This is a genomic window from Acidimicrobiia bacterium, assembly GCA_040289475.1.
Taxonomy (GTDB): domain Bacteria; phylum Actinomycetota; class Acidimicrobiia; order ATN3; family PSLF01; genus PSLF01.
Genome location: PSLF01000013.1, coordinates 1 through 55,904 on the forward strand (window position 1 = coordinate 1; position 55,904 = coordinate 55,904).

Below are 55,904 nucleotides of genomic sequence, written 5' to 3' on the forward strand. Positions count from 1 at the left end.
AACGTATCGAAGCCTTGCGTCCAGGGAAGCTACTGGTTCCAAGCTGAGGTTGACTGCCTTGTAACCTCCTGCGTCGTCCGTAACAGCAATGAAGTGCACCTGGATGCCCGGCCTTAGAATGTCGCCTGGAAGCCCAGGAGAATCAGCGAGCTTGAAGGGAAGTATACGGCCTTCTCTAAGGCTGTAAAGAATACCCTGAGCCCTGTCGGGCTCATAGACGAGGATCTCGCCGAGCCTTGGCTTAGGCTCTTTGGTTTTGGGGACGGGGGATGAAATAGCGCACTCCTTTCCTTCCACAGAATCAAGCGAGAGACAAAGCACTCTGGCCGGGTTGCACTGTCTGGGCAATGCTGATTGCGAGTAGCAAACTTTACTTGTCTCAACAGCCCATGGCAAAGGTCTTTACTAGACACCCTCACGCGCCACGACCTCTTTGGCTACCTGGTACCTATAATTCAAAGTAAAATCCGAACAAGTGATCAAAAAGCTTGCCGACCCGAGGGATCGGTTATGAGCGAGCCTCAAGTTTCAGTCGACGACATCGGTGCTGCGCTGGCGCAGATGATACACGGGGTCAGCGAGCCTGTTCTCGACTGGCTGGTGTGCAATGCCCCGGTTATCTTCGCTCTGGTAGATCCTGATGGAATCTTCCGAATGGTTAGGGGCAGGGCGTTGAACGACATCAATGTCCGGCCTGAAGCGATCGTCGGCACCCACGTATCAGATTTCTTTTCCGCAAAAACAGATGTCGCTCAGCACCTCAGTAAATGTATGGCAGGAGAACGGTCTTGCTTTCAGACCGGAATCTGTGGCCGGGTATTCGAGTTCTGCTGTGAACCGATCAAAGACGATTCAGGTGCGGTCGTAGCAGTAGCGGCTGTCGGCACGGACATCACCGACCGGGTCAAAGCTACAGAGGCATTAGCTGCTGAAGAAGAACTTTTGAAAGCGACTATCGAGGCTGTCGGTGACGCAGTTATAGCAACAGATTCCTCGATGAAAATCGTGCTCTTCAACGAAGCCGCCCAACGGCTTACTGGATGGGACAAGCAATCCGCGATCGGACGGCAGCTGGGCGAGGTCGTGGTGTTCGAGACAAATGAAGGATCTTCAGGTGAAATCGACGTAACCACGCTAGCATCCAGTTCGATCGAGCGCGAGATATCTATAGATGTAGGGACCTGTCTACGTCTGCGTCGCAAGGACGGCTCGACTACCGAAGTAGCTGCCCATTACGCACCTATCAAAGCGGGAGAGGGACGCGTCTTCGGTGCTGTCTTGAGTATGCGAGACACTACAGAGGAAAGGCGTCGTGACGAAGAGCGGATCCGCCTCGAAAAACTCGAGTCTTTGGCCCTCATGGCTAGCGGGATCTCTCACGATTTCAACAACATGCTGGCCGCAATTCTTGCAAACCTCGGTCTGGCAAAGGAAAAGGCTGCCTATGGATCTGTGCTGGAGTTTCTAGAAGAGGCCGAAACCGCGGCGCTACAAGCCAGAGAGCTAACTAACCGTTTGGCTTCTTTCGCTAGACCCGCTCCACACGAGCCAAAAGCCGTGGATCTAAAGTCGGTGATAAGCCAGGCCGTTGCATTCGCGCTCGCTGGTAAGAACATCGAGCATGTCGTTCACATCTCGGACGATCTTTGGCCTGTTCTCGGAGACGAGAACCAACTGGTACAGGCCTTCAATAACCTGCTCTTGAACGCAGAACAGGCGATGCCCGGAGGCGGATGCATTACGGTGCGGGCAGAAAACTTAGTCGTAACCGAGGGGGATCCGACAGCGGGTCCTTACCTAGGAGGCGGCCGCTTTGTCAAGGTAATCGTAGAGGATCAGGGTGTAGGAATTCCCCCGGAGAATCTCGAGAAGGTATTCGATCCGTACTTCACGACAAAGCCAGCCGGAACAGGCCTAGGGCTATCCACGACGTTTTCAATCGTCCGGCGTCACGGCGGGCATATGAGCATATCTTCGACGTTGGGACAAGGTACGGTTGCATTGGTATACCTGCCCGCGGCGGACATAGAGGTTGTGCGAGTAGGCAAGGGCGAGCAAAAGGTAGCAGCATCGATCGCCGACGCTTCCGAGAGGAGCCTGCGAGTGTTGGTTATGGACGACGAGGCTGGCGTACGAAAGGTTGCAAAGCTCGCGCTGGAAGAGGCGGGGTGGGACGTCGAGGTTGCAGAAGATGCAATCCATGCGATAGAGAAGTTCAGGGAAGCTTTGGAGCAAAGGAAGCCATACGACGTTGTAGTGCTTGACTCGGTTATGCGTACAGGACTCGACGGATCGGCGACCTTAGCGGAGCTAAGAAAGCTCGACAGAGAGGTAAAGGCAATTGCCTTTTCGGGATACGTCGACGACACGATCGCCGAAGACTTCAAGAAAAAGGGATTCTCGGATGTCGTGGCCAAGCCGTTCAATCTCGCACAGCTGAGATTGGCTGTGGCGAGAGCGGCTGGCGGGAAGTGAAGTTAACGTTCTGCTCGGCGCGTTGTTGCAGAATGGCTCGCCGGTGATTGCATCTTTTTGCTTTATTCCCACAGCTCAATGGGTAGTGAAAATCGCATGCCTACGAAACGTCCGCTCCTAATCTTTCACGGTTAGCTATCTTCAGAAGCCATGAGTGATTTTCTGGAGTTGTGTCAAGAAAAAGTGGTCGTCTTCGACGGCGCTATGGGGACTCAAATCCAGGCTCGAGACCTAACCGCTGACGACTACTGGGGGCAAGAGGGCTTCAACGAAATTCTCAACCTGTCTCGCCCCGACATCATCGCTGAGATTCACGCTTCTTACTACGACGCTGGGGCAGACGCGGTTGAGACCAATACATTTGGGGCTTTTTCGGTGGTGCTAGCCGAATATGACGCCCAGGACAAGGTTTACGAAATTAACTACAACGCAGCCCGGCTCGCAAAAGATGTCGCGGCGTCCTACAGCGACAGACCCCGTTTCGTTACCGGATCTGTTGGACCCGGAACGAAGCTTCCTAGCCTGGGGCAGACAACATTCAAATTTCTAGAGAGTGCTTATGCGGATCAGATGTCAGCTCTTATCGAAGGAGGAGTTGATGCTCTCCATATAGAGACATGCCAGGACATCCTCCAGACCAAGGCCGCTATTGCCGGGGCAGAAGAGGCATTCCGCAGAACTGGTCGGCGGGTGCCGGTGATAGTACAAGTAACGATCGAGACCTCGGGGACGATGCTCTTGGGTACCGAGATGGCAGCGGCCATCGTTGCGCTCGAGCCCTACGACATTGATTGTTTGGGTCTAAACTGCGCGACCGGCCCGCAAGAGATGGTTGAGCATGTGCGTACCCTGTCCCGCATGAGCCCGAAGATGATAAGCGTTCTACCCAACGCGGGATTGCCCGAGCTCTCGGAGGACGGTCCTCGCTACCCGCTTTCGCCAGAAGAATTTGTCTCTTATCACGTTATGTTCGTGGAGGAGCTCGGTGTGAATGCAGTAGGTGGCTGCTGTGGAACGACTCCCGAGTTCATAAGGCTTTTATCCGAGGCTGTGGGAGACAAAACTCCATCGAGTCGCCATCCAGTCTTAGAGCCGTCGCTGTCGAGCTTGTATTCGGCTACTCCGATTCGTCAAGAAACCTCATTTTTGATTGTCGGGGAGCGGGCAAATGCCAACGGATCCAAGAAATTTCGAGAGGCCATGCTCGCGGAAGATTGGGACAGCTGTGTATCTATAGCAGTAGATCAGGTAAAAGAAGGGGCCCATGTAATCGATGTGTGCGTGGATTACGTAGGGCGTGACGGCGCATCCGACATGAGCGAGCTAGCCTCGAGGTTGGCCACCCAATCCACTATTCCGATCGTATTAGACTCGACAGAACCAGCTGTCATAGAGGCAGGACTTGAAAAGCTAGGCGGAAGGTCAGTTATAAACTCCATAAATCTTGAAGATGGCGAGAATAAGCTTGCCAAGCTATGTCCTCTAGCCAAGAAATTCGGAGCTGCCTGTATTGCGCTGCTCATTGACGAGGAAGGCCAGGCCCGAACGATCGAGTGGAAGCTTCGGGTGGCACATCGAATATTCGAGTTGGCGACAGAAAAGTATGGTCTTCGACCCCAAGACCTCATCTTTGATGCGCTTACATTTCCTCTCACTTCTGGGCAGGAAGACCTCAGAAAGGATGGTCTTTACACCATCGAAGCAATTCGTCGAATCAAGGATGAGCTGCCTGGGGTATATACCATTCTCGGGATTTCCAACTGCTCGTTTGGATTGGATCCGGTGGCTCGTCCAGTTCTCAACTCGGTCTTTTTGCACGAGGCTGTCCAGGCGGGATTAGATGCGGCTATTGTTCACGCCGGAAAAATCCTTCCCTTGAGTCAAATTTCCGAGGAGCAGATTGAGGTTGCCAAGGACCTGATCTACGATCGTAGAAGAGATGGATACGACCCACTTCAAAAGTTCATGGCCTTGTTCGAGGGGCAACAAGAGGTAATTGAAAAGAAAGAGGACCTCAAATCTCTTCCCATTGAAGAAAGGCTAAAGCGTCGAATTATCGATGGAAATCGCCAGGGACTGGAGTCAGATTTAGACGAAGCTCTTCAGCGCTATGATCCGTTGCGAATTATCAACGAATTTCTTCTCGAGGGCATGAAAGTAGTGGGGGATCTATTCGGGGAAGGAAAGATGCAACTTCCTTTCGTTCTGCAGTCAGCCGAGTGTATGAAGCGCGCTGTGGCCTATCTAGAGCCTCATATGGAAAGGGTTGATGGACAAAGCAAAGGCAAGGTGGTATTGGCCACGGTAAAAGGCGATGTTCACGACATAGGCAAAAATTTGGTGGACATCATTCTTTCCAACAACGGTTACGAGACTGTCAACTTAGGAATCAAAGTTCCAGTCTCGGAGATGGTCAAGGCTATGAAGGAACATAATGCCGACGTTTTGGGAATGTCGGGGCTACTCGTAAAGTCTACTCAGGTCATGAAAGAGAATCTCGAAGAGTTGAATCGCCTGGGACTTACCGAGTGGCCTGTGATTCTGGGAGGCGCAGCCCTAACTCGCAGTTATGTAGAGGCGGACTTGCGAAAAGTTTATAAAGGTCGCCTCTTTTATGGAAAGGATGCTTTTGAGGGATTGCACACCGTCGAAAAGCTTATCGAAGGTAAACGCTCGGGCAATTTGCCGGAAGATTTTGGGAGGGTGCCCACGACCCGAGTCTCGACCCTTCGGGAGACTGTGCTAAAAGGAGAAGGAGGCCCCGAGACTAAAGAGCGCACAAGATCCGATGTCTCGACAACTGTGGACATTCCCACCCCACCACACTTGGGCTCCAGGATTGTGAAAGGACTTAGTCTTGACGAGATTGCTAATTATTTAAACCGCACGGCACTATTCAGGAACCAGTGGCAGTTCAGAAGGGGATCTAGGTCGGAGGAAGAGTACAAAAAACTCATCGAAGAAGTCGCAGAACCTGCTCTTCGATCCTGGCTCGATAGGGCCAAGAAAGAGAAGCTTCTCGTGCCACAGGTCGTATACGGCTACTGGCCTGCCAACTCAGAAGGGAACGAGCTAATCGTGTACGATCCGACCGCTCCAGGCAAGGAGCTGGTGCGGTTCGAGTTTCCTCGCCAGCCCTCCGAGCGGCGACTTTGTCTCGCCGATTTTTTCAGACCTGTAGTCTCCGGCGACCTCGACTATGTCGGGTTTTTTATAGCCACGATGGGGCCAAGGGCCACCGAAAAAGCCCACGAACTTTTCGAGTCGGGAGAGTTTCGCGACTACCTTTTCTTGCACGGTCTCTCGGTAGAAATGACGGAGGCTCTCGCGGAGTACTGGCACAAGCGTATGCGGGAGGAATGGGGGATAGCTGGAGAAGATTCTAGCGATTTAGCCGGTATCTTCAAGCAAGGATACAGGGGATCGAGGTACTCGTTTGGCTATCCAGCGTGTCCAAACCTGGAGGATCAGCATAAGCTATTCCAGCTGCTCGAGCCGGGGCGGATAGGCGTGGAGCTGTCGGAGGAGTACCAACTCCAGCCCGAGCAGTCGGTCTCCGCTGTAGTGGTGCACCATCCGGAGGCAAAGTACTTCATTATTAGATAGTGATTAGATAGTGCAGCCAGTTCCTAGGAGTAAACGAGATCCGTCGCCGGCTTGCCAATAGCTACGACTGTAGGTAGATATCACTTTCTTGGTGCTCTTCGGTAATCACTCCTCCGCCCAATACCTCGTCCCCGTCGTATGCGACTGCAATTTGGCCAGGGGCTGGTGCCCATACGGGCTGCTGGAATTCGACACGCACCTCGCTTTCGCCAGTAACGACGATCGACGCCTTGACGGCGGGAGCGTTGTACCTGATTTGGACTTCGGCCGAAATTCGAGATTTAGGCGGGCTGGCCGATATCCAGTTGAAATCGGTTACGGTGATCGTCTTCTCGTAAACGTCTTCTTTGGGCGCGACGACGGCTATTCTTTTATCTGGCAGAATCTTCTTTACGTACATACGCGATCCCCGCGAGACCCCCAAGCCTCTCCGTTGGCCAACTGTAAGGGTGGCCAGAACCGTTTGCCCTAGATCGTTTCCATGCTGGTCGACCAAGGTTAAGTACTTGGACTTTCCTGCTCTCTCCGATACGAACTCGCTAACGCTTCTGGATCCAACGAAGCAGATGTCCTGGCTCTCTGGCTTCGAGGCAGTCCTTAGCCCTAAACTAGCGGCTATAGAGCGAACCTCTGCCTTGGTCAGTTCGCCGATAGGCAATAGCAGCTTCGAGAGCGATTCCTGGTCGAGCATGTATAGGACATAGCTCTGATCTTTGAACTTGTCTTTTCCTCTTAGCAGCTGGTACCGATCTGCATTTGTGCCTGTGTCGTAGTCGGACTCTGCCCTTTGTTGGGAACACTTACCCTCAATACTTCGTCGGCTAGTGTGTCGCACCCGAGCATGGTGGCCGGTTGCCAGCAGGTCACATCCCAGGTGGGTAGCTTTTTCCAATAGCATTGAAAACTTGATGGCGCGATTGCACTCCACACAAGGATTGGGCGTAAGTCCCTTCGAATACGCTTCCACGAAGGGATCTACGACTGCGCGCGTGAAGGGATCAACAAAGTCGAACACGTAGTAGTCGATCCCGAGCTGTGAAGCTACCCGCCGGGCGTCGGCGGCATCAGCGGCCGTGCAGCATCCCGTTTCCGCAAACTCTCCAGCCCCTCCCCATAGCTTGAGAGTAACGCCAACTACTTCGTAGCCGGCTTGACTCAGCAGTGCTGCTGCGACAGACGAGTCGACACCACCGCTCATTGCGACCATCACACGCCTCATGTCGAGGTTGATTGCCTCCTCTTGTCCTGTTGCAGCTATCGGGCTACCTTAGCTCTGGGTATGGGAGCCTTTTGCATGGCAGGGGGCTCTTTACCGCTCAACAAGCTCGCAGCCTCCGCCAGGGCATCGGCGGCTGCCTTGACGTCCTCTAAAGTGCTAGTGTGTCCGAACGAAATGCGCAGGGTGCATCGTGCTAGTTCGGGAGCGAGGCCCATTGCCAAGAGAACGTGAGACGGCTGGGCTGTACCCGAGGTACAAGCAGATCCGGTTGAGGCGTACACACCTTTGCGGTCTAGCAAAACTAGGATGTCCTCGGCCAACACTCCCGGAAGCGTTACGTTCAAGATGTTGGGCAAGCGTTCTACTGTGGAGGCGTTTATCAATGCTTCAGGGTAGATGTCTAAGATTTGCGACTCTAAAAGATCCCTGAGGAAGGCAGCTTGGCGAAGGAAATCGGCGCGCCGAGCTGCTGCCAGCTGCGCAGCAACTCCGAATGCGGCTATCGCTGCTACATTTTGAGTGCCACCCCGCCTCCCTAGCTCTTGGCCACCGCCATGAGCGATTTTCTCGATTCGCACGCCATCCCTTAGCACGACAGCTCCCGCGCCCTGAGTCCCGCCGATCTTGTGGGCACTCAGACTCAAAGCATCGACTCCAAGATCTCCGAGGGCGATCTGCCGACTGCTGAAGGCTTGGCAGGCGTCAGAGTGAATTACGGCTCTGGGGGCTCGCTCACGGACGACCTCGGCTATGAGCGGGATGGGCTGTATTGCACCGGTTTCATTATTGGCCGTCATAATCGAGACCAATCCAGTGGACTCAGTTAGGCTGTTCGCCAGCTTTGCTACGTCGACTACGCCGTCTGGCCCGACAGGCGCGAGTTCTACTCGGAACCCCTGAGTACTGAGCCACTTGGCTGAGTCGAGCACAGCGTGGTGTTCGATCGAGGAAACGATGATGTGATCGAGTCCTTCGTCTCGCTTCGCAAAAGCGATCCCTTTGATTGCGAGATTGTCCGCTTCGGTCCCCCCGGAGGTAAAAATCACTCCGGATGGTGACGCTTTACACTCCGCAGATATGCGTTCTCTTGCCTCCTCAAGGAGTGAGGCGGCCGCCCTGGCTCGTCTATGCAAGCCCGATGGGTTGCCGGGAAAAGCCATTGTAAGTTCGGCTGCGACTGCTGCTGCTTGTTCGAAGGGAGGCGTTCCGGCGGCGTGATCCAGGTAGTGTTCTGATGCCATCACCCGCTGGGTCTCCCCGGAGCAAAAAAATTCCTCCCAACCACCAGATAGATCATGCCTCCAAGAACGGGCAGCGCGGTCGTAAGCGTTACCCACACTGCTTTGTTTGCAGATGCAAATCTGGAACTGTCTGCCAACGCCGTATCCACTATCGACCAGATCCAGAACCACACGCCGATCAAGGCCACGACTGCGCTGTATACGGTCTTGACCTCGGGGCTCATTTATCCTTTCGCACCTGGTCTAAAACTCCCTTCGTTTGGAATCGTTCCCCAAACACTTGCTTCGAACCGTTCGGGAGCTTCGATCATTGGGTACCATCCGGTCCCTTCGATTTCTACTATCTCCGACCTGTGCACTTCGTTTTTTATGATTCGGAGTGAGAACGCGCACTTGGAGCGAACGCGCTGCCCGACCACGACCCGGACTGGAACCGATACGTCGCTCAAGCGGGATGTCCACTCGCTCCAATTTGCCACATGGGTTCGCATTCTTATCCCAATGGTTTTCGTACCTGGTAAGGCGAGGTAATTTCGAAGGGACGAGTAACGCAGCGCCTCGTTCCGTCCGCGTGCCGCTCGGGCTATCCGCCAAAACCGCAATCTAGCGTCGAGGCTGATTCGCAGTCCTGAAAGATACTGCCCAATTCGAGTGTTGTTGGAGGCCAGTCTGGCCTGCTCGACGGTGCGAAAACTCGATGCGATGCCCCCCGCGGGGGATCTCCCTAAAAGTTCTGGATTCACCAGCACCAGGGTCGTTACCTTTTCGGGTCTGAGGAGTGCTAAGGCAACTGCGAGGCCAGAAGCATCTCGGTGCGCACAAATCCTGGCAGGCTCTTGTACAAGCTTGTCCAAGAACCTGACTCCGTATCTTACGTAGTCCACCGGGCGGTACTGTATCGAAGGCCTGTCCGACTCGCCAGAGCCCACGTGGTCGAACGCAACAACACGGCCGAGTTTTTCGGAATTCCTGAGCTGGAACGCGAACACGAGCGAGTTTTCTTGCAGGGCCGGTACCAGTACTGTAAGGGGTCCTGAACCGGCGGCTCGGTAAGCGATGTAAGTTCCCCCCAGAACTAAATGGCTTGCATCGCCGAAAGTAATTCGGGAGTGACTGGCTCGGTTAGGATTCATTGTGTCGATTCGAGACGGGCAATCATGCAAGTAATCCGGTATCAGGCCGGACGGAGGTAAGCGTTGTCATCGTATCAGAACCGATACTGGCGCCATCTCATGGTCTCCGCTGCGCTTCTCGAATCCGATAATCGGGTGCTTCTCGTTGAGAACCTGAGGCCGTGGAGAGGGAAGAGCGAGTGGACGGTACCAGCAGGCATCCTTGACCCAGACGAGACTCTCGTTGACACGGCCCAAAGAGAGGTGGAAGAAGAAACAGGTTTGAAGGTGACCGAGTGGGAAGGTCTGGCTTATGTGGTACACCGGATTTTCGTCCCAATCAAGCTTCAATTGGCCGTATATGTGTTCTCAGCTGCATCTTTCGAGGGAGAGTTGAGATTGGCGGATCCCGATGGCGTGGTTGTTGATGCGGTGTGGGCTAGTCGAGAGCAAATCCTGGAGTTGATGGACTCCAACGTGTTGTCCGATCCTCTGCTCGAGTGGCTTGAGGGGCCTAGAATTACCAGGTTCTACGAGTATAGAGAGACTACACCAGACGCCGGTGACCTCCTTCGGGCTCTCAGCTCGCGTTCTATGGATTGATTACGACATTACTCAGATTGGGTCCGGTGGGTTTCTGACCGGACGAGGAGTGCTGGCTCTGATACTCTTCGCCCGGCGATTATCGCCCAAATCCGGGCTCCCGAATCTTTTGGAGCAGGGTAGTGCGGCGCGGATGGACGAAGAATCTACCCCTAATACCTGCTTCGGCGCGGTCGTTTCTGCGGCCGCTAAGGGCGCTCGCGTCCTTAGCTGGATCGATCACAGCTCTTGTACAACGCGAGTCTCGCTCTCTCGCACAGGGATTTGCGGCTAACCTAGCATCCTCGCTCGGTGATCTCTTTGCCGGTGCCGTCCTTGGATCGATTACTGGCAGACTAGAGGCTCTACCGGGGCTGTTGATCCTCATCCCTCCTGCTATCGGAATGCGAGGAAACATCTTTGCCGCTATGGGATCTCGCCTCGGGACAGCACTTCACTTAGGAGCCTTCGAACCCGCATTGAGACGCGGGGCAGTTCTGGGTGACAACGTATCAGCTGCCACAGTGAATACTCTTGTCCTGAGCGTCGCAATGGCTCCTATGGCCAGGATTGCATGTGTGGCGTTTGGGGTAACCGCCATCTCCACTGTGGACTTTATGGTGATCAGCGTCGTGGGTGGAGTATTAGCATCAGCTGTACTCCTCGTTATAACCGTGTTTATAGCGATCGTGTCCGCCCGGAAAGGCTGGGATCTCGATTACGTATCCCCCCCGCTTGTAACGTTCATTGGCGACGTAGTCACGCTTCCGTCGCTAGTAGTAGCCTCGTACTTGGCTCGAATTCCCTATGTCACTCCGTTGGTGGCGACAGCTGTGCTTTTCAGTGCATGCGCAGTCGTGGCATGGGAGCTGTCGCATGGTAATGCTAGAGCGCGTCGAATAGTTAAAGAATCCATTCCTGTTTTGGTTTTGGCTGCCATCGTGGACATCGTTGCTGGCGTAACACTCGACAAAAGAGTCGAGACTTTCTTGGTTTTCCCGGCGTTTTTAGTTATGCTCCCAGCTTTTCTGGAAGATTCGGGATCCTTGGGCTCGATGCTGGCGGCGAGGCTGTCATCCCGTCTCCACGCCGGAATCATTTCACCGAGTCCATATCCCCTCGAAGCTCTCCCTGAATTCGCATTGCTTTTCATCTTGTCTATTCCTGTATACCTGATTCTCGGAGTCTCCTCATCCGTCGTATCGGCGGTCATCGGCGCAGAGAGCCCTGGAGTACTGGCAATGCTCGGGATCACCTTGGGCGCAGGATTATTGGCGACTATCTTTGCAGCGGTGGTCGCCTACTACGGAGCGATAGCCTCGTATCGCATAGGTCTGGACCCTGATAACCACGGCACCCCTTTGGTCACATCTAGCATGGATGTGGCGGCATCGGTTGCTCTCATTGTCGTCCTGGCCCTAGCGGGCTATGCACGGCTTTGATGACATACCGCCTATTCGGCCGCTTTCGACGCCGGGCTAGGCTGTTCTTCGCAAGGGTGGCACTCTACCTCCAGGGTGGAGTGGCGGATTCCAAACCGCTCGGCAAGCAGACTACTCAACCGGTTTCTTTCGTTTTGAGCTTCGTGAAGGCTCACATCTCCGGATAAAACCACATGTCCAGAGAGGGCGGGATTGTCACTCGAGAGGTTCCAGATGTGAACGTGGTGGACAGAGGTGACAGCCGGTTGACTGCGGATGAAATCTTCGACCTCCGTGACGTCGATATGCCGTGGTGCTCCCTCCAAGAGCACGTGTGTAACCTCCCATAGGATGCGGCCTGCTGCCAGACACATAACTAACGCAATGAGTAATGCGAGTGCCGCATCGAGCCTATAGATTCGCCATAGAGAGATTGCGACACCGGAGATGACAGTCACCGTTGAAAAGGCTACGTCAGCCAAGAGGTTTAGCGCGGCTGCCTTCATATTCAAATCAATCCGCCGACCACTCACTACTACCACGGCACTGCTGGCATTTACTACCACCCCGATAGCCGCGGTTACAGCAACGACTAGACCTGGAACTGGGGGTGGCTCGAAAAGGCGCCGAATCGCTTCTGCACCTATGAGTGCTGCAGCGCCAACCAAGAGAAGGGAATTGACCTGCGCACCGAGCACCTCTGTGCGCTGAAAGCCGTAGGTCAGCTTACGCGTAGGTGGTTTTGCTGAAAATTTTACGGCCAGGAGGGCAATCCCTAATGCGATCACGTCGGAGGTGTTGTGAGCGGCGTCCGAGACCAGGGCCAGTGATCTAGATGCAAAACCCACGGTTGCTTCTGCTGCAGCGAAGGCAGCGTTTATGGCGAGTGCGAGGACAAGAGCTCTGAGTTTTGCGTGGTCTAGTTCAGACTCGGAGGAGACGCTGGGTTTCATCCATCTCTCGACCGCCGTTCCACGAGCTTGGTGTCCACTCTCAAGACAGCAACAAGAAGGCCCCACAACCCTGCAGCGCTTACGCTTAGGAGACCGGCCAGGGAGAGAGCCCGGCCGGAAGCTACCCCAACCGCCTGCAGGGTCGCGTAAGCCACTACCATTAAGACGAGTGGCACAAAAAATAAGAGAGCCACTGTCCCTGCGATTACGGGAATGCGCACTGACCAGTCCCCTCCATCGGCTGTCGGAGATGCATGTGTTAGGTTACGATCTTGCATGCTCAGAGCCTCAAAGTAGAACGTCTCGATGAGGTCAGAATATGAAATCGCCGCGTGTTTTGCGGTGGCAAAAACAGAGTCAGCACCGGCATGCGCAGCTTAGGGAGGGAACAAACTTGAGAATTACGCATCCTGTAACCCTCCTCAACACAGCGCGCGCCTCGGCGACCTCCAATGACCATCGCTCGTCCCGGTTGAGCGATGTTTGCGAATGCTCGGCCAGAAGTGATCTAAGCGTAATAGTTCCAGCGTTCAATGAAGAAAAAACGTTACAGAAAACGCTTCCGAGCGCGATAGAGGTTGCTTCGTCTCACGGCAGCTGCGAGCTGATTGTAGTAGACGATGGCTCAACCGACGACACGCTGAGGGTGGCTGGCCGGATTTTAGAGAATTTTCCCCGAAGTGAGCTGATATGGCATCCCCACAACCGTGGAAAAGGAGCTGCGGTCAAAAGCGGGGTGACACGGGCCCGAGGCAAAACAATCGTATTCGTCGATGCAGATTTAGCCCCCGACCTTCGCACGGGCTTGGATCGGGCCATAAAAGAGCTAGAGTCGGCGGATGTGGCTATAGCATCAAGAGCTCTACCGGATTCGGAAGTCGTGGGCGCTACCGTGTCGAGACGAGCGCTGGGCCTTGGTTTCAGAACGCTCAGGAGAATGTTGTTTGATTTGGAGGTAGCGGACACGCAATGCGGACTAAAGGCCTTCAGAGCAGGTCCGGCCAAAGTACTGTTCCATTCGCTGAGATCTACAGGATTTGTTTTCGATGTAGAACTGTTGCTTACAGCCCGCTGGTTAGGTTTGGATGTCGCAGAGTTCCCTGTTAGGTGGGTTGCGTATGGAGCTTCTGCTGTCAATCCCATAGTTGACAGCGCAATGATGGCGGCTGGACTCTTAAGATTGCGTTTCCGGTCCCAAGTTCCTCCGCCGGTTCCTTGCGTGGAGTTCTTTGGACGTCAACTTGATTTCTCCCATAGATCGCGCTTAGTGAAGGTCCTACGCCACGGGGATCTTGTGGTTCATAGGGAAGACCGCATCGCAATTTTGCTCTTTTGTTCCCCTCTGGAGGCGGCAAGGGCTGTGGCAGGCAGGATCCCACACTTGTTCGACCTTGAGGATGCGTTAGTTTCATCCATTCCGGGTGACGAGGCTCTCCGCCTCGCCCGAGAGGCATTCAATTCGGTGCGGGACGACGTCCAGTTTGTTTTCGCATGATCGGAAAATCGAGGTCTTTACCACGACGGAGCCTTCGGCGGTCGCTCCGGCTTTTTTGCGGCTTTTTGGCCGAGCGGAGCGACCCCGAAACCTTCTATACAGCTTTGGCAGAGGACACTTGCGAAATTCTCTCAGCCTTCGTGGACTTTTCAAGGAGTTCGGTCCTGGACATCGGAGGCGGGCCCGGCTACTTCGCAGAAGCCGCATCGAAACGGGGGGCGAGGACGATTACAGTTGACTGCTCGGTCCAAGAGCTCTCGCTCCATGGTCGACAGCCTAATTTGGCGGTGTTGGGAGACGGCATTGCGCTTCCTATAAAGGATGATAGTTTCGACCTGGTCCACACTTCGAACGTATTGGAGCATGTGCCGTCAGTCTCTGACTTCTTGGACGAGACGATCCGTGTGACCAAAAGCTCTGGAATCATCTTCGTTTCTTTTACAGTGTGGCTTTCTCTTTGGGGTGGGCACGAAACATCGCCGTGGCATCTTCTGGGAGGTGAGAGAGCAGCCAGACGTTATCACCGAAAACACGGGAAACCTCCCAAGAACCGTTTTCAAGAGAGTTTGTTTCCTGTGTACATTTCGGATTTCGAGAGACTCGTAAAGAACCGGCCTAACGTCTCGATACTGGAGTCCTTTCCCCGCTACTACCCGCACTGGGCGTCATTCCTGGCTCGACTACCACTTATGCGAGAGTTCGCCACTTGGAACTACGCAGCGATTCTCTCGAAGGCATAAAGGGCAAGGTCGCCTTTTGGCTTGGCGCTGTTGCCTTCTCGGCATCGTCTTTTGTTGCGCTATCGATCACTTCCAGATTCGTGCCTGAGGGGACGGTTGCGGGAATCTCGGCCATCTTGGCCCTGTCTCTGGTTGTTGCAGTGGTGCCTGGCTATGTACAGATTGACCGAGCGGCAAGAGCCTCTGATGTCCGCTCGGCAACAGCGAGCTTGTCGGTGGAGCCGTCTTCTTTTGAGATCGGATACGCGGCACTGGCATTGTTCATCGCTGCGCTTGCCTCTGTGGTAACAGCTCGGATCCTCAACCTCGACTATGTGGGCACTTTTGCGGTGGCACTTCAGTTTTTCCCGGCCCTAAAGCTCTCCTCATATAGGGGATTGCTCATGGGATCGGAGAGTTTCGGAGCGCTTGGCATGTCCTACGCCACGGAAGCAACGGTCAGGTTAGCTGTGTCGCCAGCGCTTGGCATCCCGTTGAAAGAGGGCGGTTTTGGGGCAGGACTCCTGTTAGGCACCTTGGTATCTCTCGTTGTCACGAAGCATCTTTGTACCCGAAGCGGAAATTTTGAGACAGCGGCAAGCGAACCTGACTCGAGAGGAAACAGCCGCCGTTCGGGGGCGATTCCGTCTCTCGCCGCTGGCTCAGTTGCCATTGCTAGCGCACTTGTTCTTGCTAATGCCGATCTGCTGACCATTTCGGCCAGGCTCTCGCCACACGAGGCTGACAGGTTTGCCGCAGCTTCCATTCCCGCCAAGGGAGTTTTTTTGGCTCTGTTCGTAGGAGGATGGATGTTCTTTGGAAGAGTGCGGCGAAGCGGCGATGCATCAGAAGCTGTGCGACTGGGTGTTATAACGGCTGGTTGCGGGGTTGTTCTGAGCGCATGCGCTGTAGCAGCCTCTCCGCTTGCCTTTTTCGCTCTTTCCAAGCCCCGCGAATCTATCTGGCTCGTCGCTGTGGTGTGTATGGCTATGGCATTGGCATCTGGGACGTGGACCCTTACCAACCTTTCGCTTTCGCTAAATGGCGCTTATACATGGGCCCCTCCACTTTTTGGGATCGGGATCTGGGCATTGGCCAGTTCGTCAGCGCACACGTCGGTTGATCTCGCAGTCTCGCTGTTGGCAGCTAACTACGTAGCGTTCGTTTTGGCGAGTATATATACCTCCCGTCTCCGAACAACATCGCGGCCGCACTTTGAGCATTGTTCAAAGAAAAAGCGGATGGGAGTTGCAAAAAAAATCCGCTCTGTAGCGAGCCAATTTGCCAAAAGAGTTGGCATGGATCCTCTCTTGGGGTATGTCTCGCTCGTTGCCATCGCTGGTGTGTGTTTCGCTCAGCAGCCGGGCAAGATCGTCTCTGACACGAAAATCGATATGGCCATCGACCCACTCTTTTTCCTCCGAAGGGCTTATGACATGTGGGAGCCCCTCGGTTACTTCGGGCACGTTCAGAACCAGTCGTATGGCTACTTGTTCCCAATGGGTCCTTACTTTGTGGCCGCTAAGTACTTTTCGCTTCCAATGTGGATTGCACAGCGCGTTTGGATCTTCGGGGTGGCGGCCACGGCGTTCACCGGTGTTTGCTTTCTAGCAGCTCGTCTCGGAATCGGGACACCTCGCACCCGCATTGCAGCAGCGGGTTTTTATGTAACAGCCCCAATTTATGCCTCCCTCGTGGCCTTTACATCTGCTGCCGTCCTTCCCGGCTCATTACTCCCATGGATGATTGGAGCTTTGGTGCCGAGAGATCGCCGTTGGACACCCCTGGTCGGAGCTTTGCGCTCATCCGCTGCTTACGCTTTGGCAGGGGCTGTTAACGCCGCGGCGACTCTTGCCGTTTTACCGGCTGTAGCGGTGTATTTGATCACGACCAAGCTCTCGGCATATCGCGCAGGGCACAACCGCTCCCGCCCACTCTCTAGCCCCAAGCTGCAATTGATAGCTGCCACAGCGGTCTTATATGCCCTCGCTTCGGTCTGGTGGTCGATTCCTTTGATCCTTTTGAGGACGTATGGATTCAATTTTCTCCAGTACACGGAGTCCGCCGTGGCGGCTGCTTCGACTCAGTCTCTATTCGAGTCAATGCGTGGGAGTGGGTACTGGCTAGCGTACTTGAATCTTCGCCGACCGTGGCTTCCAGGTGGATGGGAGTACGTCTCCTCCCCTGTTCTGGTAGTCGCCAGCGGTACTGCGGTAGCCGTTGGCCTCGCAGGTTTGGCTTTTCTAGGAGCGAGGAAGCGGTTGTTTCCCGCTGTTTTGTTTTTGCTAGGCGTGGCTGCGAGTGCCGGACCCTACTGGTTCTCCGGCGCAGGCATTTTTCACAAGGCGATTCTCGCGATGTTGGGAGGACCTCTGGGGGCATTACGAAACGTCTCAAAGTTCGAGTTCCTGGTTACTCTCCCGCTCTCGCTAGGGTTGGCGCACTTTGCCCCTGCTCTCAGGGTGTTGTCCATTGGACACTCATCCGGCCAAAAGCGGGTTCTTGCAGCCTTATCGATGGTGGCCGTGGGGGTCAGCATTTTGATGATGACTATCCCTGCGATACGGGGACAGCTGGCGACCCGGGGCGGGTTCGAGGCAGTGCCTCAGTACTGGCTAGACGCCGCCAGATGGCTAAACGATCACTCGGGGCATGATCGGGTGGCGGTGATTCCGGGTGCTCCGTTTGGGGAGTACCAGTGGGGGAGACCGTTAGATGAAGTACTACAGCCGCTCTCTCATGTGCCTTGGGCGGTCCGTAGTTTGATTCCTCTCGGAGGAACTGGAAGTACGAGGCTGTTGGACGCAGTGGAAAACCATCTCCTAGGCCAGGTACCCTCGCCGGGACTGGCTCCTGCTCTTACTTCTGCTGGGATAAGGTATTTGGTCGTCAGGAACGATCTCGACTGGCGTGCCTCGGGAGCACCGAGGCCATTGCAGGTCAAGAAAACCTTGGAGGCTTCTGGCGGATTCGTAGAGGTTGCAGCGTTTGGAATTCCCGAGAAGAAAGATCCCTCTTCCGCCCCGCAGAGCGAGTCTACAGCTGTCGATGTCGTCGAAGACCTCGGCGTCAGCCAAGAGGAGGCGAACCTTCCCAAGGTCGTTGTCTACGAGGTTTCAGGAAGTGAGCGGCCGGTCTCGCCTGTCGGCACGGTAGAAATTAGCGACATAGCGATTGTCTCGGGCGGACCGGAGAGCCGCATAACTCTGGACGAAACCAAACAGCTTCAAGGCACCCCCTTTGTGCTTGCATCCGACGAAAAGACGCTGTTGGCTCTCGAAGACGTCGCAGGCCACATCTCGCACGCGGTGCGCACCGACGATTTGCGGAGACGGGACCACGATTATGGTTTGGTTCACTACAACTACTCCTACACCCTGGGGCCTAGCGAGAGACCCACGGGGATGGGAGCTCAGTCGGGCCTGAATGAAGTCGCCGAGGGGGTATCGCGGGGAGGCGAGACCCCCCGCGAGATTTTGCCGCCTACGTCCGACACACATAAGACCACCCGTCATTTCGAAGGAGCGGCCTCGATTACGGCGTCTTCCTACAGTTCGTGGCTCGTTCAATTGCCGGAGCTGCGTCCTTATGCTGCGTTTGACGGGGACCCTAGAACTGCGTGGGTCACCGGTGCTCCGGGTCGCTCCAAAGGCGAGTGGATACAAATCGAATTTGATGAGCCTAAATCATTGCAAGGCATCACAATAACGCCACTTCTCGATGGCCCCTTCAGGCCAGCGATCAGGGCTGTCAAGGTAGAGACCGACTCGGGCTCATCCGTATCCCGTCTAGAACCTTCCGAAGTTGCCCAGCCTGTACAGGTACCGCCGGGTTCGACGCGCCGGCTCCGAATTCTGCTATGGGATGTGGAGGGAGAGGAAAATGTGGGCTTGTCGGGCGCAGGGATACGAGAGATTCACATTCCAGGAGTGTCGGTGCAGGAGGTTCTAGATGTCCCTTCGGATTCTGCTGCGGGGCTCGAATACGTCGTGCTCTCTCGATCTCGTCTGCACCCGTCTTTGATCGGTCGATCTGATGAAGAGCCCATCTTGAGGCGCTCGTTCTCTATGAGCTCAGAGGGCACCTACACTATCGAAGGATTGGTTGTTCCCCTTCCCGGTGACGAGCTCGACAAACTGATTGCGGTAAGAGGACCGGTGAACATCTCCGCTAGTTCTACCATGAACGGACTTCCCGAGTTCAGGGCCTCCAACCTTCTAGATGGAGACACCGCTACTATTTGGGCGGCCTCACTACCTACAGTTTTGCCCAATCCGCTCGGTTTGTGGGAGGGTCCTAAGGCTTACACTGGTGCTCAAACTAAGCCACCAACCTACGAGGGGATTCAGGGAAGGCGCGATCCCTCGCCTAGTCTGGTTCTAGATTTCGGTCACCCTATCACCCTCGGAGAGCTTCGAGTTGTGACTACTACTGCAGGTCCCGTGTCGCCGCCTCGTAGCCTCCGCATTGTCGGCGAGCACGACGTAGTAGAGGGCGATCTTGTATCGGACGGGTGGGTAAGGTTCCCTCCTCTAACCACTCGAATTCTGCGGATCGAGTTTCCCTCTATACGGGTAAGGATGTCGGTCGACTCCATGACTGGAATCGCGACTCCACTTCCTGTGGGGTTTTCAGATCTCCAAATTCCGGCTCTCGGAGACGTCAAGTACTCAGTGCCGCTTCCTTCGGAGGAGTTTGTGCTCCCATGCGGATTGGGGCCGCCGGTGGTTGTCGATGGAGAGCTCTTCGACACCGAAGTTCACGGAAAGATCTCAGATCTCATCTTTATGCGCCCCTTTTCCTTTCGTGCCTGCCGCTCCTGGGTCGTACAGGATAATGGTCGCTCACACCGTATCGAGGAGACCGAAGGCTCAAGACCGTTCGCTCTCTCTCAGGTTAGAGTTGTTCGCATCGACCGAGAACCCCCCGATCAATGGAGCAAAAGGCGAGATTTCCATGAGGTCTCGGCCAAGGCCGAGCTTCTTTCGCGGCGCGAGGTATCTGTCGAGGAGTGGGGGCCCCGGAAACGGCGATTGTGGATCGAACCGGGGCCAGAGAGAATCTTGTATATCAACGAGAACGCAAACATCGGATGGAAAGCCAATCTGGGCAGTTTTGAGCTGAAGCAGGTGACGCTGGACGGATGGAAGCAGGGGTTTTTGCTTCCGGAAGGGGTTGGGGGAGAGGTGCAGCTCATATATAAACCAGGACGACTCCACAGCCTTTCACTAATCATTGGCCTTTCGCTAGTGGCGCTTGTGATAACTGCAGCGATCTTGATCGGCGCGTTCTTGTACACTAATCGCTGGCAGGTCGAGGGGTCTCGACTGTATGCCTATGGACAGATGAGAGCTAGCGCCAGCAATCTGTGGATGATGGTCGGAGTGGGTGGCGTGTGTCTCGTTGCCGCGGCAGTTAGCGCTCCTCTCGTTCCTATTGCGCTCGTTATAGCCGCAGGAGTTTGGGCACGACGCCGTCTGCTTTCGTACTTGAGATTGGGTATAAGTTGTGCTGTCATTTCCGCCATTGCCTTCGCCGCAGCGACCACTTGTGCTGCACTGGGGGTTCCAGCCACTCCCGCCCAAACCAAAGGACCATTTGGGATTTGGGCACAGCTAGCGGCAGGGGTGGCGATGATCTTTGCGCTGCTTCCGGCTGCATGTTTGGCTTTGCCCTGGCGGACACCGAGGTTACTTCTCGACGGTGTCCCTGATCGATTGCGTCAAACAAAATGAACCCGTTACGAATCGAGAGAGCTGCTGCGCGGACGATTGTCATCTTTCTTGCAATAGAGGCTACTGCATCCCCTGCAGCGGCTCACGCCTTTGGCTCATCGAGGACACCCGCTTGGGGGATTGCAGTGGTTTTGGGAGGCCTCGTTTCATCACTAGCCGGCATTGGTCTATCGGCGAGAGGGCGCAGAAAGCTGGGCTTGGGAGCATTCGCGGCAGGCGCCGCACTTCTTAGCGTCGCTATGACCGGTTTCTCGCTCGACACCGGCTCTTGGACGTCTCCGGCTCAGGTAAAGATCGTAGAGCCGATGTGGGGATCCAAAGTCAATAGCCCGGTGAAACTTCGCGTAAATCTGGTCAACGGGACACTCGTTCCTCTCGACAGAAGCTCGGGCCCGCCCACAGAAGGCCACCTCCATGTCTACGCAAACGGGAGGGCAGTAGGAATGTTCGTTGACTTGGAAGAGGATCTTCAGCTCCCGCCTGGGCGTTACGTGCTGCAAGTAGAGTTCGTGGGTGCCGATCATCACTCATTCTCGCCCCCTGTAGCAGACACCGTCGAAATCGAAGTGCTTCCTAACAAGGCTCAGGACGAGAGATAGCATGTGTGGGATCGACCGACGTTCTTTGTTTCCACTTAGGTAAGGGAGTATCTTTGCATGTGCCGAGGCCCATCCGAGAGTCATCGAAAGTACCTTAGACTGTGCGTGGGGATCTGGGGATTTGCGACAGGCTTTTTGTTTCTAGCAGCACTGCTATTTTTCAACACGCCGGACGCGTTGGCTCACAGGGGTGGGAAAGCTATCCCCAAGATTCAAATTCAGTCGGTTCCAGTCGATCCCCAAGGTGGGCTAACCCACGAGATCACGGTGACGATTGTCGATGCAGACAGCGGCGCGCCGGTTTCGGGAGCCAACGTCACAGTTGAGGCCGAAATGACGGTGCCGCACGAGATGAAGACGCTTCCTTTGTTGCTATCGGAGCGCGACTCTTTGGGGGTTTACATTGGTACTCTGAGATACCCGATGCCTGCTGAGTGGACATTGCGGGCTATCGTCGAAGGCGAGAAAGTTCAGCAAGCCACTGCCGAGACACTAGTCTCTGTTAAGCTGACCTCAAAAGCAACGCCATCCTCTTCTACAGAACAACGGGAGACATCTCCTGGTTCTGGAAGAGCATCTGTCGTAGTTAGAGGAAGCTTATCCACCTCCGACGCACGTCCTGTGTCGCTGCTGGTACTTCACTCGATCTTCGCCATAGCGTGGGCAGCATCTACTCTATTGCTTGCTTTAGGGGCCGGCCGTGCGACCTCACAGTGGTTCTCCCCACAGGCTCGCCGCAGAATACTAGAAAGAGGTAGTGCTGTTCGCAAAACAGCGTTCGCAGCCGGGGTTCTTTTGGTGATGACGGGTGTCGCCAATGGGTTTTACGCCGCGCCGTTTAGGCTCTCACCCACCCCGTCTAGCATCCGGGAAGGTATGGGGTATCCGTTCGGCTCCCTCTATCTACTCATCCTGGCCGGGAAAATAATTGTGCTGGCGGCATTGGTTCGCTTGAATTGGATTCCGGCGCTTCCCAAAGGCGAATCCTCCGAATTTTCCAGGCTACACTCCGCGGCCAGAGTAGCCCTCGCGGCCGATTTAGTGCTGTTTCCGCTCCTACTGGTGTTAATAACTCTGCTAAGGTACGTACACGTACTTGTGCACGTATCCCTGGCGGTGCAGTGATGGAATGGCCGACACCGTGTTGTCCTCGGCTGACGAGGGTAATTCTGACCCCTACGTATCGACTCATTCGCAGCGTCGCAAGCTCGCTCTACTCGGCGCGCTGGTTGCGGCGGGATATCTAGTACCCACGGTAATCGCTGGCCCTTCTTTGGCCGGAAGGGTCGTCGACTCATCGATAATGGCTGCTACCGCGGCGCTCTCTTTCGTTCTCGCCACCAAGGCATCGTTTCGCGCTCACCAGGCAGTTCGGATGCTTTGGATGTCGTTTGCTGTGGGGGTAGGGTTCTATGCGGTGGTGTTCGGACTCCAAGCAGCTAGGTTTGGCGGCTGCGAGTGGTGTACGACGGCAGCTGCTGGGATTGGGGTGGCTGCGTGGATGTCGTTAAGCCTAGTTCTGTGGGGAGCGCTGCGCCTCGCGTACAGGGAAGCCGATTGTAGGCTGTGGACAATCGAGGTGCTCGACGCAGCTGTAGTGTTCATCAGTGCCGCGGCGTTGCTGGGTCTTCTCGTCGAGTTCGGAAAGGTATTGGTTCCTCGTCCCGTGGCCAGTGTGGAGTTTGTCGAGTTCGTGGGCATTCTTCTTTTAATCGTGGGAGCAATGTTCAATCTCAGATCAGTTTCGGTAGATCTGAAGGGCTACAAGACTCTGCAAGGACTTTTTCTTTTAGGGGTAGTGTGCTGGGTCTTGGCGCGAAGCTGGAATGCTTTAGCAGCGGAAGGGGTTCGTTGGCTCGTCTTTGCAGCGTCAAGGGCCACAGTGGTTTTTTGTGCCATTCTTATCCCTTCTTATGCTGTAGCGCCGGGAGCGAAGCTCGAGATTCTGAACGTTCGCCGCCCCGAAGATCGGCCCATTACCGATGTTAGCCTAGCTGTTGGCTCCCTAGCCCTAGCCGCGGTGGTTATTCATTTTTCTGCTGGTTCCGAAAGCTTGCTTTTCAATGCTTTCTTACCTGTTTTGGCCTTCGTGTCTCTTTTGCTAGTTGTGCGCTTGGCTCTGAGCTCGGAGCACCACCGCCGCCTTGAAGATCTGATAAGAGAGTCGAGTACGCGTTTTGAGGAGCTAGTAGAAGGCGCACAGCAGGGAATTCTCGAGGTGGCAGCCGACGGCACCGTCGGCTACTGCAACGAAGCGACCGCTCGAATTCTCGGGGTTTCTCGCTCGGAGTTGATGGGCCGCAGCCTCTCGGGGATCGTCAAGGTGATTGACACTTACCCTAGGTCGGAAGAGGATGTTCTCGTTTCCCCTTTGGCAAAAGAATCGAAGGTAGCTCTAGGTTCCCGTTTAGCGAGAGGCGGCAGGGCTGTTGGGCAAGTGATGCGCTCGGACGGGCTTCGGCGCTATGTAGAACTAGCTCCCTCTAGCGGGATGGTGTGGCCCCTTAGGGTCCTGTTGCGAGACATAACATTCGAAGTCGAACAGCGTTTGCGCGTCCAACGACTTATAAGAGACTTGCGTAATAAGGATATGGAGCGATCCGCTCTCATGCGAGACATGCTCGAGACAGCTGAGTCCGAGCGGTATTTGTTAGGATCCCAGCTCCACGACGGTCCAGTCCAGCACCTGACTCTGCTGGCCCTAAAGACTGACCTTCTCCGCAAGAAGGCGGCGCGCGGAGCTTACGACGAAGTTGTCTCGGAGATCTGTCGGATAGGGCCCGAAATAAAGTCACAAGCCAAATATCTCGTCGACCTTTCGAATGCCTTAAGCCCGGTTGTACGGCCAGATGTCCATCTCGAGCTCGCTCTCGAAGGAATGATGCACAGTATTTTCGAGTCTCCCCCTGGATACGAGCCCACGCGCTGGAAGCTCTCCACTGTAGAAGGGGTGTCTTCCAGTCTCACTCCTTCAGTCAAGATTGCGTTGTACCGCTGTATTCAAGCGATCGCTCTCGATGGAAGAATCGCTGGGGCCCGCCGTGCCCATTTCGAGCTTGGAATTGAAGGCGGTGCAGTAAAAGCAAAGGTTGTGACGGATGCGCCGCTCGACTCTGCGCGTCCTCGGGGAGTAGCCAGGGCTAAGGTCTGGGTGTCCCGAATGGGTGGTACTTTTTCCGAAGGCCGAAATGGCGGGCTGTACGAGGCGGAGATCCGGATCCCCTCGACCAAGGAGTAGTTGATGAGACGTCCAATGTAGAGGCAGACAGAGGGCGCTGTTGGTAAGCACAAGGGAGCGTTTCGAGCATGAGTAGCGTAGATGCCCTATTAGCCGGCGAGGTGGTCGGCAAGGAGCCCTCATCGTCTGCTGGGGCGCGTCTGATTTGGAGATCAGTAAAAGCAAGGCGAAGGCTGCTAGTTCCAGGCATATTGGTGGCGGGATGCTACACGGGATTTCGCGTGGCCGTTCCCCTCCTCCTTAGGACTTTGGTGAATGTCGCTTCTTCTGGTGGCTCCCGCCTTCTTGTGCGTACAACCCTGCTTGCTGGCGCAGTTCTTGCAGCAGGCTTAGCGCAGTCGGTCTTTGCGGGGCTGCGCCGATACAGCGCAATTCGACTCGCGATAAGGATTCAAGCGGACCTCCGTCAAAGGCTTTTCGAACACTTTCAGCGTCTTTCGTTTGCCTTTCATGACGCAGCTAACACCGGACAGTTGATGGCGAGGGCAAACAGCGATGTCGAGCAAGTTCAAAACTTAGTTGTATATATCCCGCTGACATTTGCCAATATCTTGACGTTTCTCTTTGCTCTGGGATTCTTGTTATGGATCCATCCGTTCCTGGCACTCTCAGCAGCCCTAGTTCTTCCGCTCATTAGTTGGTCCGCTCAGGCCTTGGCAAAGCGCCTGACCCCCGTTGCGACAGATCTCCAGCAAAGGCTAGCTGATCTCACCCAGATAGTTGAGGAATCTTTTAGAGGAATTCGCGTCATAAAAGCGTTTGGCAAAGAAGAGTTGTGGCAGCGGCGTTTTACCGAGATTGCTTCTAGAACTAAACACTCGGCGCTTGAGGCGGCTTCAATCAGAGCCAAGTACTCACCGATGACAGCGGTGTTCTCTTCTCTTGCCATCGTGGTCGTGATGCTAGTGGGTGGAGTAGGACTGTCGCTTGGCAAGATTTCCATGGGCGACTTGCTCGCGGCGATGTTTTTCGTCCAGTTCCTCTCGTGGCCGCTTCAGCTGATGGGGGATTTGGCAGCACAGGCACAACGCACGTTTGTGGCAGCCGGGAGAATTGCTCAGATTCTGGAAACGGAGTCTCACATTGTGGTAAAGCCCAATGCCATATCGCCGCCAAGACGAGGCGGTGAAGTCGTGTTCGACTCGGTGTGGTTTGAGTACATAAAAGGCAAACCCGTCCTCAAAAACGTGTCGTTTCGCATCGCTCCGGGAGAAGCCGTCGCCTTCGTGGGTCCAACTGGATCGGGTAAATCTACCGTGGCGGCTTTGATCCCCCGCTTTTATGACGCCAGTGCAGGAAGAGTGATGGTCGATGGAGTAGATGTGAAGGATTACGACCTTAAAGCCCTGCGCTCGAGGATAGCCCTTGTTTTCGAGGACAGTTTCCTTTTCACCGATACGGTTTTCGAAAACATTGCATATGGAAATTCAGATGCCACCGATGAAGACGTAAAGCGCGCCGCCCGTGTAGCACAGGCAGACGAGTTCATAGAGAAATTGCCTGAAGGCTATTTGACTGTGGTAGGTGAGCAGGGTCTGACTCTCTCGGGGGGCCAGAGGCAACGCATAGCTGTGGCCCGAGCCTTGCTATCGGATCCCGAAATAATGATTTTGGACGCTGCCACAGCCGCCGTGGACGCGAAAGTCGAAGAGGAACTTGTCGGTGCGTTGGAAAGGGCAATTGCGGGTCGCACGGCCATTATTGTGACGGACCGTCCTGCCACTATCCGTCTGGCGGAAAGGATCTTTTATATGGAATCAGGAGAGATCGTGGCAGAGGGTACGCACGAGTTTCTTCTCGAGAACGTGCCTTCGTACCGAGCGATGATAAACGCCGGATCGGAAGCTGAGGCTGGAGCAGGCGAACAAGATTTACGTATAAGAGATAGCTCGACGTAACGAGGAACTGCGGGTAGTAGGTGATCAAGACGCGGGGCACGAGATCTGGACGCCTGAAGCGCGCAAATTCAGGACCGAATTCGAGGCTTTCTACAGCTCCCGATACCAAAGAAGGCGCCGAAGAATACCTTGCCTCGCATCCACTAAAGCGGGCATGGGCCGACATCCGCCCAATGTGGAAGCAGATGCTGCTCGCGTCGATTTTCGTGATCGCCGGAGCATTGGCGCGATTGGCGGTGCCTCAGGCTGTGCGGTTTGGGATCGACAACGGTGCAGCAAAGGGAAAGGCCGGGGTTACGAACTTATTGGTGGCTTTTGCTGTTGGACTCTTCGCCCTCGCAGCAACATACCTTTTTACTAGGCTGCAAATCCTAAAGGTTTCCCAGTTATCCGAGGCGTACCTGCTTCATCTGAGAAGAAAGGTATTTGCTCACATCCACAGCCTCGATGTGGACTTCTTCGACAAGGAGCTGACGGGCCGTTTGGTGGCACGGATGACGTCAGATGTCGAGTCTCTCCAGAACTTTGCGATTCAGGGGCTAATAGTCCTCATCTCATCGGCCCTCGGCTTTCTACTTTCTCTTGCTGTCCTGGTGCAGATGTCGTGGCGACTCACCGTCGCTGCCCTCTCGGTTCTACCGGCTTTAGTGCTGGCCACGATTGTTTTCAGGCGGAGAGCCAACCCTGCTTACTTGCAAGTTAGAGAACGAGTGTCGCAGGTGATGGCACGCCTTCAGGAGAATCTTACCGGAGTGCGAGTGGTGCAAGCCTATGCTCGGGAAGCTAAAGATGCCGAAAAATTCGAGGGCCTGAACGAAGCTCAGTTCGAAGCCCAGCTCGACACAGCACGCCTTCAATCTCTCTACTTTCCAGCTGTGGAATTTTTGGGTATGGCCTCGGTGGCTATTGTGCTGGGCTACGGTAGTTACCTAGCTGCCTCAGGAGCGATTGGATTCGGGGTTGTCGCTGCCTTCCTCTTGTACCTTTCCAACGTATTCGAACCCATTCAGCAGGTATCGATGCTGTACAACGAGTTCCAAGCGGCTTCGGCGGCCTTGAGAAAGCTCTACGGAGTACTAGACGTAGAGCCCAACCTAATGGATCACCCTGAGGCCCGTCCTCTTGTGGTACGGGAGGGAAGGATTTGTTTTGAGAACGTAAGTTTCTATTACGAACCTCCCAAGCCAGCGCTGGATCACGTGACTGTAGAGATTCCAGCAGGCGCCAGGGTCGCGGTGGTCGGCAAGACTGGAGCTGGCAAATCGACTCTCGTAAAACTAGCCGCTCGCTTCTACGACCCAGATTCCGGCAAGGTATCCATCGATGATCAGGATCTAGCTTGCGTAACACTGCGTTCTGTACGCGAGCAGATCGTATTCGTTCCTCAGGAGGGATTCATTTTTTCAGGGACCGTGTGGCAGAACATTGCGATGGATTGGGACCCTAATCTCAGGCAAGATGCAATAGATTCTGCGCGAGATCTCGGTTTGGACCCTATCTTCGAAGCTCTTCCGGAAGGATTCGACACCAAATTGACAGGGCAGGGACAGATTCTCTCTGCAGGTCAGCGCCAGCTCATTTCCTTGGCTCGGGCGTACTTTGCTCAGCCGATAGTGCTGCTATTGGATGAGGCAGCCTCTTCTGTCGATCCGTTAACCGCAACGGCTATCGAAGCTGCGCTTGCAGCATTACTCGATGGGCGTACGTCTGTGACAATAGCTCACCGCCTAACCACGGCATCCAGAGCCGATCTCATAGTAGTGATGTCGGAGGGGAAGATAGCAGAGGTGGGGACCCACCAGGATTTACTCAAAAGAGAGGGTCACTACGCCGCTCTTTGGGCCAGCTGGTCACGGTCGGCTTCAGTTGACTAGCCCAGTGGGGGTGGACATGGCAGACCCACGTGGCAACCGCGACCCTTCTTACACGCTAGATCCTAAAGATCTGGCTATTAGAGTCGAGAAAGCGCTTGGTAAGCCGCCCCTTTATGCTCCCGATTTCACATTGGTAACCGAAGAAAACGAAATTCTTCGGGGAAGGGACGCCACTACGTGCCTCGAAGAGAGGGGGGTCGAGCCTGTGATCAACGCTGCCTTAGGCTCCCGATCTGGTGGAGGTTTTCTACTCGTCTACGAGCGCATATCGTCAGCTATCCGCTTTGACGAGCCCTGGCCCGCTCCGGCTGCCTCGGTGATAGAGCTCGACTCTGATCTTCGAGTCATAGAGCGCCGCGACTACGGCGGCTTTATCCGAGGATAATCCGAGGATAGCCCCGAGATGGACATCGTTAGCCCCTGTCTCGACAAAAACAATATCTTCTAAATCGCTTATGCCTCCGAGGGAGCGCATTTTCAAACAAGCTCTGTCTCGCCCATATCGCCAACAATAACCTTCATATCCAGAAGCTTTTGACATGATGAACGCCGAATTTTTCTGAGTCAGGAGTATTTTCCTGGGGTTGACCGTTGAAACTATGTGCATTACTATTCCGATTGAAACACTCGGAATTGGGAGTATCGCGCTGCATAAGTTTGATAAGGTTCATTGGTCAGTCTTAGGGGCCCTTTTACTGCTCTATAAGAGCAGGAGAGCGGAGAGAGCAAGAGTTCTATCGATAAGAGAGGTAGTCGAGGAGAAATGGCAACGGCGGAAGTAGACATCGGCGCGTACAAGCTCGGGTGGCGAGACCCAGAGGTCTACGAGTTCAAACCCGAGAAGGGGCTATCAGAAGAGATTGTTCGCCGTATCAGCGAGATGAAGGGCGAGCCGGAGTGGATGAGGAGGTTTCGCTTGCGCGCCCTCAAGCTGTTCTGGAACAAGCCTATGCCGAGGTGGGGCGGCGATCTTTCAGAGATCGACTTTGACGACATCTACTACTACATAAAGCCGAAAGGAGTTGGGGCGCACTCGTGGGACGAGGTTCCAGAAGAGATCAGAAAGACCTACGACCGGCTTGGCATACCTGAGGCTGAGCGCAAGTATTTGGCAGGGGTTACGGCACAGTACGAGTCAGAGGTGGTCTATCACCGCAACATTGAGGAACTGGAGCGGCAGGGCGTGATCTTCTGCGACATGGACACTGCCCTCAAAGAGTACCCAGACTTGGTCAAACAGTACTTTGGAAGGGTCATTCCTCCAAACGACAACAAGTTCGCTGCGCTTAACTCGGCGGTGTGGTCGGGAGGATCTTTTATTTACTGTCCAGAAGGCGTGAGCGTCGAAATGCCGCTTCAGGCCTATTTCAGGATCAATGCAGAGAACATGGGACAGTTCGAGAGAACGCTGATCATTGCTGAACCGGGCAGCTATGTCCACTACATTGAGGGATGTTCAGCTCCCATCTACTCGACTGACAGCCTTCATGCAGCTGTGGTCGAAATTATTGTGAAGCCCGGCGCCCGGGTTCGTTACACAACGATCCAGAACTGGTCCAACAACGTCTACAACCTAGTTACCAAGAGGGCTGCGGCTTACCAAGAGGCAACGATGGAGTGGATCGATGGCAACCTGGGGTCCAAGCTGACTATGAAGTACCCATCAGTGTACATGTTGGGCCCCAAAGCCCGCGGTGAGGTGCTCTCCATAGCGTTTGCAGGCAAGGGTCAGCATCAGGATGCCGGGGCCAAGATGGTCCATGCCGCCCCAGAGACCTCCAGTCAGATCGTGTCTAAATCTATTTCTAAAGATGGCGGTCGAGCTGGGTACAGGGGTTTGGTAAGAGTTGAGAAGGGGGCGCACAAGGTCAAGAGCAACGTTCGTTGTGATGCGCTCATTCTCGATGAAAAAAGCCGTTCGGATACGTATCCGTATATTGAGTTCAGAGAGAAGGACGCTCAAATCGGGCACGAGGCAACGGTATCTAAGGTGGGCGAAGATCAGCTGTTCTACCTTATGAACCGAGGTCTCCCAGAAAACGAGGCGATGTCGATGATCGTGAACGGCTTCATTGAGCCTGTCGCGAAGACCTTGCCCATGGAATACGCAGTCGAACTGTCGCGCCTCATTGAGCTGCAAATGGAAGGCTCGGTCGGCTGAGAACTGGGCGGTGAACGTAGACTTTCGACTCTCGGCCGATCATGGCCGAGAATTGCACCGACTTCAACTTGATGTTCCAATGCCTAAGGGCCGTCGCGCGGCCTTGGAGAGCTTCGCCTCTTTGGACCTACCGTCTACAGAAGACGAACTTTGGCGGTATACCGATGTGACGTTTCTGGGCGAGACAGTAAGGAGTCTGCCAGAGGGGATTTTGGATTCTAGAAACTACGCTGAGCCCGAGCCGCTTCACTCTGGATCTAGGTCAGACGCATTGGGAGAGATCGCAAGCCGCACTGGCGCCGACGAGGGTGTAATTCTAGATCTTGCCCACCTGTCGGGCATTTTAGCCCTTAGAGACGGCGTGCCTGGCCCGTTGTTGATTTCAGAGAATCTCCTACGCAACCGAGCAGTTATCAGAGCGATTCCACCGACGGAGGATCCCGATCACCCTCTCTGGTTCGAGCTGGTTTCGCCTACTCAGGACAAGTTCACTTCTTTGGTCGCTGCCTTTGGGGTCGATCTACTCATAGACATTCCTGACGGTGTAGTAATTGAGGAGCCGTTGGTAGTTTCAGTTTCTGTGACGCACATGGGGCAGGCTAAGGTTGTGCCGTTGCACATCACTCTCAAGCTGGGTGAGAACTCTAAGATCCCTCTGTTCGTTCACTACTCGGGAACTGGACCATCGGACGGAGAACCGTCACTACTCCTTCCGGTAACCGAGGTGAGCGTAGGAGAAGGTTCCAAGCTTTCATACGTCGTCTTGCAAGAACTGGAGCACTCCGTGTGCAACATAGAGACTTCCCGTGTGAGCCTGGGCCGCGATGCTTGGCTCTCTTCTACGGTGGTGTCCCTTGGCGCACGGCTTTCGCGGCATCGCGTAGAAACAGCGATGGCGGGAGAAAACTCTCAATCAGAGATGTTGGGTATCTACTTTGGAAATAGCGATCAACACCTCGACCTCCGGACGCTCCAGGATCACCAAGCGCCTAGGACTGTAAGCGATCTTCTATACAAGGGTGCGGTAGAGGACGACGCTAAGGCCGTCTATGCCGGCTTGGTACGAGTAGAGAAGGACGCTCAGAAGATCAACGGATTCCAGACCAACAAAAATCTTGTTCTGTCAGAGGGAGCATCTGCAGAGTCAATTCCGAATCTTGAAATTCTCGCTAACGACGTCAGGTGCTCCCATGCCTCCTCTATCGGGCCTGTCGACGAAGAGGAGGTCTATTACCTTCAAAGCAGGGGAATCGACCCTGATTTGGCTGAGGAGCTTATTGTGGAGGGCTTTTTTGAAGAGGTAATTGAAAGAATTCCCTCCGGAATGACTGCAGAGAGGATTAGGAAGGAAGTGTCAGAGAAGTTTGCTTCTAGGGAGTCGAGATGAGTGAGGCTTCTGATTCAGGCAAGATCGTAAGGCTGGCAGCTTCCTCAGAAGTCGAAGAAGGTTCCGGAAAGATGTTCGAAGTTGGGAACAAAAAGATTGCGGTATTTCGCTTCCAGGGGCGCCTTTACTGTATAGACGACACTTGCACCCACGAAGACGAAAGTCTTTCTCAAGGGGAAATAATTCCCGAGGAGTGCGCCGTGGAGTGTCCCAAGCATGGTTCCTTGTTCAGCTTAGCCACCGGCGAAGCACTAACTTTGCCAGCGACAATCCCTGTTGCGATCTACCCAGTCGAAGAGCGCGGCGGAGAGATTTTTGTGAGGATCGGTGATGAGTAAGCCCCCGGCGCTCCTTTTAGACGGTATTCGCGGTGGTCCTGGAGGTCGGGAGATTGTCGCCGGGGTGAGCCTTGAGGTAGGGCCTGGCGAGATCCATGCCCTCATGGGTCCCAATGGGTCTGGCAAGACCACACTCGTTCATCTGTTGATGGGTAAGCCTGGATACGAGCTCTTAGGCGGTGATATTTACGTCGGAGGCGAGAGAATTACAGGTTTAGCTACGTATGAACGAGCTCGAAAGGGACTGTTCGTTGGCTTTCAGTATCCTACGAGTCTTCCAGGGATTCGTCTAGCACGGGTTGTGGGTGCTGCGAAAGGAAATGGGCAATACCTTGAAGAACTAATAGAGAAGGAAGCTAAACATCTTCGCCTTGATACTTCGCTTCTACAAAGGGGCCTCAATACTGACTTTAGCGGCGGAGAAAAAAAGCGTGCAGAGATCCTTCAGCTTCAGCTTCTCGAGCCGAAAGCCGCGGTTTTAGACGAAATAGACTCAGGGTTGGACATAGACGGTCTTAAACTCGTCGCATCTGGGATCGAGGCCGCGGCAGAAAGAGGTACCGGAATACTTCTTATTACGCATTATCAGAGGATCTTAGAGCATGTCGTTCCAAGCCGTGTGCACGTGATGATTGCGGGAAAGATTGTCCGTTCTGGCGGTCCTGAGCTGGCCTCCGAGCTTGAAGAGAGCGGCTACGACTTCGAATCAAAGACACAGTCGTAGCTCATCTCATCTACGCAACACCCAACATTGTATCTCGTGGAAGATTCAGGTTTTTCTAAGGCGCTCAGGAGTAGAAGGGTTGCGCCCGCTTGTTAGCGTGGTGATTCCCACTTATAACAGGGGACCATACTGCCTCGCAGCGGTTCGATCGGCACTTGGTCAGAATTACAAGCCAATCGAGATTGTCGTAGTGGACGACGGATCCATCGACGGCACATCATCGCTTCTGCGGTCGGTCGAGGGCCCCGTCAGGTACATCCGTCAAGAGAACGCAGAGCGGGCTGCCGCCAGAAACCGAGGGGTTCTCGAGGCCAAGGGAGAACTCGTCGCCTTTCTCGACTCCGACGATTTATGGAGCCGTGACCACTTGAGCAACTCGGTCGCCATGCTCGTCGCGCACCCTCGCGCGGCACTTTCGTTTGCCAGAGCCGCCTACATTACAGACAAGGGCCATTTGCTGGGAGAGGCTCCTTCCCCGAGGCTGCCTCCTGGATTGGCAGAAAGTCACGAGGCAGTGCGAGCAATTTCTAAAAACTTTGTTCCCTTCCCTCTTTCTTCCGTTGTGGCCCGTCGGGAAGTGCTTCTCAAGTGTCGATTCAACGAAGACCGTTCCCTTTCGCGCTCGGAAGACTGGGAGCTTTGGGCGAGAATTGCATCTCGGTATCCCGTCGTAGCAACTGGGAAGTTGTCGGTGTTCATTCGGATTCATCGACACAACACATCTCGAGATGCTGATCTTGCAGCAAAAGCAATGAAGCGCGCCCTAGAGCTGGCTTTTGAGGATCCTATAGCCGGTGCTGCGCTTGCTTCATACCGAGAAGATCTTGAGTCTGCTATCGAGCGGGAACTAGCGAGACTTTATGCGATGTGTGGAAGGAAGGCGGAGGCCCGCGCGGAGCTCGAGTCATTGTCGAGGCGTAAAGGCATTCATGGGCAGAGGCAGGAGGTGTGGCGACTGCGGGCGATGTTATGGCTTCCTATGCCATTGTCGACCGCCTTAAGGGCGACCAAAAGGGCTCTGTGGGGAGCGAGATCCTTTGTGGTTTGGAGACGAAAAAGACTAGAGCTACAAGCAATGGGAGTCGACTTCACCCGCGTGGCTAATCGCGACGAGATGCAATGATTGTCGCTTGGGACGACGCTCCATTCTCTTCGACCTATCGCTGCTGCTCGGAATAAGCTTGGGCCTGGCCGAAGTGTCCGCTTTTGCCATCCAAGATCTGAGCGGTGTAGATAAACGTCTCGTATCGAGAACTAAACGAGGAGTCGACTATGGCAACTGTTTACTACGACAATGACGCTGACATTTCGCTCATTGCCTCCAAAAAAGTGGCCGTTTTGGGTTATGGGAGCCAAGGGCACGCCCATGCCCTCAACTTGAGAGACTCCGGTGTGGACATACGAGTGGGATTGCGACCCGACTCGCCCTCTGCAAGTGCCGCACAAAAAGAGGGCTTGCGGGTGATGGACGTGCGATCTGCGTGTCAAGAGGCGAACGTAATCATGGTTCTCGTGCCCGATCAAGTCCAGAAGGCGCTCTACGAGACTGAGATAGCGCCGGCGCTAGACGATGGGGACGCTTTGTTTTTTGCCCACGGCTTCAACATTCACTTTGGGTTGATAAGGCCGCCTTCTTCTGTCGATGTGGTGATGGTAGCTCCCAAAGGACCCGGCCATTTGGTTAGGCGTACGTATTTAGAGGGAAAAGGAACGCCGTCCCTTCTCGCAGTTCATCAGGATGCCACGGGCAAAGCAAAGGAGCTCGGGCTAAGTTATGGGAAGGCATTGGGATCTACGCGGGCAGGACTACTAGAGACGACTTTCAAAGAAGAGACAGAGACCGATCTTTTTGGTGAGCAGGTGGTGCTGTGTGGCGGGCTCACGTCATTAGTTATGGCGGGCTTTGAAACACTTGTAGAAGCTGGGTACCAGCCCGAGTCTGCCTACTTTGAATGTTTGCACGAACTAAAGCTGATCGTAGACCTTATGTACGAGGGTGGAATTTCATGGATGAGATATTCGATCTCCGACACCGCTGAGTACGGGGATGTCACGAGAGGACCTCGCATAATCACGGAGCAGACAAAGGCCGAGATGAAGCGGATCCTCGAAGAAATTACTACCGGGAAGTTTGCGACAGAGTGGGTGCTAGAGAACCAGGCCGGCCGTCCTCACTTTGAAGCATTGAGGCGCAAAGGGCTCGAGCATCCCATAGAAAGAATTGGCAAGGAGCTGCGGAAGATGATGCCGTGGCTAGAGAGTAAGGAAGTATGAGTGATCGATAGGCCTGAAACTCTTCTAACCCCCGGTCCGGTACCGGTCTCCCCAGATGTCTTGCTAGCGCAGGGCAGTCCAATGCTCTACCACAGAGGCCCGGCTTTTTCGGAGCTTCTCCAAGACATCGCTGACGGAATAAGGATGTTGTTGCGGACCGAAGCGCCGATCGTTATCCACACCGCCTCGGGAACAGGCGGCATGGAATCGGCTGTTGCTAATAGCTTCTCGCCGGGCGACAAGGTACTGGTTGTCTCCGTGGGGAACTTCGGTGAGCGTTTCGTCAAGATTTGCCGAGCATACGGTCTAGACGTCGAGGTGCTTGAGTATGCGTGGGGCGAAGAGGCGCGGGCTGATGACGTAAGGAAGGCCCTAGCGAGGACACCTACTTGCAAAGGGGTGTTAGTGACTCACAGTGAGACTTCCACAGGGGTGGTAAACGACATAGAGTCGATTGCGGGAGTGGTGAGAGAAACCGAAGCACTTCTTATCGTAGATACAGTCTCGGGTGCAGGAGCATGTCCCTTCGAGATGGACGCCTGGGGAATAGACGTTGCAATAACGGGATCACAGAAAGCAATGGCTGCCAGCCCTGGGGCCGCGTTTTTGGCAATCTCGGATAGGGCTTTAGAGGCTCACCGCAACGCTTCGTTGCCGCGCTTTTACTTTGATTGGACGCAGGCATTGGAGGCATTCGAGAGGCCCAATCACGAGTGCCCATGGACCCCGGCAATTTCTGTGCTCATGGGGGTTCGAGTTGCACTCGACAAGATTTGGAAAGAGGGGCTAGAGCGCATGATAGATCGCCACCGGCTGCTGGGCATGGCCACGAGAGCCGGGCTGACGGCGATGGGAATGGAGATTTTTGCTTCTTCGCCCGAACGGTCGAACGTAGTTACATGCGTCAAAGCGCCTGAAGGCCTCGACACCTCCAAGCTTGTTTCTCGTGTACGCGAAAAGTTTGGACTGGTGATTGCGGGAGGCCAAGGAAAACTGAAAGGCAAAATATTCAGAATCGGCCACCTCGGCTGGGTAGACCGATTCGACATACTTCGTGCATTAGCCGCGGTAGAAGCGGTCCTGCCTGAGCTTGACGTTCCGGTAAAGCACGGCGTTGGAGTACAAGCGGCACTAGAAGTTTTCGAGAACGCTGACCGAGAATTTGCCGGCGACTCCCCTGTGTGAGGACGCAGTATTCCCGAGGTTCCTAAGGCCTAGAAAGATCTGATCTATAAAGAATGTGAAGCGGATAGTTTGGAAATGAGACTGGACCCAAAGGTCTGGAAATGGGAACTAAGGTCCTCGTAACCGAAGAGATCGCACCTTCAGGTCTCGACATCTTGCGGCAGGCTGGGCACAACGTGGACTTTCGCCCCGGTATCGACCACCGGGAATTGATTGAGGCGGTCTGCGATGCAGCGGCACTCATAGTCCGGTCTGGGACCCAAGTGACAGCGGATGTGATCGAGGCGGCCCCTGCCCTTCGAGTAATTGGAAGGGCTGGCATTGGGGTCGACAACATCGACGTCGAGGCTGCCACTAGAAGAGGAATAGTGGTGGTCAACGCTCCCCAGTCGAACACTCTGTCGGCTGCCGAACACACGATGGCACTCATGCTCGCCTTGTGCCGGAGGATTCCCGAAGCCGACCGCTCGATGCACGCGGGAGAGTGGAAGCGATCCGCTTTTGTTGGGATCGAGCTCGCAGATAAAACACTCGGAATCGTGGGCCTAGGACGCATCGGCACTCTGGTCGCCCAAAGGGCTCTAGCATTTGGCATGCGACTAATCGCTTACGATCCGTATGTGTCCCAAGAGCGGGCTAGGCAGATGAGCGTAGAGCTCGTGTCCTTAGAGGAGCTTTGTGAAAGGGCTGATGTCATCACCGTGCACCTTCCAAAGACGAAGGAGACGGTCGGCCTCATCAACAAAGAGCGAATAGCGTCTATGAAGCCGTCGGTGCGAATTGTCAACACCGCTAGAGGCGAGATTGTGGACGAGGAAGCGTTGGCCAGCGCACTCTATGAGGGGAGGATCGCAGGCGCAGCAGTAGACGTGTACTCCCGAGAACCCCCCCCACCAGACCACCCTCTATTGGGCGCTCCGAACACTGTTCTAACTCCTCATCTTGGAGCAACCACCGCGGAAGCGCAGGACAAAGCGGGAAAGGCCGTAGCCGAGCAAGTGGTGGCTGTGCTCCGCGGGGAGCTGGTTCCGTTTGCTGTCAACGTCGAGGTAGGAAGAGAGATCCCAGAGTTGGTCAGAGCCTTCCTTCCTCTTGCCGAGATACTCGGGAGTTTTTACACCGCTCTTGCGGGCGGCCTGACCGAGCGGGTGGATGTGGCTCTAATCGGGCAGCTGGCCGAGGTAGACGACCGGCTGATTTCCGTGGCAGTGCTCAAGGGGATGTTTAGCGCAATTAGCGAGGAGCCCGTTTCCTATGTGAATGCCCCCCTTATTGCCAAAGATAAAGGGATAGAGGTCCGTCGAAGCTCGTCGGCCGCGTCAGAGGACTTCGTTAGCTTGATTCGGGTCTCGGGCACCGGGTCCGCAGGTTCGATTTCTGTAGCGGGAACACTGGTCGGGCCACGTCAGGCCCCTCGCATTGTCGAGATCGGCGAGCACTCGATCGATCTTCCACCCAGCCGGTATATGCTTATCATTCACAACCAGGACAAGCCAGGAGTTATCGGACGGGTAGGAACAGTACTCGGAAACGCCGGAATCAACATCTCGAACATGGCTGTAGGACGCGACCCGGGTGGTGCTCACGCTCTGATGGGACTCAACTTGGACTCGCCGCCCAGCGGGGAGACGTTAGAGGAACTTCGCAGAGCTGATGGGATCGTCGATGTCACTCTCCTGATTCTGGAGTCGGCTCCCGAGGTAATATAGGGGAAACTCGGAAAAGTTACTACCGACTAGCTCATTCGCAAGTAGCTTTGTGCTTGATATCGTCGACGGCAGTAATTCTTTGACATCTAGGCTCCCAGGGTGCATGATCGCGACTGTTATGGTATCTGTGAACGCTTCATCTGACTCGGCATACTCTTTGCAGGCGAGCGGGCACGCCAGCGAGCTTTTGCTTACCTAAAGGCGCGTCCGGGAGTACCCCTGGCGCGCCGAGACCTCGCACTAGAGAGTGCGAGGTTTTTTATTTGCGTGGGAAATGCCCAAGGTTGGTTCGAGGTAAAGACTTGCGATACCAACGGTAAGAGGAGTCGAGTACAAAAGTTCAGGACAGATTGAACTCAATGTTGGAGGCGACATGAGCAACAGACTACTGATATTCGATACGACATTGAGGGACGGAGAGCAATCTCCAGGAATAAGTCTGAACGTGGCGGAGAAGGTAGAAATCGCCGAGCAGTTGGCCCGGCTCGGCGTAGACGTAATAGAGGCGGGGTTCCCCGTTGCCTCTCCGGGCGACTTCGAGTCGGTCAGAGCTATCGCTCAGACCGTAAAAGGTGCAACGATCGCGGGGCTTTCTAGGACTCACCTCGAAGACATCGACCGCTGCTGGGAGGCGATAAGAGACGCAGATCAGCCCCGTATCCACGTCTTCATCGCTACATCTCCCATCCACATGGAACACAAGCTAAGAATGACTCCGGATCAAGTCAAAGAGGCGGCTGTGGCCGGCGTAAAGCATGCAAAGAAATACACTTCGGATGTCGAGTTCAGCCCAGAGGATGGAACTCGGTCCGACCCGGATTTTCTCGTCGACGTATTGCGAGCGGTTGTCGAAGCCGGCGCGACGACCCTGAACATTCCCGACACTGTCGGATACGCCATACCCTCCGAGTTCGCGAGCTTGATCTCGTACCTTATCGAGAAGGTGGATGCTCCCCAAGGAGTGGTGTTTTCGACCCACTGCCACAACGACCTGGGTCTGGCAACTGCCAACTCGCTGGCGGGTGTGGCGGCTGGCGCACGTCAAGTCGAGTGCACGATAAACGGAATTGGCGAACGGGCTGGTAATGCAGCGCTCGAAGAGATCGTAATGGCTGTCAAGGTGAGGTCCGATCAGTTCGGGGTAGAAGTTGGAATAGCCACCGAAGAGATCGCACGAACCTCGAGACTGGTGTCTCGGTTGACCGGCTACCCTGTTCAGCCGAACAAGGCTGTCGTGGGACGCAACGCATTCGCGCACGAATCGGGAATCCACCAGCACGGTGTCCTTATGAACCGCAAGACCTATGAAATTATCGATGCCGAAAAGGTGGGGCGAAAAGCAGCAGAAATCGTTTTGGGAAAGCACTCCGGTCGCCACGCTTTCCAAGACACCTTGGAAAAGATGGGAATTCATCTCCAGGGGGATTCTCTCAATGCTGCATTTAAAAGGTTCAAAGAACTGGCCGATAGAAAATCCCAAATCACCCAAGCCGATGTAGAAGCTATCGTCGCCGCCGAGCTGGGACAGCTAGAGGATACCTTTGTTCTAGAGGAGTTCGAAGTGCGAGGGGGAACGTCTGTCGATCCCGTGGCTCGCGTTGTCCTTCGGCGCAACGGTGACAGGTCGGAGGCCGAGTCTACGGGCGATGGAATGATCGATGCGGCCTGCGCCGCGATCTCGAAGGCCGCTGGAGTTTCCGGACAACTCGTAGCATTCAATGTGTCTTCTGTAACCGAGGGTACAGACGCGTTGGGAGACGTGACGATACAACTGGAGGTGGATGGCCGGACCGTGACTGGACGAGGCGTCTCCACTGATGTTGTCGAAGCATCTGCGAGGGCTTACCTGTCGGCCGTCAACATTGCTGTAAGGCTGGGGAGCAAGCCAAAGCATCGCAAGGCAGAGGTCGGCCCATAGACACAGTTGACCCTTTGAGGATTGTTTCGCCCCTCGATCGCCAATTGGAGTCGTGGGGCGTTGCGATTCTTCGAATGTTTGGTGTGGCGGAACCTAACGTAGCCATCCGTTGGCAACTAGGCAACCCGCTTCATCAACGCATCGAAAGGGGTAGGACTCGAAAATGAGTCGAGACAGTAGTCATGCTGGTGACCGAGAGCGAGTGTGGTTGCCGGTGAGGGCGGGCGGTGAGTTCACCGCTCCACACTATGACAGCGCCTCTCTGCTTACGATCGACATTCAAGTGGACACGGTGGGTGCCGGTGCTCCATTCGAAGACCCCGACGCCGGAGAGATGATAGTAAAGGCCTCGGCACTTACCAGGGCATGGCGAGAAGCAGGGGGGCTGATAGTCCATGTCGTGCGCTTGTACGAGGACGATGGTTCGAATGTGGACAGGTGTCTTCGAGATTTGTGGTGCAGCGGTTGGCGAGCTCTGATTCCTGACACCGACGGGGCAGAGTTAGTTCCTGAACTGAAACCCCGCTCCAATGCTCGGTTGTCGTCACAGATGCTGTTATCTGGTGAGGTGCAGCTGTGGAGCTGGAACGAGGCGGTGGTCTACAAGCCTCGCTGGTCGGCGTTTTTCAACACCGCTTTAGACGGCTTTCTCTCTAGTCGCCGAATCGACACCGTAGTGGTGGTTGGTCACCTTTTCGAAAACTCTGTGCGTGCAACCTTGCAGGATGCCACAGCCCACGACCTGCGAGCGGTAGCCGTTTTGGACGCAATCTCGGGAAGGGTCACTGCGGATTCCTTGGACGAAGTAGCAAGGTGGGGTGTCGAGGTGACCACCGCTTACGACGTAATCGAAGCTCTCGTTCTCCGACACTCCGAGAACCGCTAGAGCTTGTGCGCTAGGTTTGTACCAGCCGAATGGAGTGATCTTCGGCTACCTCAGGGGGCCGCGCCTCGGGCACGAGGCCTGCGAGGTTGAAGCAGGGCGAGTTGGGGTTGGCTCTCCACGAAAAGGTCGCCAAACACCGTCCCTGAAACACTGTAACGAGAGGAGCGAGCTGACCCGATTGGGGGGTAGCTTCGACAAGCTCACGGGTTTCTCCAGTAATCGGGTTCTCCTCGAGTATCCTGCGCCCCGATAGGAGGTTCCAAGAGCGTGGGCCGGTCAACGTGGCTCTAAACAAGTAGGGAGTTACCCCCACGGGGACTCCTTGGTTACTCATCCGGAACCGGACGGCGATTCCGCAGGTGTCCGTGATCGGAAAAATCTGGAGTTTGCAAGGGAGGATATACCTCATCTCGGGAAGGTCGATCCGCGGAGGGAGCGTCATTACGTGGTCTCCTAGGTTAGGAGGGGGGAACTCTCCCGGGATTATCTGTAGAAGGGGAAGCCCCGACCGTCTGGGGATAGCTCCGATGAGAAGCTCCTGCGCGGTAGTTTCTTTCACGACCCAGCACTGGGGAAGGTCGGAGTCGACGCCAGGAGGGGCGAGAACCAGCACTGGCTGCGCAACTTTGCCCTTGACATCTAACGGCGGCAGCTGGACCAATTTTGCCTTCAGCGTACGAGGATCTGTTTGCCAGGCAAACCGCAAGATATGGGCTGTAGCCCACTCTTCCCCTTGCGGTGGCCTCACTATGACCTGGTGATGATAGTTGACTTGGTCGCCTTGGGTAACCGGGGGAAGGTAGGGAAATGTAGGAGGACCCTCTGTCGGCAGGGCGAGCACCGGTGCTGGCCCAGAGGGGGTCTTTTCTGCCTGTTCCGTTAGGCCTAACCCCAATGGTGGGCCCTCTGGGGTTGCAGTAGGACGCATTTGTCCCTCAGGAGAGGGGCGAGAAGGAGGTTGGTATGTCATTTTGTCCGCAGCCTCATCACAAACGACAGCACCCCGAACCGCGGCCTATACCGCCTGTCAGCCGGAGAAATTATCGGCAATCCTTCCAGGATTTACTAGCAGTTGGGGAAAGCACACCTAACTGGTTTAGTCTACGAATGAGTGTACATCAGCACAGTGACACATACGAGACGGTATAGGCGAAGCTGTGAAGAAAAATCCAGACCATTATCGTGTTCAGGAGGGGTGTAGCGTCGAGACTTGAAACAAGAAGACATGTTTCACAAGTTTTTGTGCTTAGGGCTGCGAGCCGAGGCTGCGATCGTCAGATAGGGAAGAAACCGATACAAGCGACACAGATTTGTGGAGGCAACCGATGAAAATAGGAATCGTAGGGTTAGGCAGAATGGGATCCGGAATGGCAAAGCGCCTCAGGGCTGGCGGCGTGGAAGTAGTCGGATACACCCGCGATCCCTCGAAGACTGAAGTTCCTACCTTGGAGGCACTTCTCGAATGCATCGATATTCCTCGAGTCGTGATCACGATGCTTCCAGCTGGCGAAGTTACCGGTTCAACTATTGAGCGGCTTAGCGAATTAATGGACTCGGGAGATTATATTGTTGACGGGGGAAATTCCTACTTTGGCGACTCTATCGAGAGGGCCAAACGTCTCGAGCAAAAGGGCATACGTTTCGTCGACGCAGGTATAAGTGGCGGTATCTGGGGCGCAGAACTAGGCTACTGCATCATGGTAGGCGGGGACCCAAAAGATGTTTCCTCTCTTGAGCCAGTACTTCGCATTTTGGCAACCGAGGGCGGTTTTGCGCACGTAGGTCCGCATGGGGCAGGACACTTCGTCAAGATGGTCCACAACGGAGTAGAGTACGCAATGATTGAGGCCTATGCGGAGGGCTATGAGCTGCTCACCGCCTCGCCTTTGCGTCCAGATCCAAAGACTGTTTTTCAGTTGTGGATGAACGGCAGCGTCATTCGATCGTGGTTGTTAGAGCTCGCAGTAAGGGCACTCGAGGAAAGTCACGACCTCGCTGATGTTCGTGGTTGGGTTGAAGATTCGGGAGAAGGGCGGTGGACAGTCGAAACTGCCGTCAGACTCGGAGTTCCGGCGCCTTCAATTTCCGAGGCTCTCTACAGGAGATTTGTTTCTCGCCAAGAGGACTCGCCTGCCATGAGGTTGGCAGCAGCTCTTCGGAAACAGTTTGGCGGACACGCTATAAAGCCAGCGGCGCCCGGAGGATCTTCCCAAGCCGATAACGCGTCATGAGTGGCGAGCGCTCGGACGCAATTTTGCTTTTTGGTGCCAGCGGAGATCTCGCGAAAAGGAAGATTATCCCTGCCCTTTATAACCTTGTCCGAAAGGGGCTTTGGGATGGCCCAATAATTGGTGTCGGTCGTTCGAAATGGACAGCTGAAGACTTCCGCAACTACGCGCGGGTATCGATTGCCCAGTTTGCGGACAGCGCAGACGAAGCTGCTGTTGAAAAGCTCACATCTTTGATGAACTTTGTGAGCGGCGAGTACGAAGACCCCGAGACTTTCGAGAAGATGAAATCCTTGTTGGCGGGTGTAAAACGTCCCCTATTTTATCTAGCGATCCCGCCCAGCTTGTTCGAGACCGTAGCATCGCGGCTTTATGAAATTGGGCTTGCTGCAACGGGAAGAGTCGTTGTCGAGAAGCCCCTTGGACGAGACCTCCAATCTGCACGACAGATCGGCGAGTGTCTCGAGCGCTGCTTCCCAAAGGACGCAGTATTTAGAATTGACCATTTCCTTGCTAAGGAGGCCGTTAGAAACCTTTTAGTGTTTCGCTTTGCAAACTCGCTGTTAGAGCCAGTATGGAACAACAGATACGTAGCTGAGGTACAAGTTACCCTTTCAGAAACTTTGGGTGTGGAGTCAAGGGGCTACTTTTACGAAGAGGTCGGCGCAGTAAGAGACGTGGTTCAGAACCATCTAATGGAGGTCGTAACCCTTCTCGCTATCGAACCCCCGCTTGGAATGGATGCCGAATCTCTTGCGGTCGAAAAGTTGAAGGTACTGAAGGCGATTCGCACTCTCGATCCATCTGACGTAGTGCGCGGGCAGTACATTGGTTATCGTACCGAAACAGGCGTGGATCCCGCTTCACAGGTGGAAACTTTTGCCGCTTTGCGGCTGGAAATTGATTCATGGCGCTGGGCAGGCGTGCCGTTCTATATACGAACCGGTAAAAGACTTCGCTCCGACGCGCTATTTGTAGCAGTCATTTTTCAGCATCCTCCCAGAATGCTTTTTGCAGAGCCTTACGTCAGACCAGACCCCAATGAGATAACTTTTAGGCTCGATTCGGAAGAAAAAGTTGCGTTTCGTATGCAGGTAAAGGTTCCCGGTGAGTTAGTAAAAGCTCAGCCGGTGAGTGTCGAGTTTCAATTTCACTCTGAGTTCGGAGAAGAGCACGAGAGCGAGTACGAGCTCTTGTTAGGAGATGCAATAGAAGGAGAACACACGCTGTTTGCTCAACAGTCGACAATCGAGGAGTCTTGGAGGATTTTCGACAGGGTAGTACACAATCCTCCTCCTCTAGAGTTCTACGAGCCAGGTACGTGGGGCCCCAGAGAGGCAGACGAGATTATCCGAGCTGGTAGCTACTGGAGGGTGCCTCGTTGAGCTAAAAAGTTTGTCGCTTTATAGCTTTCGCATTGCACCTCGACAACAACGGGAGGACCGGTGAGCTACCGAATTGGTGTGGTTCGGGGGGACGGAGTCGGGCCAGAAGTCGTGTCCGAGTCGCTAAAGGTTTTAAAGGCAGCGGGACTCGAGGCTGAGTTCGTCGAGTACGACTTGGGAGGGGAGCGCTACTTGGCGACTGGCGAGGTGCTCCCGGATTCGGTCCTCGAGGAATGGAAAGGACTTGACGCTATTCTCTTGGGGGCTGTGGGGCACCCTGCGGTACCGCCGGGAGTGTTGGAGAGAGGATTGCTCCTCAAGGCCCGCTTCTCTCTGGACTTGTATATCAACTTGCGCCCCGTCCGGCTTCTCCCCGGCGTTCCTAGCGCCTTGGCCAATCGCGGCCCTTCAGACATCGACTTTGTGGTAGTGAGAGAGAACACCGAAGGTATGTACTCCGGAGCAGGAGGCTTTTTGCGGGAAAACCAATCCGAAGAAGTAGCAGTGGAGAACTCCATAAACACCGCAGCAGGAGTACGCAGATGTGTCAAATATGCCTTCAATCTTGCCGAGACACGGAGCCGCAAGCAGTTGTGCGTTGTGCACAAAGCCAACGTTCTGATTCACGCCGGAGTTATGTGGAAGAGAGTGTTCGACCAGGTAGCATCGGATCACCCCTCCGTCGAGACATGGTATTGCCACGTCGATGCAGCCGCCCTCCACATGGTCCTGACCCCGTCCCGCTTCGACGTCATCGTGACCGACAACTTATTCGGAGACATCCTTACAGACCTGGGAGCTGCGATTTCCGGGGGACTCGGCTTTGCTGCCAGCGGCAACATCAATCCCGACACCCGCCTGCCATCCATCTTTGAACCGGTTCACGGATCTGCTCCTGACATTGCCGGGACAGGAAAGGCTAACCCCATTGCGGCGATCCTATCTGCTGCAATGATGCTTGACCATATTGGCGAAAGAGATATGGCTCGACGTATCCACCTAGCTGTGGAGCAGTTCTGTAAACAACACCCTGTGCGTCCCGACGGAACCTTCGAGGTGTCCACTTCCGAGGTTGGTGACATAATAGCTGCGGCGCTTGGTTGATAGATCACACCTGGGAGCCTGAAAGACATGATCGAAACAGTTGACTACATCTGGGTCAATGGCGAATTCATCCGGTGGGAGGAGGCCAGAATCCACCTGCTCACCCACTCGCTTCACTATGGGCTCGGAGTCTTTGAGGGAATTCGCTGCTATGCGACTAAGGATGGTCCAGCGGTATTTCGGCTTACCGACCACATGCGGCGCCTACTGCGCTCAGCAAAGATTCATCTTTTACGACCCAGGTACTCCGTGGAAGAGTTGGTCGCGGTAACAAAGGAGCTCATCCGCCGAAACGGAGTGGACGAGTGCTACATTCGCCCCATTGTCTGGCTAGGCTATGGGGAGATGGGACTCAATCCTCTTAACTGCAGCGTCGAAACTGCGGTAGCACTCTGGCCATGGGGAACCTACCTTGGTGAGGAGGGATTGAAGCACGGTGTCAGAGTGCGCATTTCCAGCTTTAGGCGACTAGACCCGAACATAATTCCGCATGCAGCCAAGGCAACCGGTCAATACATAAATTCGATCCTCGCCAAAGTCGAGGCGTTGCAGTCGGGTTACGACGAGGCAATCTTGCTTAACAGCCTTGGCTTTGTCACCGATGGGTCCGGAGAAAACATCTTTCACGTTCGCGACGGGGTAATATCCACTCCGCCTTGCTCTAGCGGAGCTCTCGAAGGGATCACCAGAGACACGATTCTCACAATCGCCAGTGATTTGGGCTACCAGACCAGAGAGGCCGACTTAGTGCGGAGCGATCTTTACGTTGCAGATGAACTTTTCTTCACCGGAACCGCAGCCGAGGTCGTTCCTATTAGGGAGGTTGATGGGAGAGAGATCGGCGAGCCAGGGCCGATCACCCGGAAGTGTCAAGAGTTATTCTTCTCGGTAGTTCATGGTGAGGTGGAGCGGTACCGCCACTGGCTTGAGTTCGTGTGACGAATACCCGCTTTTCCATGGAGGAGCTTCTCATACAATGGTGCCGACGGCACGGAGATGCCCGCACGACTACCGTAGCGTGTGTCCTCGCAGCGTGGTTCGCCGTTCTATCTAGATACCCGGAAAGGCCCTCTTATGCACGTTGACATTTATGACACCACCCTTAGAGACGGTGCGCAAAGGGAAGGATTGTCGCTAACTGTAAGCGACAAGTTGAAGATCGCATCGAAGCTTGCCGAGCTTGGGGTCGCATACATAGAGGGAGGATGGCCTGGATCGAATCCCAAGGACGACGAGTTTTTTGCTAGAGCGCCGAAGGAAATCGATTTTGGGGAGTCTGAGCTAGTCGCATTTGGATCCACTAGAAAGCCCTCTGGATCTGCCGCCGAGGACGAAAACTTGGCTGCACTCTTGGCGGCGGGTACTCGAACCATATGCATCGTAGGCAAGTCCTGGGACTATCACGTAACCGATGCATTGCAAACCACCCTGGACGAGGGAGTCAAGATGGCCGCGGAGTCAGTGGGGTACTTGAGGTCGAAAGGACGCCGAGTTTTCTTTGATGCGGAACATTTCTTCGATGGATACAAGCGAAATCCCAAGTACGCGTTGGAAGTGTGCAGCGCCGCGTTGGAGGAGGGCGCTGAGTGCATCATTTTGTGCGACACCAACGGAGGCACTCTTCCACACGAGGTGTCTCGAATCGTGAGCGAGGTGTTCGATGCTCTCGGTGACGATGTTGCTCTCGGAGTTCATTTCCATAACGATTCAGGGTGTGCAGTTGCCAACTCCCTAATTGCTGTCAACAGGGGAGTCAGGCAGGTACAAGGATGTATTAACGGTCTAGGCGAGCGAACTGGAAACGCCAACCTGATCGAGGTCATCGCCAATTTAGTACTCAAGATGGGGGTAGATTGCATTCCTCTAGATAGGCTCAGAAACCTTACCGAGACAGCACACTTTGTGGCAGAAATATCAAATACGCCTCTGAACCCCCATGCGCCATATGTAGGAAGCGCGGCCTTCACTCACAAGGCTGGGCTGCACGCTTCTGCCATAGCACGTCGACCCGATGCATACGAGCACATCGATCCGGATCTGGTGGGTAACAGCTCGCGACTGGTTGTCTCCGAACTGGCTGGTCGCTCAACGGTGATGCTGAAAGCTAAGGAACTAGGAATCGATCTGTCTGCCAGGCCCGAAGTTGTAACCGAAGTGCTGACCAAGCTGAAAAATCTAGAGCACATCGGGTATCACTTCGAAGCCGCTGACGGGAGCTTCGAGCTGTTGGTAAGAACTGCGGCGGGATGGAGGCCGGAATACTTCACTCTGGAGTCCTTCCGGGTGATTATGGAAAAGCGGACGGATGGCGGCGTCGCCACTGAGGCAACGATAAAAATCCATTGTGGAGGCGAGAGAATCATCGCAACGGCAGAGGGTAACGGTCCCGTCAACGCTCTGGATAGGGCTCTTCGAAAAGCCATAGGTCAGATATACAAGGACTTGAAGGACGTCCACCTCACTGACTACAAAGTCAGGGTACTCGATCCAGATAGGGGCACAGCGGCAGTCACGAGAGTGCTCATTGATAGCACCGATGGTCACACGTCTTGGAGCACAATAGGCGTGTCCGAAAACATCATTGAGGCGTCTTGGCAAGCGCTACAAGACTCCCTCGTGTTGGGGATCCTCAGGTCGCAAGAGCGCCGAAATACTGCTGAGTAGGTTATGCAAGGCCGGCAACCGGGGCGGTGATCCATCGCTGTCTCGTCTCGCTGCTCGTGAGCGCAGCATTACTTGGAGCTGCATGTTCTCGGTACGGCCCTGTACCCCCTGCAGAGCAGTCCCCTATCCCTCTTAGCTTCTTCACTCTTACAACTCAAGCTGGCAAGACTTACTTTGCAGTCTCGGTGAGACTTCCAGGAGACATCGCATACTCCAAGGCTCGGTTGACGATGAAGTTCCCGAGGGGCGCCGTGGAAGCGGTCGAGCCTCCACCGGAGGGTACTAGTGTCTCACGGGTCTGGAACGAGTCAGTGGAATGGGCAATATCCGATGCATCGGGCCCCTCCATCCTCGGACCCTTTGCCGTCTTAGCGAAAGATTCGACGGTGAAGCCTGAGTGGGTGAAGTTTTCTTGGACTGGAGGGGAGGTCTCCAGCAACTACTTAGTCCAACGTAATGCCGGCGGCGCTTCCGGCTACGGAGTTCTCCGTCCCACGGCAACCACCTCTAGAATCCTCATTGGACATGAGACCGAGATAACGGCGTATGCCGTAGGTGGTGGAATACAAGGAGAGATTCACGTTCTTGCTCTCAAAGACCCGGTAGATCCACCACCTCCCGATGCCGCTGTCGAACGCGAGGTTCAAGTGGCACAGTTTAGTGTCACCGTCGACCCCGATAAGCCGTATCTGGTTGGACTAGAGATGCCCGCGCCAAGGCCGCTCCCTCCCTTAGCGCGCTTGCGGGTCGAAAAAGCTCCTTTAGAGCCGTTAACTGCCGCTTTCGAGCCGGCAACTTTCGCTGGAAGGGTCTCATCGGAGGGATCTCGAATTCTGGTTCCGATCGCTGGATCCGGCCGTTATAGAGCTTTTATTGACACGGAGGAATACAGAGCTGCAAGGTCACGCCTACGATTCGAAGTATTGGCATCAGCTCAAGCCATACGCACCAGGCTAGATGGGGCTGCCAAGGCGTCCGAGCCCAAGCTTGCCCCCGCCTACTACGCTCTAGGCGAGGCTCCCGCTCTTGAGATCCTTGCGCGGGATGCGCCTCACAGTTCCGCATATGCAAATCCGACGACACTCACCGAAACCGCATGGGTGGGCCCGCTTCTATGTAGCATTCAGGCGTGCTTAGGGACGAGTTCCAAGAGGCCTGTGGTTGTTTGCGATGTTACGTATGGCAACACAGGTTGCTTGGATACGGTGCCGGGAGCTCCAGAGGCAGGATTGACGGTTGGCAACAACGCCAAGATGGGAGAGATATGTGCAAGTAGGTTGTGCTTCATTCCCGGAAAAGCGCTTTCCGACAATAGAGGCGTTGAGCCGGCGAAATTGGATCCTATAGTCTTCGCTCAAGTAAGCGACGAGCTGCTGGCGTACTCAGGAAACGCGATTGCATAGGCCGAGGAAGTAGAAAGACAGGCAAAGACCTTGGGAAACGACTACTTGATCAACTCGAATACCCCACAGGATCCGGCTCAGCTCGACGGCTCGCGGCTCAAGTTGCGCCTTCCTCCCCCTCCCCGCTGGCGGGCATCCAGGCCGGCGGAAGTAGCGACGCATCCCCATGGTAAGGGAGTGCTTCTTGGATCTCCGGTGCCAGATGCAGGATTTGCTCTTCGTCTTTACAGAGCTATAGAGCCTTCTGTGATCGGAACACAGGGAATCGACCCGCTGGATCTGCGCGCTGCCATTCAGGCGACCGCTCTAGCGCGTGCTTCGCAACTCGGACGCGCACCTGTAAGAGCTGACATCGAATGGGCTGTCGCGTATTGGGGATTTGGGTTGAAGGGCCAGTTCGATGTATCCGATAGACCTCCTTCAGGCATACACCCTGCCGAGCGAAACGATTTGTTTTCGGGATGCGCTCACGACGTGCTCAAGCAAAGAAAGATTGCTTCCTTGATTGACCACTCGCTAGTTGCGAGTTCTCCAAGTGAGATTGTCAGTTTGGGTTCAGGTCGTCGGTGAGCCGGGAGTCAATTACGCGAGTTCGCTTTGCTCCTGCTCCCACTGGCCGTTTGCATGTGGGATCTGCGCGTACAGCTCTTTTTAACTGGCTCTATGCCCGTCATACCAAAGGCCAATTTGTCCTTCGGATCGACGACACAGATCAGGAGCGCTCTAGCGATGGCGCAGTAGACCACATTTTCGACGTTTTGAGTTGGCTGGGTTTGGATTGGGACGAAGGCCCGGATATGGGCGGCCCATACGGTCCGTACCGCCAGAGCGAACGGTCCGACCAGTACCGCGAACGTGCAACCGAGCTCCTCCAGGCAGGTTCGGCCTATCTATGTTTTTGTACTCCGGCAGTTCTTGAGGAGATGCGTTCTCTTGCTAGCAGAGAGGGCCGCCCCGTTAGATATGACGGCAGATGCAGAAAGCTCGATCCTCGAGATACAGCTCGGAGGGTAGAAGCTGGGGAGCGGGCGGCTATCCGCTTCGCCGTTCCTTCAAACCGAGAGATCGTAGTGAGAGACGTAATTAGGGGTGAGTGTCGCTTCGATACTGCATCCATCGAAGACTTCGTGATTCTCCGGGCTGACGGGAGTGCCACGTTCATTTTTGCAGGAGCTTACGATGATCTAGCAATGCGTATAACCCACGTAATAAGGGGAGAAGATCTTCTCTCTGCGACACCTCGCCAGGTCCTCGTGCACGAAGCTCTTGGTGGAAGTACCCCCACTTTTGCACATCTGCCACTCATAGTCGGCGAAGACAGAACCCCGCTCTCGAAGCGCCATGGCGACGTCTCTTTGGGGTGGTACAGGGATGCGGGTTTCATGCCCGAGTCGATCGTGAACTACTTGGCGTTGTTGGGTTGGGCACCCGATGACGGATCGGAGATATTGACGAAACGCGAGTTAATCGAGCAGTTCGATCTCGAGCAGGTTAGCAAGAACCCAGCTGCTTTCGATCTAAAGAAGCTGGAATGGATGAACAACCACTACCTTCAGTCCTTGTCTCCCGACGTCATAGCCGAGAGAGCTGTCCCGTATCTTGCTGCCGAAGGCCTGATCGAAGATCCTCCAACTGAGGAGCAGTGGAAGCGTCTGCTGGCGGTTGTTCCTCTGGTTCAAGTAAGGATGGACCGTCTATCCCAGATAGTAGAGCTTGCCGGGTTTCTTTTTGGGCCAGCCTACATCGAGGCGAAAGACTGGAAGAGTGTGATGTCGGCCGAGTGGGCAGGCGATCTCTTGCGGTCTATGCGGGAAGTTTTAGCTTGCCTAAAGGAATGGACAGCTCAAAATATCGAGGTTGCTCTGAGGAAAGTCGCTGCTGAAAAGGGAATAAAGCCCCGTTTGGCTTTTGGTCCTTTGCGGATTGCTGTTTCTGGGAGGCGGGTTGGCCCTCCGCTCTTCGAGTCTCTCGAAATACTGGGGAGAGATACGGTACTGACAAGAGTCGGGACAGCGCTGGACATTTTCGAGGCTCACGGCGCCGATCTTGGCCCTGGTTCCTGGCCGTTAGAGCCTACCCAGCCCAGCGGCAGTAATTGATCGCACGATGATTTGGATGGCTCTGTTAGCCTAGCGTTTTTGTAACCCGCTACCGCACCCTGGTCTGTCGGTGCAGGATTGGGATGGAAGTGTCCTAGTTCGGACAGTAGGCCGACCCCTCGGCCGCCCGGCCTATTCTCGGGGTAGGCGTCCACAAGGAAATTCGGGGGTGGTGTAACTGGCAACACGGCAGGCTCTGGACCTGCTATTGGGGGTTCGAATCCTCCCCCCCGAGCGCTCATGCAGTGCCTGGCGCGGAGCGCCATGGTAAAAATGGCCCCATCGTCTAGCGGCCTAGGACACCACCCTCTCAAGGTGGAGACACGGGTTCAAATCCCGTTGGGGCTACTTCCTTGAATGCGTGGGCGATAGGAGTGCGTGCGTTATCCGCATTTGCATCCTCTCAACGGTACCACTTGAGTTCAATCCGGTAGCCGTCTGGGTCGCTGAGGTAAAGAGAAGGACCCACTCCTTTCGCTCCGAGACGCTCAAAGTTCACCGCTGCTTCAACGAGGACGCCTTCTTTTTCCAAAGCCTCTCGTGTAGCCTCGGGATCGCCGTTATCTACGGTGATGCAGATATGAGCGACTCCTTTGGGGCCTACAGATCCGGGGTCTTCGGCGGGGACTAAATCGAGCAGCGCATCCCCGATCCGCATAGAAAGAAATCCTCGCTCTCCCCGACAAAACTCGTCCTTCATCTCCGGCGTAGCTCCGAGGTACTTTGCATAAAAACGCTCAGAGCGAAAAACGTCGGAAACCTTGAGTACGACATGGTCGATCCCGACTGCTCGCGGCCAGTTAAATCCCGTTGTTTCACGCTTGCTATCGGCCATCTGAGTCCGTCAATGTCGAAAATAGTCGTAATGCAACGCAGAGAAATTATATGACCATGCCGCGCGGAATCAGGCTTGCGAAGCCGCATTCAGCGCTGCCTTCCTGACCGGCGTTTCAAAAAACTTCACGACAATGCCGCGAAATCGTTGACTTCTAGCTGATTTTGGTTTTTCATTATTTGCGCATAGCGACCCGCGTTCTCGGGGAGGTGAGCGGTGAACAAATTGGAACTAGCAGAAAAAGTCGCTCAGGCGACAGGTCTCTCTAAAGACCAGGCGAACAACGCTGTGACCGCCTTAGTCAACTCGATGATGGCGGCGGTCGCCAAGGGTGAGACTGTAAGGATACCGGGCTTCGGCACATGGACGTCTAGGACGCGGCCAAAGCGTAAGGGGATTAACCCGCAGACCAAGAAGGTCATGCAGATTCCTGCGAAGAAGGTTCCCGCTTTCAAGCCGGGAAGCGTCTTCCGGGATGTCGTGGCTAATCCTAGCAAAGCCTCGAAGTTACTATCGCTTCCGAAGCCTCCGGCAAAGCAGGCTGCAAAGAAAGCGGCAGCCAAGCCCGCGGGTAAGGCTGCGGCCAAAAAGACGGCGTCCAGCAAGCCTGCTGCAAAGAAGACGGCAGCCCGCAAGCCTGCTGCTACAGGTAGGACGACGGCACGCAAGACCGCTACGGGCAGGGCGACAGCTCGCAAAAAGAAATAGCTGGCTCTACGCACGCACGCGAGTAAGCTGCGGCTGGGTCGCAAGATTCACGCGGGTTTTATCACGTACCTGTGCGTCCGAGGTGATTCGCATATGTTTGCGCGATGATTTCGCTCTGTCGTCGTAAGTTTGAAGGCTGGAGCAGCTGAGGGTTCCCGGCATCTGCGAATTGAGGTGCCGGGAACTTTTTATGGTCTCCGGCAACGCGCAAGCGTCATTAGGCCAGCACTGCTTTTGGCGGTTCCGATCGGCTGTATTATCGGCACTATCGGGTCGAGTGAGGGACGAAGGGTATGCAGTGCTCGGTTTGTTACTCTTCCAACCGCCACGGTGCCATTTTTTGCGGAACGTGCGGCGCTATGCTCAGGGGCCAGTCCACGCCCTCTGTTTCGGACGGAAACGTGTGCCAGTCCTGCGGTTCGGTAGTCCCTATAAAGTTTCAATTTTGCGATACGTGTGGACAGCCGTTGGGTGGTCTGGGGCCCTCATCCAAGCGAGAGGGGAGCGCTGAGGTCCCGGTTCCTAAGAAATTAGCGACGGGTGGTCAACTTCCGGAGTCGTTCGGCGGCGGACGATACAGAGTCATGGGGCTTCTAGGTGAGGGTGCCAAAAAACTCGTCTATCTCGCGAGAGACACTAGCCTGGGACGAGATGTGGCTCTCGCTGTCGTGAAGTCCACTCTGACCGGAAACGATCTGATCCGTTTGCGGCGTGAGGCAAAGGCCATGGCGCAGTTGAGTGATCATCCGAACATCGTCCCCGTCTACGATACGGGAGAGGAGAAAGGGCATCCCTTCATAGTTAGTCAATACATGAAGGGAGGAGATGTCGAGACTCTTGCAAAGCGATCGCCTGGCTCTCGCCTACCGGTCAGCCAGGCTGTAGGGGTAGCGATTCAAGTTGCCTCAGCACTCGAAGCGGCACACCGCAGAGGAATCATCCACCGAGATGTCAAGCCATCCAACGTATGGCTCTCCGAGCAGGGAGTTGCCAAGCTTGGCGATTTTGGCCTCGCTATCGTCCAAGACGAGTCTCGCATCACTCGTGTTGGAATCATGATTGGAACTGCTACATACATGTCTCCAGAATGCGCGGCAGGCGGTGCGAGAGTGGCTGATGCAAGAAGTGACATCTACTCGTTGGGAGCCATGCTTTTCGAGTTGTTGGCTGGACGACCCCCGTTCATCGGCGACATGGTAAAGGTTATATATCAGCAGAGGCATGTTCCTCCGCCGAAGTTACTGGAAGTTGTTGGAGGAATAGATCCGCGCCTTTCGGATCTTGTTGACGGGATGCTCGCCAAGGATCCCAATTTGCGGCCCCAAAGCGCTCAGCAAGTTATCGATGCGCTCCGGCTTTTCGTGTAACTAGGAATAACCCGAGCGCAGGGACCACTCACAGAAAGCTTACTTCTGATTGGCCCTCGTAAAAGACTGAGGCTTCTCTGTATTTTTTATTTTCAAGTCCTAGCTAGCCGGATCTACGAACCGAAATGCCTCGCCCAGGGCAAAGCCGCCCAGGCTTCCGTGTTCTCTAGCGGTGCGGCGTATCCGCTCCGCGAAACGCTCCACGTCTGGGCCGTCGGGGTCTTGTATATGCATTGTCGATTGGAACTGGCTTTTATGTGCAAGCAACGCCTCGATTTTTTTGTCCAAGTGCTCTACGCTGATTTCCTCGATGTGATTCGGGTCGCCAGCGTCCCACAACAAAAGTGCTTTGGGGCGGTGGTGTAGTACCCCAGCAACGGCCAACTCCTCAAGGAAACGTGGATCACGGGCGGCCACCACGGCGTCACACACACTCCGCCCCACTTCTCTGTGGTCTGGGTGCAAAACATTGTGCGCCCACGGATCGTGAGTCAGTATGACGTCGGGTCTTAGAGAGCGTATCCAGGTTGCCACTTCCCTCACTAGACCATCGGTTGAAACTACGTTTCCGTCTCGGTGTCGCGAGAAGTAAACCTTGTCGATGCCCAACACGTCGCAGGCGTGTCTCTGTTCTTCCTCACGTCGCAAAGCTAGGTCGAAGGGGTGGATGTCTAGTCTCCAAGTGCCTTTGGAGCCGTCGGTTATCACCACGTAGGTGACAGACGCCCCGTTAGCTGTCCATTTAGCAACAGTAGCTGCGCATCCAAACTCTGCGTCGTCGGGGTGAGCTGGAACGACGAGTACTCGTCTTGGGAGCTCAATGTTGGACGTTCTCACTCTGGCTCCCTGGCTGTGCTCAAGAGCTCATCGAGTACGTAAAAGCTACGTCGATTCGTGTCCGCTGCGTCGAAGGGCGCTATGTTCCAGAGAATCAAGTGCTCGAGACCTATTGCCGCGTACTCTACGGCTTTGTCGTACAGTTCTTCAGCGGTTCCGTGCCAGACAAACTCGTGTACCACCTCGAAGGGAATCTTGGCCACTAAAGACTCGGCTTCGCTTCTCGACATACCAGCAGGAACGAAGTCCAAAAGCCCGTAAGACCCCGTTCCCAAAGGATGAGCGTACCCCGCTGCTTGAAACCGCTTATCGCTCAGTGCCATACAAAAGCATTTCACCAAGGGGTTTTCCAAGATTTTGTGAGCGGTCTTATGGTCTTGCGCTGGGACGCAATAACAAAACATGGCTGCCACGATTTCGTCCATCTGCCTTCCGGCTTTGGAGGCGGAATTGCGAAGTTTATTCAGCTTTTCCGAATACTCCTCGATCGGAAGGGCGGTCGGTATCCAACCATCGCCGAGCCTA

Annotated in this window: 44 protein-coding genes and 2 tRNA genes; 35 read left to right on the forward strand and 11 right to left on the reverse strand. The window is 54.9% G+C overall.

Annotated features, from left to right (window positions below):
* Positions 1–396 (reverse strand): hypothetical protein (locus tag C4318_07390; GenBank protein ID MER3454961.1); only part of this gene is annotated, 396 nt, incomplete at its 3' end.
* A gap of 114 nt (positions 397–510) precedes the next feature.
* Here C4318_07390 and C4318_07395 point away from each other — a divergent pair.
* Positions 511–2,475, forward strand: a complete 1,965-nt coding sequence (locus C4318_07395) for a hypothetical protein (GenBank protein ID MER3454962.1) — start codon at positions 511–513, stop codon at positions 2,473–2,475.
* A 150-nt stretch (positions 2,476–2,625) separates the two neighbouring features.
* Positions 2,626–6,081: a methionine synthase gene (gene metH / locus C4318_07400; protein ID MER3454963.1), complete on the forward strand. Its 3,456-nt coding sequence runs from the start codon at positions 2,626–2,628 to the stop codon at positions 6,079–6,081.
* Between the two features lie 61 nt (positions 6,082–6,142).
* Here the strand turns inward: metH and C4318_07405 are convergent, their stop codons facing one another.
* Genes C4318_07405 through C4318_07420 form a run of 4 tightly spaced genes read right to left on the reverse strand, consistent with a single transcriptional unit; the run spans position 6,143 to position 9,530 of the window.
* Positions 6,143–7,300 (reverse strand): tRNA 2-thiouridine(34) synthase MnmA, encoded by a 1,158-nt coding sequence (locus C4318_07405; protein ID MER3454964.1) that lies wholly within the window; start codon positions 7,298–7,300, stop codon positions 6,143–6,145.
* Between the two features lie 35 nt (positions 7,301–7,335).
* Positions 7,336–8,541 carry a cysteine desulfurase NifS gene (locus tag C4318_07410; GenBank protein ID MER3454965.1) on the reverse strand — a complete coding sequence of 402 codons (1,206 nt, stop codon included), beginning with the start codon at positions 8,539–8,541 and terminating at the stop codon, positions 7,336–7,338.
* Positions 8,541–8,765, reverse strand: a complete 225-nt coding sequence (locus C4318_07415; protein ID MER3454966.1) for a hypothetical protein — start codon at positions 8,763–8,765, stop codon at positions 8,541–8,543. The genes C4318_07410 and C4318_07415 overlap by 1 nt, the downstream gene beginning before the upstream one ends.
* Entirely contained in the window at positions 8,766–9,530 is a 765-nt protein-coding gene (locus C4318_07420; GenBank protein ID MER3454967.1) for a hypothetical protein, read from the reverse strand.
* Positions 9,531–9,737: 207 nt separating this feature from the next.
* Between C4318_07420 and C4318_07425 the strand changes: the two genes are divergently transcribed.
* Together C4318_07425 and C4318_07430 are read left to right on the forward strand one after the other, a co-directional pair.
* The gene (locus C4318_07425; protein ID MER3454968.1) at positions 9,738–10,256 is read left to right on the forward strand and encodes a DNA mismatch repair protein MutT; all 519 of its coding nucleotides are present in this window, start codon (positions 9,738–9,740) and stop codon (positions 10,254–10,256) included.
* Between the two features lie 122 nt (positions 10,257–10,378).
* Complete coding sequence (locus tag C4318_07430; GenBank protein MER3454969.1) at positions 10,379–11,677, forward strand: divalent cation transporter; 1,299 nt, start codon at positions 10,379–10,381, stop codon at positions 11,675–11,677.
* 11 nt (positions 11,678–11,688) lie between these two features.
* Here C4318_07430 and C4318_07435 read toward each other — a convergent pair whose 3' ends face one another.
* Together C4318_07435 and C4318_07440 are read right to left on the reverse strand one after the other, a co-directional pair.
* A complete protein-coding gene (locus C4318_07435) occupies positions 11,689–12,609 on the reverse strand; it encodes a cation transporter (GenBank protein MER3454970.1) in 921 nt (306 codons plus the stop codon).
* Complete coding sequence (locus tag C4318_07440; GenBank protein MER3454971.1) at positions 12,606–12,830, reverse strand: hypothetical protein; 225 nt, start codon at positions 12,828–12,830, stop codon at positions 12,606–12,608. The genes C4318_07435 and C4318_07440 overlap by 4 nt, the downstream gene beginning before the upstream one ends.
* 98 nt (positions 12,831–12,928) lie before the next feature.
* On the opposite strand from C4318_07440, the gene C4318_07445 reads away from it, so the two are divergent.
* The 19 genes from C4318_07445 to C4318_07535 all read left to right on the forward strand — a co-directional run bounded on the left by C4318_07445 (position 12,929) and on the right by C4318_07535 (position 40,749).
* Positions 12,929–14,104, forward strand: a complete 1,176-nt coding sequence (locus C4318_07445; protein MER3454972.1) for a hypothetical protein — start codon at positions 12,929–12,931, stop codon at positions 14,102–14,104.
* A complete protein-coding gene (locus C4318_07450) occupies positions 14,101–14,844 on the forward strand; it encodes an SAM-dependent methyltransferase (GenBank protein ID MER3454973.1) in 744 nt (247 codons plus the stop codon). The genes C4318_07445 and C4318_07450 overlap by 4 nt, the downstream gene beginning before the upstream one ends.
* Positions 14,811–20,558 (forward strand): hypothetical protein, encoded by a 5,748-nt coding sequence (locus C4318_07455; GenBank protein ID MER3454974.1) that lies wholly within the window; start codon positions 14,811–14,813, stop codon positions 20,556–20,558. The genes C4318_07450 and C4318_07455 overlap by 34 nt, the downstream gene beginning before the upstream one ends.
* Complete coding sequence (locus tag C4318_07460) at positions 20,555–21,157, forward strand: hypothetical protein (GenBank protein MER3454975.1); 603 nt, start codon at positions 20,555–20,557, stop codon at positions 21,155–21,157. Before C4318_07455 ends, C4318_07460 begins: the two co-directional genes overlap by 4 nt.
* A 57-nt stretch (positions 21,158–21,214) precedes the next feature.
* Positions 21,215–22,282, forward strand: a complete 1,068-nt coding sequence (locus C4318_07465; protein ID MER3454976.1) for a hypothetical protein — start codon at positions 21,215–21,217, stop codon at positions 22,280–22,282.
* Positions 22,283–22,286: 4 nt separating this feature from the next.
* Positions 22,287–24,395, forward strand: coding sequence for a hypothetical protein (locus C4318_07470; GenBank protein MER3454977.1), 2,109 nt, complete (start codon positions 22,287–22,289; stop codon positions 24,393–24,395).
* A 68-nt stretch (positions 24,396–24,463) separates the two neighbouring features.
* On the forward strand, positions 24,464–26,293 hold the full coding sequence (locus C4318_07475; GenBank protein MER3454978.1) for a hypothetical protein: 1,830 nt from the start codon (positions 24,464–24,466) through the stop codon (positions 26,291–26,293).
* A 20-nt stretch (positions 26,294–26,313) separates the two neighbouring features.
* The gene (locus C4318_07480; GenBank protein MER3454979.1) at positions 26,314–28,167 is read left to right on the forward strand and encodes an ABC transporter; all 1,854 of its coding nucleotides are present in this window, start codon (positions 26,314–26,316) and stop codon (positions 28,165–28,167) included.
* A 10-nt stretch (positions 28,168–28,177) separates the two neighbouring features.
* Positions 28,178–28,552: a hypothetical protein gene (locus C4318_07485; GenBank protein MER3454980.1), complete on the forward strand. Its 375-nt coding sequence runs from the start codon at positions 28,178–28,180 to the stop codon at positions 28,550–28,552.
* A gap of 378 nt (positions 28,553–28,930) precedes the next feature.
* The gene (gene sufB, locus C4318_07490; GenBank protein ID MER3454981.1) at positions 28,931–30,328 is read left to right on the forward strand and encodes a Fe-S cluster assembly protein SufB; all 1,398 of its coding nucleotides are present in this window, start codon (positions 28,931–28,933) and stop codon (positions 30,326–30,328) included.
* A gap of 10 nt (positions 30,329–30,338) precedes the next feature.
* A complete protein-coding gene (gene sufD, locus C4318_07495; protein MER3454982.1) occupies positions 30,339–31,715 on the forward strand; it encodes a Fe-S cluster assembly protein SufD in 1,377 nt (458 codons plus the stop codon).
* Positions 31,712–32,053, forward strand: coding sequence for a (2Fe-2S)-binding protein (locus tag C4318_07500; GenBank protein MER3454983.1), 342 nt, complete (start codon positions 31,712–31,714; stop codon positions 32,051–32,053). The genes sufD and C4318_07500 overlap by 4 nt, the downstream gene beginning before the upstream one ends.
* Positions 32,046–32,777: a Fe-S cluster assembly ATPase SufC gene (gene sufC / locus C4318_07505; protein MER3454984.1), complete on the forward strand. Its 732-nt coding sequence runs from the start codon at positions 32,046–32,048 to the stop codon at positions 32,775–32,777. Before C4318_07500 ends, sufC begins: the two co-directional genes overlap by 8 nt.
* On the forward strand, positions 32,686–33,900 hold the full coding sequence (locus C4318_07510) for a hypothetical protein (protein ID MER3454985.1): 1,215 nt from the start codon (positions 32,686–32,688) through the stop codon (positions 33,898–33,900). The genes sufC and C4318_07510 overlap by 92 nt, the downstream gene beginning before the upstream one ends.
* Before the next feature lie 149 nt (positions 33,901–34,049).
* Positions 34,050–35,051 carry a ketol-acid reductoisomerase gene (locus C4318_07515; protein ID MER3454986.1) on the forward strand — a complete coding sequence of 334 codons (1,002 nt, stop codon included), beginning with the start codon at positions 34,050–34,052 and terminating at the stop codon, positions 35,049–35,051.
* Positions 35,052–36,236 carry an aminotransferase gene (locus C4318_07520; GenBank protein ID MER3454987.1) on the forward strand — a complete coding sequence of 395 codons (1,185 nt, stop codon included), beginning with the start codon at positions 35,052–35,054 and terminating at the stop codon, positions 36,234–36,236.
* A 101-nt stretch (positions 36,237–36,337) separates the two neighbouring features.
* Positions 36,338–37,945, forward strand: coding sequence for a phosphoglycerate dehydrogenase (locus C4318_07525; GenBank protein MER3454988.1), 1,608 nt, complete (start codon positions 36,338–36,340; stop codon positions 37,943–37,945).
* Between the two features lie 373 nt (positions 37,946–38,318).
* A complete protein-coding gene (locus tag C4318_07530; GenBank protein ID MER3454989.1) occupies positions 38,319–39,863 on the forward strand; it encodes a 2-isopropylmalate synthase in 1,545 nt (514 codons plus the stop codon).
* Positions 39,864–40,026: 163 nt separating this feature from the next.
* Positions 40,027–40,749, forward strand: a complete 723-nt coding sequence (locus C4318_07535) for a cysteine hydrolase (protein MER3454990.1) — start codon at positions 40,027–40,029, stop codon at positions 40,747–40,749.
* Positions 40,750–40,759: 10 nt separating this feature from the next.
* On the opposite strand, the gene C4318_07540 is transcribed toward C4318_07535, so the two are convergent.
* Positions 40,760–41,644: a hypothetical protein gene (locus C4318_07540; GenBank protein MER3454991.1), complete on the reverse strand. Its 885-nt coding sequence runs from the start codon at positions 41,642–41,644 to the stop codon at positions 40,760–40,762.
* Between the two features lie 430 nt (positions 41,645–42,074).
* Here C4318_07540 and gnd point away from each other — a divergent pair, with 430 nt between their 5' ends.
* From gnd to C4318_07590, 10 genes are all read left to right on the forward strand, one after another.
* Positions 42,075–42,980, forward strand: a complete 906-nt coding sequence (gnd, locus tag C4318_07545) for a 6-phosphogluconate dehydrogenase (decarboxylating) (protein MER3454992.1) — start codon at positions 42,075–42,077, stop codon at positions 42,978–42,980.
* Complete coding sequence (zwf, locus tag C4318_07550; GenBank protein ID MER3454993.1) at positions 42,977–44,362, forward strand: glucose-6-phosphate dehydrogenase; 1,386 nt, start codon at positions 42,977–42,979, stop codon at positions 44,360–44,362. Before gnd ends, zwf begins: the two co-directional genes overlap by 4 nt.
* A gap of 72 nt (positions 44,363–44,434) precedes the next feature.
* Positions 44,435–45,466, forward strand: coding sequence for a 3-isopropylmalate dehydrogenase (locus tag C4318_07555; protein ID MER3454994.1), 1,032 nt, complete (start codon positions 44,435–44,437; stop codon positions 45,464–45,466).
* A 27-nt stretch (positions 45,467–45,493) separates the two neighbouring features.
* Positions 45,494–46,405 carry a branched chain amino acid aminotransferase gene (locus tag C4318_07560; GenBank protein ID MER3454995.1) on the forward strand — a complete coding sequence of 304 codons (912 nt, stop codon included), beginning with the start codon at positions 45,494–45,496 and terminating at the stop codon, positions 46,403–46,405.
* Between the two features lie 135 nt (positions 46,406–46,540).
* A complete protein-coding gene (locus tag C4318_07565; GenBank protein MER3454996.1) occupies positions 46,541–48,130 on the forward strand; it encodes a citramalate synthase in 1,590 nt (529 codons plus the stop codon).
* 26 nt (positions 48,131–48,156) lie between these two features.
* Positions 48,157–49,533 carry a hypothetical protein gene (locus tag C4318_07570; GenBank protein MER3454997.1) on the forward strand — a complete coding sequence of 459 codons (1,377 nt, stop codon included), beginning with the start codon at positions 48,157–48,159 and terminating at the stop codon, positions 49,531–49,533.
* A 30-nt stretch (positions 49,534–49,563) separates the two neighbouring features.
* Positions 49,564–50,103, forward strand: coding sequence for a hypothetical protein (locus C4318_07575; GenBank protein MER3454998.1), 540 nt, complete (start codon positions 49,564–49,566; stop codon positions 50,101–50,103).
* Complete coding sequence (locus C4318_07580; protein ID MER3454999.1) at positions 50,100–51,632, forward strand: glutamate--tRNA ligase; 1,533 nt, start codon at positions 50,100–50,102, stop codon at positions 51,630–51,632. Before C4318_07575 ends, C4318_07580 begins: the two co-directional genes overlap by 4 nt.
* Before the next feature lie 163 nt (positions 51,633–51,795).
* A tRNA-Gln gene (locus C4318_07585) sits at positions 51,796–51,867 on the forward strand.
* 40 nt (positions 51,868–51,907) lie between these two features.
* Positions 51,908–51,980, forward strand: a tRNA-Glu gene (locus tag C4318_07590).
* 55 nt (positions 51,981–52,035) lie between these two features.
* Here C4318_07590 and C4318_07595 read toward each other — a convergent pair.
* Entirely contained in the window at positions 52,036–52,467 is a 432-nt protein-coding gene (locus tag C4318_07595; GenBank protein ID MER3455000.1) for a VOC family virulence protein, read from the reverse strand.
* Positions 52,468–52,683: 216 nt separating this feature from the next.
* Here C4318_07595 and C4318_07600 point away from each other — a divergent pair, with 216 nt between their 5' ends.
* Together C4318_07600 and C4318_07605 are read left to right on the forward strand one after the other, a co-directional pair.
* Complete coding sequence (locus tag C4318_07600; protein ID MER3455001.1) at positions 52,684–53,175, forward strand: HU family DNA-binding protein; 492 nt, start codon at positions 52,684–52,686, stop codon at positions 53,173–53,175.
* A gap of 293 nt (positions 53,176–53,468) precedes the next feature.
* Positions 53,469–54,542, forward strand: a complete 1,074-nt coding sequence (locus C4318_07605) for a hypothetical protein (protein MER3455002.1) — start codon at positions 53,469–53,471, stop codon at positions 54,540–54,542.
* A 99-nt stretch (positions 54,543–54,641) separates the two neighbouring features.
* On the opposite strand, the gene C4318_07610 is transcribed toward C4318_07605, so the two are convergent.
* Positions 54,642–55,379, reverse strand: a complete 738-nt coding sequence (locus C4318_07610) for a PIG-L family deacetylase (GenBank protein ID MER3455003.1) — start codon at positions 55,377–55,379, stop codon at positions 54,642–54,644.
* Positions 55,376–55,904: hypothetical protein (locus C4318_07615; protein ID MER3455004.1), on the reverse strand; the 529-nt coding region annotated here is incomplete at its 5' end. The genes C4318_07610 and C4318_07615, both read right to left, overlap by 4 nt.

Coding starts and splice junctions, on each gene's coding strand:
- C4318_07395 (MER3454962.1), top strand. CDS start 511: ATGAGCGAGCCTCAAGTTTCAGTCGACGACATCGGTGCTGCGCTGGCG.
- metH (MER3454963.1), top strand. CDS start 2,626: ATGAGTGATTTTCTGGAGTTGTGTCAAGAAAAAGTGGTCGTCTTCGAC.
- C4318_07405 (MER3454964.1), bottom strand. CDS start 7,300: ATGAGGCGTGTGATGGTCGCAATGAGCGGTGGTGTCGACTCGTCTGTC.
- C4318_07410 (MER3454965.1), bottom strand. CDS start 8,541: ATGGCATCAGAACACTACCTGGATCACGCCGCCGGAACGCCTCCCTTC.
- C4318_07415 (MER3454966.1), bottom strand. CDS start 8,765: ATGAGCCCCGAGGTCAAGACCGTATACAGCGCAGTCGTGGCCTTGATC.
- C4318_07435 (MER3454970.1), bottom strand. CDS start 12,609: ATGAAACCCAGCGTCTCCTCCGAGTCTGAACTAGACCACGCAAAACTC.
- C4318_07445 (MER3454972.1), top strand. CDS start 12,929: ATGAAATCGCCGCGTGTTTTGCGGTGGCAAAAACAGAGTCAGCACCGG.
- C4318_07450 (MER3454973.1), top strand. CDS start 14,101: ATGATCGGAAAATCGAGGTCTTTACCACGACGGAGCCTTCGGCGGTCG.
- C4318_07460 (MER3454975.1), top strand. CDS start 20,555: ATGAACCCGTTACGAATCGAGAGAGCTGCTGCGCGGACGATTGTCATC.
- C4318_07465 (MER3454976.1), top strand. CDS start 21,215: ATGTGCCGAGGCCCATCCGAGAGTCATCGAAAGTACCTTAGACTGTGC.
- C4318_07470 (MER3454977.1), top strand. CDS start 22,287: ATGGCCGACACCGTGTTGTCCTCGGCTGACGAGGGTAATTCTGACCCC.
- C4318_07475 (MER3454978.1), top strand. CDS start 24,464: ATGAGTAGCGTAGATGCCCTATTAGCCGGCGAGGTGGTCGGCAAGGAG.
- sufB (MER3454981.1), top strand. CDS start 28,931: ATGGCAACGGCGGAAGTAGACATCGGCGCGTACAAGCTCGGGTGGCGA.
- C4318_07500 (MER3454983.1), top strand. CDS start 31,712: ATGAGTGAGGCTTCTGATTCAGGCAAGATCGTAAGGCTGGCAGCTTCC.
- sufC (MER3454984.1), top strand. CDS start 32,046: ATGAGTAAGCCCCCGGCGCTCCTTTTAGACGGTATTCGCGGTGGTCCT.
- C4318_07515 (MER3454986.1), top strand. CDS start 34,050: ATGGCAACTGTTTACTACGACAATGACGCTGACATTTCGCTCATTGCC.
- C4318_07525 (MER3454988.1), top strand. CDS start 36,338: ATGGGAACTAAGGTCCTCGTAACCGAAGAGATCGCACCTTCAGGTCTC.
- C4318_07530 (MER3454989.1), top strand. CDS start 38,319: ATGAGCAACAGACTACTGATATTCGATACGACATTGAGGGACGGAGAG.
- C4318_07535 (MER3454990.1), top strand. CDS start 40,027: ATGAGTCGAGACAGTAGTCATGCTGGTGACCGAGAGCGAGTGTGGTTG.
- gnd (MER3454992.1), top strand. CDS start 42,075: ATGAAAATAGGAATCGTAGGGTTAGGCAGAATGGGATCCGGAATGGCA.
- zwf (MER3454993.1), top strand. CDS start 42,977: ATGAGTGGCGAGCGCTCGGACGCAATTTTGCTTTTTGGTGCCAGCGGA.
- C4318_07560 (MER3454995.1), top strand. CDS start 45,494: ATGATCGAAACAGTTGACTACATCTGGGTCAATGGCGAATTCATCCGG.
- C4318_07565 (MER3454996.1), top strand. CDS start 46,541: ATGCACGTTGACATTTATGACACCACCCTTAGAGACGGTGCGCAAAGG.
- C4318_07595 (MER3455000.1), bottom strand. CDS start 52,467: ATGGCCGATAGCAAGCGTGAAACAACGGGATTTAACTGGCCGCGAGCA.
- C4318_07605 (MER3455002.1), top strand. CDS start 53,469: ATGCAGTGCTCGGTTTGTTACTCTTCCAACCGCCACGGTGCCATTTTT.